This is a genomic window from Chryseobacterium sp. 27AL, from assembly GCF_057815395.1.
Map to the genome: position 1 here is coordinate 809,520 of NZ_JBYRIW010000001.1, position 55,229 is coordinate 864,748.

Below are 55,229 nucleotides of genomic sequence, written 5' to 3' on the forward strand. Positions count from 1 at the left end.
ATAATTCATTATCTTTCGACGAGGTTTATGCTAAAAACCTTAAAGTGATGGATATGACTGCATTTACCTTAAGTCACGAGAACAAACTTCCGATCATTGTTTTTGATATGAACAAAGACGGAAATCTTGAAAAAATAGTTGACGGGGAAAATGTTGGTACTTTAGTTGATTTGTAAAGTAAGAACCAAGTAAAAAGTAAAAAGAGCTAAGTAAAGTGATGGTATAAAGTTCTATAAATATGACTTTTAACTTGTTTTCTTTAACTTAAATCTTCAAAATGTGTAACTTATCAAATTTTTATTATATAATGGAAGAACTAGATCTTATAGTAGAGTCTGTACAACACGATATGGAAGCGGCTGTTAGGCACCTGGATCATGCATTTCAGAGAATCAGAGCGGGACGTGCGTCAACGAATATGGTTCAGGATGTAATGGTAGAATATTACGGGGCAATGACTCCTATCAACCAGGTGGCGAATGTTTCTGTTCCGGATGCCATGACGATTTCTATTCAACCTTGGGATGCTAAAGCAATTAATGATATTGAGAAAGCGATTATTAATTCAAATCTTGGCTTTGCTCCTTCCAACAATGGAGTGAATATTATTCTTAATGTCCCGCCATTAACGGAAGAAAGAAGAAGAGAACTGGCAAAACAGGCAAAATCTGAAACTGAAGATACGAAAGTGGTAATAAGAAACGCCAGACAAAATGGTCTGAAAGAACTTAAAAAACTTGAAGGCGTATCTGAAGACATCATTAAAGGCATCGAAGCTGATATACAGGTTCTTACGGATAAGTATGTGAAAATTTGTGATGAACACCTGAAAGTAAAAGAAGCTGAAATTATGAAAGTATAAGTTTTCAGTTTTTAAAATAATAAAGCGGCTCTTGAGGCCGCTTTTGCTTTATAAACAATCAATATTATCCTTTTTATCTTTATTTTTAATAATCAATTTATATTTCTTCATAAACTCTGATATATCACACTTTGTCTCCTTATTGGCAATGGTATTAGGATCCTGATTATTTCCTTGGGATCGTATGGAATAATTTTTCTCAAAACACTGGACCGCTTTATCATTTAAAATATAAATTCTTTTTTCTTTTATATCATCTTTCGTTGCAGGTTTTTCAGGGGTACCTCCATCCTCGAAGTTCCAGACCGTTTCTTCATTAAAAATAAAGAATACCTGATCATCTTTTACAAAATACTTTGTTGAAGAAGAAAAATGACTGTGCTCGGCATAGAAATCCTTAACCATTTTTAGTTTTTTGTTCTGGAAATAAAAGGTGACTTCACCTTCTCTCTCTTCACAATTGTAATTGAATGTGGTTGAATCTAGTTTTTTCGCATTAATTAAACTGCTGATTACCGTATATTCATTTTTAATATCAGCTATCGTTTTTATAGAATCGTTTTTAGCTGTTGTTACAGAGTCGCTTTTCAGAATATCCGCTGAATCGTTATTTTGTGACTTTTCCGGGCGTTCTTTGTTACAGGAAACAATAAAGAGCAAGCTTAAACTTATCAGTGTAATTTTCATATGTATTGATTTGGCGATTTCAGTATAACAAAAAATGTGCTATTGAATATTCGGCATACATATTATAACAAAAAACATCCGGAAATTCCGGATGTCCTAAGCAGTGTAAATTACTGGTATCTTTTATGTTCTTCTTTTTTCACAAATAATCTGGTTATTGGCTTAAAGAATGCTTTGTATTTTTCTGCGTCAAACAGCTGAGAGTCCGTAAGTGCTTTATAGGTCATCCATATTCCAAAAGGGAAGAGTACCAAATTAGGAATCCAGGCGGCAAGATAGGGATCTATTTTCCCGGACCAAGCCATGTTCTCAACTCCCACATTAATGACATAAAATATAATAAAGATCACAATTGCAATAATCACGGGAAGCCCCATTCCTCCTTTTCTAATAATAGATCCTAAACTTGAACCTATCAGGAAGAAAATGATGCAGGTAAATGAATAGGTAACAATTCTCTGCTGATAAATTACAACTTTACTATAATATTTTACCCCGGGATCAATTTCATTATTTTTTGCTTCTAAGGTACTTTTAAGATTGTCTAACCTGCTGTAAGCATTATTAATGATCTCAAGTCTTTTCTCACTTTTTACGGTATCGAGCTTTATATTCTGCTTGGGTTTTGCTTTCGATCTGTTCTGCTTTGCATCCATGTAAGACATTACAGAATTGGTCTGATTCAGTACATCATTATTAATGTTGGTGAAAAATTTATCATTATCCTTTTTTGTCTGATCAATGGTTTTATTTAGCTGATTAAAAGTCTGGAAACGGTAATCATCCGTGATTTTCTCTTCCTCAATAGCCTTATTAATAATCTCGCTCACGTCAAAGTGTGAAGTCAGAGAATCAAATTTAATAGCCTGATCGGGCTGTTTCAAACGGACATTCTCAGCTTTGCCGGCAAAATTGTCCTCATAAACATATCCGTTATAAAGAATGAGTTTAAGATAATTTTTGTTTGCAGCAGGAACAAACTTTCCCTTTTCTGCTACAATAGATTGCTGATTGTCAAAAGTTGTTGCTTTTTTATGAATAAAAACCCCATCAATGTTTTCTCCGTTCTCACCGGTAATCTTATCAAATTTCACCATATAACCGGGTATCTGATCAATAAACTGTCCGGGCGTAAAGTTAAGTGCAGGTTTTGTCTGCGCAATATTGAAAAGCATATTTTTCGCCTTTCGCTGAAAATCCGGGATAATATTGTTGGAAAAAAAATAAAGCATGATCGACAGGATCGTTGTCACACCCAACAAGGGAACCATTACTCTTGTCAGGGAAATTCCTGCTGCTTTCATGGCTGCAAGTTCATACCGTTCGCCAAATTCTCCGAAAGACATGATGCTCGCCAACAGAATCGTAAGCGGCAATACCATACTGATCACACTTACCCCAAGATAGAACAGCAGCTTCAGGATCTGAAAAGTGCTGAGTCCTTTTCCCATAAACTGCCCCAGCTGAACCCAGATGATATTCACAATAAATATGAAAAACAGTACGCTGAATATAAAGAAAAACGGTCCGAAGAAAGTTTTTATGATATATCGGTCTAGTATTTTTAACATTTGCCAAAATTAATGAAAAAGCCACAAAGTTTCCTTTGCAGCTTTTATATTTTATGAAATTTTTATAATACGTAATATTATAAGTCTGTTAAACCTTAAACTGTTTATAGAAAGCTTTCGGTTTGCATATTAGAGATTTAAAAATTAAAGTTCTGTAATCAGATAATTTTTGTATTTATTCTTATCAAAAACAAACATTCCAGGATCCAGATTTTGGTTTTCTTTGTATTCTTTAATGGCAATTACCGCAACATCTTTGTTATTACCGTGCTGCTCAAGCTTTACCATTTGTTTTTTTGCCGAATCAACGAAAAGATAAACATATTGTATTCCATTAGCTTTTACAGGAGTCAGCTTTATAAAATCAGTGCTTACACCATTTACATTTTTCTTACCGTTGTAGATCACGTTGTAGTCATTTCTATACGTGGAAAGATAGTTGATAGGGGAGAACATAGAGCTGCTTCCATTAGGCTTTGCAACCGTTACTTCCATATCTTCCGTATTGACGTTGTAAATTTTGCTTCCGTCGAAAATCTGCTCGGTTTCCATGATCTTTAATTTGTACTTATCACCGGCAGCATAGTAAATTCCAGGTTCCGTTTTTGAAACCTGTCCGTTGGTTCCTGTTCCGAATGAGAATTTAAAATAAGTATTCTTTTTTGAATTATAGTTCGCCGTAATATCATCTAATATTTTTTTAGCTTTAGCATCAATTTTCTGAGCGTTCGTAATTCCTACAGCTCCCACAACCATACTGCTTACTATAATTTTTGAAATAATATTTTTCATTTTTATTTAAATCTTTTAATCTTTAGACATTTTCAAATCCTAAAAGTTAAACCGTACTACGGTTTATTCTTTAGCTGCGCAGGTCTTCCAAAAACTGTTCCAAAGAATGAAGATCACTGATCAGCACTTCTCTTGCTTTTGCCCCATTGAATCCTCCTACAATTCCGCTTGCTTCCAGCTGGTCCATAATTCTTCCTGCTCTGTTATATCCAAGTTTTAATTGTCTTTGAAGCATTGAAGTAGAGCCCTGTTGAGTAGAAACAATGATTCTTGCCGCTTCTTCAAACAAAGCATCTTTTTCATTAGGGTCGAAAGCGCCAACACTGCTGGCAGAATCTTCAGAAACGTATTCAGGCAGAATAAATGCAGAGGCATATCCTTTCTGCTCACCAATATATTCAGCCAGCCTTTCTACCTCCGGAGTATCTACAAATGCACATTGAAGCCTTAAAATTTCATTTCCGTTAAAATAAAGCATATCTCCTTTACCAATCAGCTGATCTGCTCCGGGAGAATCAAGAATCGTTCTTGAATCTACACTTGAAATTACCCTGAAGGCTGCTCTGGCAGGGAAGTTTGCTTTAATCATACCTGTAATAACGTTTACAGATGGCCTTTGTGTCGCAACAATCAGGTGGATTCCCACTGCTCTGGCTAACTGTGCCAATCGTGCAATCGGCAGTTCCACTTCTTTTCCGGCCGTCATGATCAGATCTGCAAACTCATCAACTACCAAAACGATGTAAGGCAGGTATCGATGCCCGTTTTCAGGATTCAGTTTTCGTTCTGCAAATTTTTTATTGTATTCCTTTAAATTTTTACAGAATGCATTTTTAAGCAGATCATATCTCGTGTCCATTTCGATACAAAGAGAATTCAGCGTATTGATCACTTTATTGGTATCTGTGATGATCGCTTCTTCAGCATCCGGAAGTTTTGCCAGATAATGTCTTTCGATTTTTGAATATAATGATAGTTCCACTTTTTTAGGATCCACCATAACGAATTTCAGCTCGCTCGGATGTTTCTTATAAAGGAGTGAAGTTAAGATCGCATTAATACCCACCGATTTACCTTGCCCCGTAGCACCCGCCATCAGCAAGTGAGGCATTTTTGAAAGATCGGCCATGAAAATTTCATTGGATATCGTTTTCCCGAAAACCACCGGAAGATCCATATCTGTATTCTGAAACTTCTGAGAAGCAATCACAGAACGCATCGAAACCATCGTAGGATTTTTCCTCGGAACCTCAATACCGATCGTGCCTTTACCCGGCATCGGAGCAATTATACGGATTCCCAAAGCGGAAAGGTTCAGGGCAATATCGTCCTGAAGCTTTTTAATAGCTGCAACACGAATTCCAGCCTCTGGAACGATTTCATACAAGGTTACTGTCGGGCCAATTGTTGCTTTAATTTCGGCAATTCCTACATTAAAGTTTTTCAGTAATCCGACAATTTTATTTTTATTTTCTTCTAATTCTTCCTTGTTAATGGAGATTTCTTCATTGCCATAATCTTTAAGAAGATCAACCGTCGGCATCTGGAAATTGGCAAGATCCAGCTTATGATCATAAAGTCCATGTTTTTCAACCAGTTCCTGAGATTTTCTGTCAGAATCGTCCAGAATATCAATTACAGGAGCTACTTCCACTTTGAACTTAATATCATCTTCTGTTGCAACTGCTGTAGAAGTTATCGGTTTTATATCAAAAGCCTGTTCAGGGGTTGAAACAGGAACTGACGGCTTTGGATTTAAATTCAAATGCAACGACTGTGAAAAATCATTTTTATCATCGTCAAAAGAAGTTTTATTTGGTGTTATGATCGTTTCAACCTCTGATGTTGCTAGAATTTCAATGGGTTCAGTATCTTTTTTAGATTGTACAGTTTCCGTAACCGTAATTTTAGACGAATTGATCTCTGTACTTTGTGCTTCTTCAATAAGCTCATCATCTGCCTCAAAATTTTCGTCAGAATTCGGCATCATGGATTTTACTCTGCCAATCGTGTTTTCATTAATCTCATTTAACCTTGATTTAATGGAGCTCGGACGAAGATTAAATTCTAAGATAAAATATAAAGCGATACTGGACACCAAAACAAGCCAAAGTCCTACCGTACCGATAATCGCATTCAGGGAATCCATGATCTGATAACCGTATACTCCGCTCAAAACGCCCTGTCCTTTTGTAATGGCACCGAATAAAATTGGAAGCCAGCAGATAAAGAAAAGAGAATGACCAACTGTTTTCCATGGCTTGAACATCTTCTTTTTAAGAATGACCGTACCAAAGACTAAAAATAAAAACGCAATGATAAATGACGCCACGCCAATACTTTCGAAAATAAAAATATTACCAAGCCAGTCGCCCAGTTTACCAAACAGGTTGGAAGATTTTATGCTTTTGTCGAGCATGGTTCCTGCCTGGCTCTGATCTGCTTTCCAATTCATGAGATAAGAAACGAAAGAGAAGGTAAGAACGATGGAAAAAAGAATGAATGTGAGCCCGAAGAACACTCTCGGCTTCGATAAAAATTTGCCTTTTTCAGGCGATTCCTGTTGTTTTTTTTGCGTGTTTTTATCCATAATATATTGTGGCAAATTTAATGTTTTTAGGCATTAAAAAAGCGTGTTTGCTTAAAAAGAAATTTTAATTTTTAGACGGAAAATTATTAATCGATTTGTTGTTTTCGAATACTAAAATATTTAAAATAATTTAAAAACGGTTTATTTTTTTTATCTGATTATTTCAAAAAACATGTTCACAATAGCTTAAAAAAATCTTCGGTTTTTATTCTTTTGAGAACTTTAAATATTCTAATCAATGCTTTAAGATTATCTTTTGTGGTTATATAAAAAGTTTAAACAAACTTAAAGATAAAATCAGTTTTAAAGGCCTTTTTTTCTTAATAACTCCAATTAATTTATATACATATCCTGTTAAAGTGATAATCTTCAGTAAATTCAGAATAAATCAGCTGAAGCTATTAAACTATTCCCAAAGAAAATATTTTTATTAAGAATCTTTAAAAATAACAATTCTGCGGTTTAAAGTGATAAAAAACAGCTTTTTTTAACGTCTTTGTTGTTTATCATCCTTATTTTTGCCTATCAAGTATATATTTATCATGAAGAAGATCCAGGATATTCTTATCTCGACCAGAACAATGGCTGTGTTGTTACTGGTGTACGCATTTGCGATGGCTTATGCAACGTTCCTAGAAAACGATTACGGGACTCCAACAGCAAAAGCATTAATTTATGAAGCATGGTGGTTTGAATTAATCATGTTTCTGCTCATCCTCAATTTTATTGGAAATATCGGAAGATACAGGCTATGGAAAAGAGAGAAATGGCCGGTACTGGTTTTTCACCTTGCCTTTGTGCTGATTTTCATTGGTGGTGCCATCACAAGATACATCAGTTTTGAAGGGACCATGCACATCAGAGAGGGTGAAACCTCTAATGAAATTGTAACAGACAAAAACTTCCTGAAGATTCAGATTGAAGAAAAAGGTGATGTTTTAAATTATCAGGATATTCCTTATTTAATGTCTCCTTTGCACAAAGATCTGCAGGCAACGTATGATTTCCACGGAAAGGAAGTCAAAGTGATCGCAAAAGAATATGTTCAAAGAAAAAAAGACAGTCTTCTGGCTGATCCGAATGGTGCAGAATATCTTCATTTGGTATCCACAGGACAAACAGGAAGACAGAATATTTTCATTAAACCTGGCGAAACGAAATCAATCAACGGAACGCTGGTAACCTTCAACAGACCTATTGAAGGTGCAGTGGAGTTTAAAAATGAAGGCGGAAAACTATTCATCAAAACGCCTGTTGATGCAAGCTATATGACCATGGCAACGCAGGCTACCGGAAATACGAAAAAGGATGAATTTCAGCCATTGGCTTTAAGAAGTTTATATTCAATTAACGAATTGAAACTGGTTGTTCCTGAAGGTCTTAAAAAAGGAAAATTAATGGCTATTGAAGGAGACCGAAAGAAAGATCAGAATGTTCCGGACATGCTGACGGTTGAAATCCAGGGACCGAAAACAAAACAGCTGGTTGATCTTTCCGTTGAAAAAGGAAATCCAAATGCTTACAAACAGGTGACGATGGATGGGTTGAATATCATGATCGGTTTCGGTCCTAAAATTTACAATACGCCTTTTTCCCTTAAACTGGATGATTTCGTGATGGAAACGTATCCCGGAAGTTCGTCTCCGAGTGCATATGAAAGCCACATTAAAATTATTGATGAAGGAAAGCAGACTCCTTTTAAAATCTATATGAATCACGTTTTAAATCATAAAGGCTACCGTTTTTTCCAGTCGAGCTTTGATCCGGACAGAATGGGAACGGTACTTTCCGTAAACCACGATTTCTGGGGAACACTGATTTCTTATATAGGGTACACCTTTTTATTCGGAGGCATGTTCTTCATGTTCTTCTGGAAGGGAACACATTTCTGGAAATTAAATAAAATGCTAAAAGACGTCAATAAAAAAAGAGCAATAACCATACTTTTACTGCTGTTAAGCTTTGGGCTAAACGCTCAGAAAATTGAAACTCACGGTACAACCGACGGAAGCAAAGAGCACACGCATGTCGAAGGGGATGGTCATAATCATGCTCCAGCGTCCGAAATGGTTCAGCCTCAAGGTGCACAGCCATTTACAAAGATGAAAATAGTTTCGGCAGATGAGATTATTGCCAGAAACAAAATAGATAAGGAACATGCCGATAAATTCGGATATCTTCTGGTTCAGAATTTCGAAGGGAGAATTGTACCGATCAATACTCAGGCACTGGATGTTCTGAGAAAGCTTTATAAAAAAGACGAGTTTAAAGGAACAGACGGAAAATCACTGACTGCAAATCAATGGTTTTTATCCGTTAATATCGATACGCCAAGCTGGACAATGGTTCCTATAATTAAAGTAGGAACAAAAGGAGGTGACGAATTGCAGAAAAAAACAAAAGCAAATGATGAAGGATACACTTCTTTAATGAATCTTTTCCCGGCTGATGCCAACGGAAACCTAAGATATATTCTCGAAAGTGATTACAATACGGCATTTCGTAAAAAAGCTTCTGAGCAAACCAATTATGACAAAGAAGTGATCGCAGTCAATGAAAGAGTTCAGATTTTCAACGAATTTTTTAGCGGTCAGTTCATGAGAATCGTTCCTGTGAAAAATGATGCTAACCATACTTGGCATTCATGGCTTGACCAGAAAATGGAACCGGATGTAGAATCCCAGCAGGTAATGGGTCCGTATTTTGCAGAAGTTTTGCAGGCAGAGAAATCAGGGAATTGGTCAAAGGCCGATACACAGTTGGCTAAACTTTCAGACTACCAGCAGAAATGGGGGAAAGCCGTAGTTCCTGCTAAATCAAAAGTGGATCTTGAAGTTTTCATGAATAAAGTAAATATCAATTTCAAATTATTGATTTTCTACACGATAATTGGAGGGCTTCTTCTGATCTTAGGATTTGTAGAATTATTCAGGTCTAATAAAAAATTAAAGAAAATAATCAAAGCGGTTATTGTCGTCGGCGCTGTAGGATATATTTTCCATTTCCTTGGTTTGGTTGCCAGATGGTATATTTCAGGTCACGCACCATGGAGTAATGGCTATGAGGCAATCATTTTCATCTCATGGGTTGGTATTTCAGCAGGATTGTTCCTGTACCGTAATTCAAATGCATTAATTCCGGCTGCAGGATTTATGGTAGCGGTTATCATGATGGGATTTGCGCATGGAGGTTCTGCTCTTGATCCACAGATCACACCTTTGGTTCCTGTATTGAAATCATATTGGCTGATTGTACACGTTGCGATTATCACCTCCAGCTATGGATTCTTCGCACTGTCGATGATTATTGCAGTGATCAGTTTAATATTTTATATCATTTCCAATAAAACTACTCATAGCATTCATCACGATACAACATTGAAGGAGCTGGCTATTGTTTCCGAAATGTCTCTTACAATCGGATTATTTGCACTTACAGTCGGAAACTTTTTAGGAGGAATCTGGGCCAACGAATCATGGGGAAGATACTGGAGCTGGGATCCAAAGGAAACCTGGGCTTTCATTTCAATTATGGTATATGCATTTGTTTTGCACATGAGATTGGTTCCGGGATTAAGAAGCAGATGGGCATTCCACGTGGCAACGATGTTTGCTTTCTGTTCGATGGTGATGACGTATTTTGGGGTAAATTACTACCTGAGCGGACTTCACTCTTATGCAGCGGGAGATCCGGTGCCGGTGCCGGCTTGGGTGTACATCGGACTTGGAACTATGCTGGCATTGGCCATTGCATCTTATGTTAAATTTAAAACTCTGACTAAAAAATAGTTTTTTCAACATATAAAACAGAATCCCGGAAAGTAATTTTCGGGATTTTTATTTTAAGTACAGCAGTAGAACTTTGAATGTATAATCGACTAAAAAACTTTTAATAGAAAATATAAATTATCATTTATTAAATTGAAATTAATTCATATCTTTATGATATCAAAATAATATCAAATTAAAAATTTATATCATGGAAAAAGTTCTAAAGCCAATATCAGGATACCTTACTTTAGTTATATGCCTGGTACTATTCATTGCCTCAGTTTATTTCTTTATCTCAGGAGTCGACTACAGCATTACTTTTGTCGTCATCGCATTGTTATGTTTCATACTTTCCTGTTTCTTTTTAAAAGGACTGATGATCATTCAGCCAAACCATTCACGGGTTCTGAATTTCTTCGGGAAATATGTTGGAACAGTAAAAGAAAACGGATTATTTTTTATTAATCCTTTGTATTCATCACAGAAAATCAGCCTTCGTTCTGAAAACCTTCAGGGACAAACTTTGAAAGTAAATGACAAAATGGGAAATCCAATTGAAATCGCGGTAGTTATCGTCTGGAAAGTTGGCGATACATACAAGGCAGCTTTTGATGTCGAGCGGTATTCTGATTTTGTAAGAATGCAAAGTGAAGCTGCAGTGAGGCATCTGGCAATGAGTTTTCCTTATGACAACCTGGAAGATGATCATGCGCCGATTACCTTAAGAGAAGGCGGAGATAAAATCAATGCTATTCTCGAGCAGGAGCTTACAGAAAGACTTTCAAAAGCAGGTATTATTATCCAGGAAGCCAGAATATCTCATCTTGCTTATGCATCAGAAATTGCAGGAGCAATGCTTCAAAGACAGCAGGCAACAGCAATTGTAGCGGCAAGAACTAAAATCGTGGAAGGAGCAGTAGGAATGGTAGATTTAGCGCTGAAAAAACTCTCTGAAGAAAATATTGTTGAGCTTGATGATGAAAGAAAAGCTGCTATGGTGAGCAATCTGATGGTTGTTCTTTGTGGTGAAAAAGCCGCAACACCAATTTTAAACGCAGGAACCTTATATAATTAATAGATGTAGATATACCAAAATCTTCATTGCATTTAAATAAAGAAAAATGAAATCAGGAAAAGCCCAGAATCCTACAGAAAACAAAGGCAAAAAATCTTTCGTCATAAGGATAGATGAGTCTACGTACAAACTTCTGGAAAAGTGGGCCAATGATGAGTTTAGAAGTGTAAATGGGCAAATTGAATATTTACTCCATCAAAGCCTTACGGATTCGGGCAGGAAAAAGAAACAATAATTTAGTAATAAAATTATATTTTTTTCTTATTTTTGTATAAGATAATTCTCATAATATGATAAATACAGTACTTGAGTTTAAGAAATACCGGGACAGTATTCCGCAACTTATTCAGAATTCTAATTATAAGACAGGATATTTTATCAATCTATTGGGCCTTAAAACCCCAACTTATTATCGCAAGCTTAAAGAAAATTCTTTTTCTATAGAAGAGATTGAATTGCTCACCAAAGCATTATACCCTAAAGAAACACTTTTAATGGAACTTCAGGCTGCGGAAGATGATTATGCAAAGGGCAATGTAAAAGAACATATAGAATTTACGGAAGAACTAAGGCAGGAATTTCTTTAATTTTTCAGGGTTCTGATAATTATTCCAGAAAGAGGCCAGCAGGATTTCATCTTTCTCGGTTAATCGATAGTATAAATAAATTTGTTCTACAATTAAATATTTTCTGTAATGGATATTTTCTTCGTAGGCAGAGCCAATATACGGATTTTGAGAAATGTTCACAACAGCGGTGTCTACAAGCTTCATGAATCTTTTGATTTCTTTTTTAGTTCAGAACTCTTTTAAATAAAGTAAATTATCCTGTAGTTTTTCTGGGCTTTTACGGACCATACTACTTTTTTCATCTAATGTTTTTTCAAAAATATAAAAAAATCAGGAATAGAGAAATACATAATTTATAATAAAATACTTAAACAACAAAAGCAGAGAAATATCTCTGCTTTATTTATTTTATGCAACTTTGAAGCGTATCGGCACCAAAGTAAAATATCACCAGCCATATCAGTCCTTTTATCGTAAAAAAGGCAAATCCTGCCCAGCCAACGCGCTTAAACCACTTCTTCAGTTTCGAATTATTTTCCTGTGAGCTTTCCATTTCTGTGTGTCAAAAGATTACCATACAAATATAAGCATGTTTATAATTAGTCCAAATAAAAAACAAGTTAAAAAAATTTAAATTTTGCAGTTCGCGTAATATTTTTAACTTTAGGGAAAACGAAAAGTAAAATTTTTATGTCTAAAAAAGTAAAAGATTTTGGGATAGAAAAGACGCTCAAAAATCTAGGAATTAAGGATGAAAATAAGGGAACTTCAACAGGCGGAAAATACTTTGCAACGGGGAAAACAATAGAAAGTTATTCTCCGGTAGACGGAAACCTTATTGCTAAAGTTAAAACTTCCGGGGAGTCTGATTACAACAAAGTAATCGAATCCGCAGAAAAAGCTTTTAAACAATTCAGATTGATTCCGGCTCCTAAAAGAGGAGAAATGGTAAGACAGCTGGGCCAGAAACTAAGACTGTACAAAAATGATCTTGGAAAACTGGTCTCTTACGAAATGGGAAAATCTTTACAGGAAGGTTTGGGTGAAGTTCAGGAAATGATCGATATCTGCGACTTTGCCGTGGGAGTATCGAGACAGCTGCACGGGTACACGATGCATTCGGAAAGGCCCGGCCACAGAATGTACGAGCAGTATCACCCACTGGGAATTGTAGGAATTATCACCGCTTTCAATTTTCCGGTAGCCGTATGGTCATGGAACACAGCCTTAGCATGGATCTGCGGAAACGTTACCATCTGGAAACCATCAGAAAAAACTCCGCTATGTGCCATTGCCTGTCAAAATATTATGAATGAAGTTTTAAAGGAAAACAATCTTTCTGAAGGAATTTCCAGTGTTTTGGTAGCAGATCATGAGATCGGGCAAAGACTTGTAGATGACAAAAGAATAGCCTTAGTATCTTTTACAGGTTCTACCAGAGTAGGAAGAATGGTGTCTGCAAATGTCGCCCAAAGATTTGGAAAATCTATTCTGGAACTGGGAGGAAACAATGCCATTATCATCACTCAGGATGCCGACATCAACATGTCAATCATCGGTGCCGTTTTCGGAGCGGTGGGTACGGCAGGACAAAGATGTACTTCTACCAGAAGGCTTATTATCCACGAAAGCGTTTATGATGAAGTGAAAAACAGACTGGTTAAAGCTTACGGACAATTAAAAATCGGTAACCCACTTGATGAATCCAATCATGTCGGACCGTTGATTGACACGGATGCAGTAAACCAATACCAGGAAGCCATCAAAAAATGTAAGAAAGAAGGCGGAAAATTCATCGTTGAAGGGGAAGTATTGAAAGGAAAAGGCTACGAATCCGGATGCTATGTAAAACCATGTATCGCAGAAGTGAAGAATTCTTATGAAATTGTACAGCATGAAACATTTGCGCCAATTTTATATCTTATTAAATATAAAACTTTAGAAGAAGCCATTGCGATTCAGAATGATGTTCCTCAAGGTTTATCATCTGCTATCATGACCCAAAATTTAAGAGAAGCAGAATTATTTCTTTCTCATGCAGGTTCAGATTGCGGTATTGCCAATGTGAATATCGGGACTTCCGGTGCCGAAATCGGTGGTGCATTCGGTGGTGAAAAGGAAACCGGAGGCGGAAGAGAATCAGGTTCGGATGTTTGGAAATATTATATGAGAAGACAGACGAATACCATAAACTATACGACAAATCTTCCTTTAGCGCAAGGGATTAAGTTTGATCTTTAAGCATAAACATTACGAAATTCAGAGATTTTAAAAATTAAAAATTGTCAACTTTAATATGATAATCTCTTTGTTTCTACATTATTAAATTTTTATTATTAATCAACCCTAAGATTAATTAAAATGGAACAAACAATTGATATACAAGTAAATAAAGTAAAAGAAATAGTAGGAAAACACGTTTTAGCAGACGGTTTTGATTTCGTGATGGATATTGAAAAATCCCACGGGTCATGGTTGTATGACAAACTGACGAAAAAAGAATATCTCGACATGTTTTCTATGTTTGCATCAGCGTCAATCGGATACAATCACCCTTATCTGGTAGAAAAATCAGCATGGCTGGGGAAAATGGCGGTAAATAAACCTACCCTTGCAGATGTTTATTCTGAAGAATATGCTCATTTTCTGGAAGTCTTTGAAAGAGTGGCAATTCCCGAAGAGTTACAATATGCATTTTTTATTGAAGGCGGAGCATTAGCGGTTGAAAACGCTATGAAAGCATGCTTCGACTGGAAAACCCGAAAAAATTTTGAAAACGGGCTCGACATTGAAGCCGGAATGTGTATTCATTTCAGACAGGCTTTCCACGGAAGAAGCGGCTATACTTTAAGCCTTACCAATACTGCTGATCCCAGAAAATATCAGTACTTCCCGATGTTTGACTGGCCAAGAATCCTGAATCCTAAACTTACGTTCCCGATCACGGAAGAAAATCTGGAAGAAACCATCAAAAATGAAAGATTAGCTTTACTAAACATCGAAGAAGCTATTCTGATGAATTCCAATAAGATCGCATGCATTATCATTGAACCCATTCAGGCAGAAGGGGGAGACAACCATTTCAGAGATGAATTTCTGATGGGATTAAGAAAAATCTGTGACCAGAATGAGATCCTTCTTATTTTTGATGAAGTACAGACGGGTATTGGTATTACAGGAAAAATGTGGGCTTTCCAACATTTTACGGCAAAGCCGGATATCATTTCTTTCGGTAAAAAAACACAGGTTTGTGGGATTTTAGCCAATAAAGAAAAATTCGATGAAGTTCCCGACAATGTTTTTCGTGAAAGCTCAAGAATTAATTCCACTTTCGGTGGGAATTTTATCGACATGCTTCGTTTCCAGTTGGTAATGGAAGTTATTGAAAAAGAAAATCTTGTAGAGAATGCAAGACTTGTTGGTGATTATTTGCTAGAAGGCCTAAAAAGGCTTTCTGAAAAATATCCTGAAAAATTAACAAATGCAAGAGGAAGAGGATTAATGTGTGCCATTGATCTTCCTACCCACGAACAGAGAAACGCCATGAGAGACGAACTCTGGAAGGATGGAATGATCATTTTATCTTGTGGTGATCTGTCGTTACGCTTCAGACCTCACTTAAATGTTACAAAAGAAGAAATTCAACTTGCATTGGATAAAATAGAGAATAACATTCATAAAATTTAAATTATGGATTTGTAATTTTCAAAAAAATGTTATAAATTTAGATACTCAAAACGAAACAGAACATGGAAAGAAGTACAAGAGTATCAGTTTTTGAAAGTGACAAACCCGCAGAAATTCAGCTTATTAAGTCGAAATTGGACGATGCCAATATTAGGAACGCTGTCGAAAACAATTACCTTACTTTTACAACAACGCCTACGGCCACATCACTGAAAGTAATGGTAAAACTGGAGGATGAAAAAAAAGCATTTGAAGTAATCGATGCTTATCTCCAGCAAAATGAAAATCAATAAAACAATTTCATAATTTTAAATTTTACTACTTCGAACCGAAAATTAATTTTAATTAGTTTTCGGTTTTTTGATGTAATATTTGTTCACAACAATGGATTCAGAAATCAAACTAAGAAAGGCGGAAACGGAAGACAGAGATATCATCTGGAACATTTTACAACAGGCCATAGAAAGAAGAAGAAAAGACGGAAGCACCCAATGGCAGCAAGGCTATCCCAATATTAACACCGTAGAAAGCGATATTGAAAAAGGTTTTGGATATGTAATGACCATCGATGGAGAAATTGCTGTTTACGTCGCTCTGATAATAAATGACGAACCTGCTTACAGCAATATCGAAGGAGCATGGCTTAGCAACGGAGAATTTGTGGTTGTACACAGAGTAGCCGTCGATGAAAAATTTGCCGGACAGGGTATGGTAAAAAAGTTATTTGATCACATTGAGGATTTTACGCGATCCCATGAAATTCAGAGTGTTAAGGTAGATACCAATTATGATAATGTTCCTATGCTGAAAATTTTAGAAAGCAAAGGCTATACGTATTGCGGAGAAGTTTTTCTTGCAGGTGGAATGAGAAAAGCTTTTGAGAAGATTATTATTTAAGGGAAAAGTTAAATCTGTTTTCATTGATTGTTTATAAAGCAATAGATTTATAAACTCTATTATGTTTGTTCGTTTAGTTCAGAACTAATTTTTACTTTTGCTCAAATTTATATACCATGCATAAGAGTATAGAGATTGATGAGAAAATTTTCCAGGATGCTGTAAAGTTTTATGGTACCATTTTCAACCTGCCTCCTTTAGCATCAAAAATATATGCATATCTTTTATTTGACTATGAAAAGGTGGGCATAACTTTTGACGAATTCGTGGAAGTGCTTTCTGCAAGCAAAAGTTCCGTATCAACAAGTATTTCACTTTTATTGAATGCAGAACTTATTGTAGACCACAACAAAATGGATGAGCGGAAAAGATATTTTTTCATCAATGACGGGTACAAGAAAATCAGATTTGAAAAAATAGTACAGAAAATGAAGGACGAACTAAAACTACTGGATGATTTAGACCATTTTAAGAAAAATCATGACGATGGTTATAATGAAAAAATTGAAGCTTATAAAGCTCTTTTAAATAAAAACATAATTAATATTCAGGAATCTCTTAATAAACTATAAAATGAATAATAAGCTAGTTATACTTTCTGTTGCAGCACTTTCTTTGGTGGCCTGCAAAAAAGAAGCTCCTAAGCAGGACGGGCCAAAACCTTATCCTGTAGTAAATGTGGAAGCTAAAAATATAGTAGGTTATCAGACGTTTCCGGCAACTATTCAGGGCAGGGTAAACAATGATGTTCGTGCAAAAATCCAGGGATATATCACACAGGTTTTGGTAGATGAGGGACAGTATGTAACCAAAGGGCAGCCTTTGTTCCGTCTTGAAACCAATATCCTTAATGAAAATGCCGCTGCTTCCAAAGCAGGAATCGGCGCTGCTGAATCTAATATTGCTGCGGCACAGGCTGCTGTGAATGCTGCAAATGTTGAAGTGAATAAACTTAAACCGCTTGTTCAGAAAAACATCATCAGTAATGTTCAGCTGCAAACGGCTCAGGCCAATCTTGCCCAGGCTCAGGCACAGCTGAAGCAGGCCCAGGCGGCAAAAAGTCAGGCTGTTGCCAATTACAAAGGGGTAGAGGCTAATATTGAATATTCCATTATCCGCGCACCTATTTCAGGAGTTATCGGTAAACTTCCGTTAAAAGTGGGAAGCCTTGTTGGACCTTCAGATCAAACTCCTTTAACAACAATTTCCGACACTTCAGAAATTTACGCTTACTTTTCAATGAATGAGAAAGAATATTTTGACTTCCTTGAAAAATCCCCAGGAGCTACGATGCCGGAAAAAATTAGAAATTTGCCAATGGTGGAACTGCAGCTGGCTAACGGAAGCCTTTATCCTGAAAAAGGTCGAATAGAAGCGATCACAGGACAAATTGATCCTACAACGGGAACCATACAATTCAGAGTTGCCTTCAGCAATGCACAAAAACTTTTGAGCAATGGTAACAGTGGAACCATAAGATTCCCTCAACATTATGATAATGTACTGGTTGTTCCGGAAAGCGCAACATACGAACAACAGGGAATTGTTTACGTATATAAAGTCGACAAAAGCGATACAGCAAGAAATGTTGTGATAAACGTCATCGACAGAATCGACAATATGGCTTTAATTAAATCCGGAGTCAATAAAGGGGAAACGGTAATTGCAGCAGGGATCGGAGGATTGAAACCAGGAACTGCCGTTAAAAAGAAACCTGTAAAAATGGATAGTCTCGTTCAATCTATAAAACCGAAATTCTAAAAAATGATTAAAAATTTTATAAACAGACCGGTTTTATCCACGGTAATCTCGATTTTAATTGTGATTCTCGGGGTATTGGGACTGATCGCGCTTCCGGTGACACAATATCCTGACATTGCACCTCCCACGGTAAGTGTTACAGCAAACTATACCGGAGCCAATGCGGAAACGGTAATGAAAAGTGTGGTCGTGCCTCTAGAGGAGCAGATTAATGGGGTGGAAGGTATGGATTATATCACTTCCAGTGCAGGAAATGACGGTTCAGCCAATATTCAGGTGTTCTTCAAGCAGGGAATTGATCCTGATATTGCAGCGGTAAACGTTCAGAACCGTGTAACCAGAGCAACGCCACTTTTGCCAAGTGAAGTAACACGTTCCGGGGTGGTAACACAGAAACAGCAGACCAGTGCTTTGATGTATATGTCTTTCTATTCTGAAAATAAAGATCTTGATGATGTTTACCTTCAGAACTTTTTGAATATCAACGTTATTCCAAATTTAAAAAGGATTAATGGAGTAGGTGATGCCAACGTTTTCGGAGGAAAAAACTATTCCATGAGAGTATGGCTGGATCCTGCTAAAATGGCAGCTTACGGAGTAACCCCAACCGATGTGACCAATGCGATCAACGAGCAGAGTAGAGAAGCAGCAGCCGGTTCTATCGGGCAAAACAGCGGAAGCTCTTTCGAATATATTATTAAATATGTCGGTAAATTTAACAATAAGGAACAATACGATAATATTATCATTAAATCTTTGGGTGACGGGCAAAATTTAATGTTAAAAGATGTTGCCAAAGTAGAACTTGCAGGGCAGTCTTATACAGGAATCGGGGAAAACGGAAATAATCCTGCCATCAGTATGGGGATTTTCCAGACACCGGGTTCCAACGCTCAGGAGATTATTAAAAATATTAAAGCGTACCTAAAATCAGCAGAAGGAAGCTTTCCGGAAGGAATTAAATATACCTTTAACTTTGATACCAACGAATTCCTAGAAGCTTCAATTGATAAAGTAGTTCATACGTTAATTGAGGCATTTATTCTGGTGTTCATTGTTGTATATATTTTCCTTCAGGATTTCAGGTCGACCCTTATTCCGGCTATTGCTGTTCCGGTTTCAATTGTGGGAGCTTTTTTCTTCCTGAATTTATTTGGCTATTCATTAAACTTATTAACCTTATTCGCTTTGGTACTTGCCATCGGTATTGTGGTGGATGATGCTATTGTCGTCGTCGAGGCCGTTCATGCCAAGATGGAACACGGAATTTCCGATGCAAAAAAGGCCACAGTGGAAGCCATGGATGAAATCACAGGAGCAATTATCTCAATTACCCTGGTAATGGCATCTGTATTTATCCCGGTAACTTTTATTACCGGTCCGACGGGAGTTTTCTACCAGCAATTTGGTATCACCCTGATTGTGGCAATCATTATTTCGGCAATTAATGCATTGACGCTAAGCCCGGTTTTATGTTCATTATTCTTAAAACCTCATGATGCGCATCATGCAGAATATAAAAATTTAAATTTCATTCAGAAGTTTTTCTATAAGTTTAATATTGCTTTCAGAACAACGACAGAACGTTACGGAAGAGGATTTATTTTCCTTTTAAGACATAAATGGGTAACCCTGATCATCTTTGCCATTACGGGTGGAATCTTATATTGGGCAAGTACTACCATGAAGAAAGGTTTCGTACCTACAGAAGACAGAGGAATTATCTTTACTGATGTTCAGCTTCCTCCGGGAGCTTCTATGGAGAGAACGTACAATGCTTTGAAAACGCTTCAGGCTAAAGCTTTAAAAGTACCGGGTGTTCAGAACGTTACCATTTCCACCGGTAGAGGTTTCCTTTCCGGAAACGGAAGCAACAACGGTCTTGCCTTTGTTAAGTTAAAACCATTTGATGAAAGAAAAAAAGACGGGCAGACTTCAGAAGATATTACCAAAAAATTATTCGGTATTACGGGAGCCGTTCCTGACGCAAAAATAGTATTCTTCCAGCCGCCAAGTGTGCCCGGTTTCGGTAGCAGTGCAGGTTTCGAGATGGTTCTGTTGGATAAATCCGGTGGAGAATATGCAGACCTTGATAACAAAACAAATGAATTTATCGGTAAGCTGATGCAAAGACCGGAAATTGAGTTTGCACAAACTTCATTCAACACAAAATATCCACAATATGAAATGCAGATCAATGTTCCTTTGGCTAAACAGCTTGGTGTTTCTGTAAGCGACATTCTTGCAACCATGCAGGGATATATCGGGGGTATTTACACAGCTGACTTTACCAAATACGGAAAACAGTTCAGGGTAATGGTTCAGGCACTTCCTGAAAACAGACAAAATATTGACAACCTGAATGAACTGTATGTAAAAACAGGCTCAGGTGAAATGTCGCCGATCTCACAGTTTGTGACTTTGAAAAAGGCGTATGGGCCACAGTCGGTTAGCCGTTATAATTTATTTACTTCTGTAAAAATTACAGGTGCCAACTCTGCAGGATTCAGTTCCGGGGATGCCATTACGGCAGTGCAGGACGTAGCGAAAGAAACATTAAATCAAAACTACGATGTCGAATTTACAGGATTAACCAGAGAGGAATTAAATTCCGGATCCCAGACAGTTCTGATTTTTGCTTTAAGTTTAATTTTTGTTTACTTCATTCTTTCTGCACAATATGAAAGTTATATCCTTCCTCTGATCGTAGTAATTTCACTTCCTCTCGGGGTAATGGGAGCTTATTTCGGACAGAAAATCATGGGGCTCGAAAACAATATTTATTTCCAGATTGCCCTGATCATGTTGGTGGGACTTTTAGCGAAAAATGCGATTTTGATTGTTGAATTTGCCGTTCAGAGAAGACATCACGGAGAAACAATCGTCATGTCTGCCATCAACGCGGCAAAAGCAAGATTAAGACCGATCCTGATGACTTCATTTGCATTTATCTTTGGACTGTTACCATTGGTTTTAGCAAGCGGAATCGGTGCGGTCGGTAACAGATCCATCGCTACGGGAGCGGCAATCGGATTGCTGATAGGTACTATTTTAGGACTTTTTGTAATTCCGGTACTGTATGTTATTTTCGAATACCTGCAGGAAAAAGTAAAACCTCTTAAAAAAGAAGAAATCAATTTAGCAGAATAAATTAAGACAGTTCAGGGTTTTCGATTTAAAAGTTAATTACTGGAAATGCGGAACCCTGGACTTTAACCTTAAACTTCAAATAATGAAGAATATTTTAAACATAATAAAAGGAATCACTTTTTCAGTTGTACTTCTCGCCTTTGTTTCATCTTGTATGGCAAGAAAAGAGTACAACAGGCCCAACAATGTGGTAGATGAAAAGCTGTACCGAACTGATATGCTGCCTTCCGACAGTACAAATATCGCCAATGTTTCCTGGAAAGAAATCTTTACAGACCCTATACTTCAAAAGCACATTTCAAAAGCTTTGGAAAACAATCTTGATATCAGAATTGCCCTGCAAAGTATTGCTTCCGCAGAAGCATATCTAAAACAAAGCAAAGCAGCTTATCAGCCTACCTTAGCCGTCGGACCGAATTATACATTTCAGACTCAGTCTATCAACACCCAATTCGGACAAATAATCGGGGAGAGAAGATATGTGAATCAGTTTGACATTACGGCAAGTATCGGATGGGAAGCAGATATCTGGGGAAAATTAAAATCTCAGGAAAAAGCACAATATGCAGCTTACCTGGGGACTATAGCAGCACATAAGGCAGTGAAAAGCGATCTTGTTGCTTCCGTTGCTTCAGCTTATTACCAACTTCTGACTTTTGATGCGCAAAAGAGAATCATCACCGAAACGATAAATATCCGAGAAAGAAATCTGGAAACCACAAGAGCCTTAAAAACGGCAGGTACTTTAACAGAGGTTGCCGTTCAGCAGAGTGAAGCGTTGGTTTTCAATGCCAAATCTTTATTAATTGATATTGATACTCAGATCCAGCTGCTGGAAAATACCATGAGCCTTTTGATGGGAGAGCCTTCCCATACGATAGAACGTTCTACACTGGAAAGCCAGCAGCTTCCTATAGACGTAAAACTGGGATATCCGGCACAGCTGCTTGCTAACCGTCCTGATGTAATGAGAGCAGAATTCAACCTGATGAATGCTTTTGAATTGACGAATTCGGCTAAAGCTCAGTTTTATCCTACTTTAAGGCTTACAGGAAGTGGAGGCGTGCAGTCGGTGGATATTGATCATTTATTTAGCGTAAATTCATTATTTGCCAATGTTGTGGCCGGTCTGGCACAGCCAATTTTAAACAGGAGAGCGATCAGAACCAATTATGATGTAAGTCTTGCCAATCAGGAAACCGCCTACCTGAACTTCAGGAAAGCCGTACTTACAGCAGGAAAAGAAGTTTCTGACGCCATAAGAGTTTTCTCTGTTCAGGATTCTTTTATAGAATTAAAACAAAAAGAGCTGAATGCTTATAAAAACTCTGTTGAATATTCTCAGGAACTGGTAAATTACGGTATGGCCAATTATCTTGAAGTACTGAACGCCAGTGTAAATTCACTAAACGCAGAGCTGAATATAGCCAATGCGGAATACAGTAAGATGAGAGCTGCTGTTGAGCTTTACCAGGCTCTCGGAGGAGGTTGGAAATAATTTCCCACTATAAAAATTAGAAAAACGCACGTTAAAATTCATTAGCGTGCGTTTTTATTTTAAATTTAAAATACCTGAAAAATTGATAATTAGCTATAAATTTCACATTCCGCTTGAAGAAAATTTAATAAAATGTTTGTATATGTGGTTTAAATACTTACTTTTGTACCGCTTCAGAAAACTGATTCAAAAAAGAATGGGGAATTAGCTCATCTGGCTAGAGCGTTAGACTGGCAGTCTAAAGGTGACGGGTTCGATCCCCGTATTCTCCACAATTTGTTTATAAAAACAAAAACTATGAAGAAAATATTTTTACTTGTATTCACCGCTATTTTATTTATGGGCTGCAAAGATGAAGACACAATTTATGACTTCATAGGAACATGGGCCGGGACATATACAGGTACGCAAAAAGGAACTTGGAACATTGTTGTGGCATCCGACGGAAAAGTAACGGGAACATTATCTTCCCAACAGACTACAGAAAATTATCAGATTTCAGGACAACTGAGTGAATCCGGGGATCTTAATGCAACTATCGGATCACCTTCAGACGGACAATTCATAGGGAAGTTGAATAGATCAAATAAGAAAGCAAGCGGAACATGGGTAAATGAAGTTCCGACCCCATCAAAATCCGGAACCTGGAAAGGTAGTAAAACATCAAAATAATATACACACCATATAAAGCTATTCGTTCGAATAGCTTTTTTTTGTTTTAAATAGTAAGCAACTTATTTCATACCACAAATTAAGCGAACTAAAAGCATAATTTATTTATATTTGTATGGTCTTTACCGTAAAATGAAAGAAATATGAAGAACTGTCTGAATTTAAAAAATACACATTTAAAAACAATTCATGCTTTATTCATTGCATCTTTAATTACAATTTCTTGTGGAAGTTCAAAAAAAGTAGCTTCCGGCCATAAGACAATTACAAAATCTGTTGCCAAAACTGAAAATCTCAGAAGCCTCGAATCTAAATTTAACGGTAAAATTTCCACATCCATTAATGAAATTCTGAAAGATGCTGAAAAATACCTTGGAGCACCCTATAAATTCGGAGGAAGCACTTCATCAGGATTTGACTGCTCGGGATTTACAGTAAAGGTTTTTGAGGAAAATGATTATAAACTTCCCAGAAGATCATCGGATCAGGCAGAAGCAGGAAATAAAATAGACATCAAAGAGGTAAAGCCGGGAGATCTTTTATTTTTCGCAACCGCTGGCGGAACCAGGGTTTCCCATGTCGGAATTGTTCACGATATCGGCAGTGACGGAGAGGTAAAATTTATTCATGCTTCCACAACAAAAGGCGTTATTATTTCATCACTAAACGAAAAATACTGGAATAAAGCTTATCTGCATGCACAGAGAGTACTTTGATTTTCCTAAAAAACAAGCAAAACAATATTCCTCTGATAGTTATGGTCAGAGTATTTTCCTTAACTTTTTGTATCTTTGACGCGAATAATTTAAACTAGAAACATGTCGTTACAACAAACAATTGAAAATATCTGGGACAACAGAGAATTATTGCAGAATGAAGATAGTCAGAAGGCTATAAGAGAGGTTATTGCTTTGGTTGATAAAGGAGAACTTCGTACAGCAGAACCTACTGAAAACGGATGGCAGGTAAATGAATGGGTGAAAAAGGCAGTAGTGATGTATTTCCCGATCCAGAAAATGGAAACTATTGAGGTAGGTCCATTTGAATTTCATGATAAAATGCCTTTAAAGAAAAACTATGCTGAAAAAGGCGTGAGAGTTGTACCGCATGCGGTGGCACGAGAAGGGGCTTATATTGCTCCGGGAGTAATCATGATGCCTTCTTATGTGAATATCGGTGCTTATGTAGATTCAGGAACGATGGTCGATACCTGGGCAACCGTTGGAAGCTGTGCGCAAATCGGTAAGAATGTTCACCTTAGTGGCGGCGTAGGAATCGGTGGCGTTCTGGAACCGCTTCAGGCTGCTCCGGTAATCATTGAAGACGACTGCTTTATCGGTTCAAGATGTATTGTGGTAGAAGGTGTACATGTAGAAAAAGAGGCTGTTTTGGGAGCGAATGTGGTTCTTACGGCATCTACAAAAATCATCGATGTTACAGGTCCTGAACCGATTGAGATTAAAGGAAGAGTTCCTGCACGTTCTGTTGTGATCCCTGGAAGTTATACAAAACAGTATCCAGCAGGAGAATATCAGGTTCCATGTGCTTTGATCATCGGTCAGAGAAAGGAATCCACAGACAAAAAAACATCTTTAAATGATGCATTGAGAGAGAATAATGTTGCTGTTTAAGAGTAAATTTTAAACTAATACGAATATTTTGAAAGAAAAATTTCTTAAAATAATCCTAAACCCTAAATATATATTTGGGGTTTATCTTATTATATCCATAGTCACAGCAATTTCCAAATATTTACGGGGAGATTATGCGATCAACAATTATCTGATTTTTAAAAATGTATTTTTTAATACGATCCATAAGAAAAACCTGTTTGTCCATTATCCCGATCTTTATTTTGATTTAAATCATTACGGTGTTTTCTTTAGCGCACTCATTGCACCTTTCGCCATGATGCCCGACTGGCTGGGAATATCTTTATGGAATGCCGCCAATACATTCATTTTTATTTACGGTATTTATAAGTTACCGTTTTCAGATTCTAAAAAGGCACTTTTCGGTTTATTAGCTTTGCAGGAATATATCACAGCAGCATTAAGCCTGCAGTTTAATGTAGCGCTTACAGGGCTTTTATTATTATCAGCGGTTTATATTTATGAAAAAAAAGAGGTAAAATCGGTGACGGCAATTTTAATCGGAGTGTTTGTAAAAATCTATGGAATTGTAGGGCTGTCACAATTTTTCTTCATTAAAAATAAAGTAAAATTTATTCTTTCAGGCATAATCATAGCTGTACTCTTTTTTGCATTGCCTATGGCTTATTCCAGTCCGGGATTTGTTATTCAGTGTTATTCAGACTGGTTTCAGTCCATTGTAGAAAAGAATAATGAAAATCAGGTTTTGGGAAATATGCAGGATATTTCGCTGATGGGCTTTTTCAGACGGATTCTTGGTGACGCATCGATTTCAAATCTTGTCTTTCTTGCATTCGGTTTACCACTTTTTGCTGCGCCTTATTTCAGGATAAAACAATACAAGCATTATGCTTTCCAACTGATGATTTTAGCTTCCACATTGTTATTTTTGGTATTATTCAGTTCAAGCTCAGAATCCCCCACTTATATCATCGCAGTTGTGGGTGTGCTGATCTGGTTTTTCCTTCAAAAAGAAAGAACTCCTTTTATCATCGGATTATTGGTATTCGTAATCATCTTTACGTGTTTTTCGACCTCCGATCTTTTCCCGAAATACATAAAAGAGAATTATATCATTAAATATTCTTTAAAAGCCGTACCTTGCATTGTAATCTGGCTAAGGGTAATTTACGAGCTTCTTACCAAAGATTTTGAGAAAAATTACAGCCTTGAATAATGATATGAAGAAAATTTCAATAGTCATTCCTGCCCATAACGAAGAAGGAAATGTAGCTTTGGTGTATCAGAAAATTAAAGAGGTTTTCGATACACTGGAGCATTACAGTTTTGAAATCATATTCGTAAATGACGGCAGCAGGGACAATACCCAAGAACAACTGGAAGAGCTTTCAAGACAGTATGAAGAGGTGAAATTTATTGAGTTTTCAAGGAATTTCGGCCATCAGCCCGCAGTAAAGGCAGGCATGGACAATGCTTACGGAAATGCAGTGATCTCAATGGACGGCGATCTTCAGCACCCTCCGGAACTTATTCCGCAGTTGATTCAAAAATGGGAAGAAGGTTTTGATATTGTGTTTACCGTAAGAAAATATCCGAAGGAAATTTCTTTATTTAAAAGGAAAACTTCAGACTTTTTCTATAAAATTCTTTCAGGCTTATCGGATGTTGATTTAACGAAAGGCGGCGGATCAGATTTCAGACTGATGGATGCCAGAGCAGTAGAAGTCATGCGCAATTTCCATGAAGATGATCTTTTTTTGAGAGGCCTTACCAGCTGGATGGGCTTTAAACAGACCGGAATCAACTTTACCGCCAATGAAAGGCTTTCCGGAAAAAGCAGCTATAATCTTAAAAAAATGATTACGTTTGCTTTTACAGGAATTACGGCATTCAGCGTTAAACCACTTTACATTGCCGCTTATCTTGGATTTTTATTTTCCGCTATTTCGGTGATAGGATATGCGATCTATGTGATCTATTCATTCATCGCCAAAACGGAGATTTCAGGATGGGCATCGCTCATTATGACAATTGTTTTTTTCGGAGGTTTACAGTTGATTATCCTGGGAATCATAGGAATCTATTTAGGTAAAATCTTCAAACAGGTAAAAGACAGACCAAATTACATCATCAAAAACAAAAATTTTTAACATGGTTTTATTAAGTTTTGACATTGAGGAATTTGATATGCCATTGGAATACAAAGGTGAAATTTCTTTTCAGAAGCAGATTTCCATTTCCCAGCAGGGTTTGGAAAGAATTCTGGATATCCTTAAAAAACATCATGCAAAAGCGACATTCTTTTCTACTGTTGTTTTTGCGGAACACAGCAAACATTTAATCGAAAGATTACTGAATGAAGGCCATGAATTGGCTTCACACACCTGGTACCATTCGGAATTTAAAGAAGAACATCTGAAACAGTCAAAGGAAAGGCTGGAAGAATTATTTAATACGAAAGTTACCGGATTGAGAATGCCGAGAATGATGCCTGTAAGTAAAAATGCAGTGGAAAATGCAGGATATCAGTATAATTCATCGATCAATCCTACATTTCTTCCCGGAAGATACAATAATCTCAAAGTTTCCCGAACCTATTTCAAAGAAGGAAATGTGACACAGATTCCGGCTTCGGTTTCTCCGAATTTCAGAATTCCTTTATTCTGGCTAAGCTTTCATAATTTTCCGCTGTCTTTTTACAAAAAACTGGCTTCAGATACATTGAAAAAAGACAACTATCTGAACGTTTATTTCCATCCTTGGGAATTTGCATCAATTAAAGATGAGGAATTTAAATTACCGGGCTTTACCGTAAAAAATTCAGGAGAAGACATGGTAAAACGTTTTGATGAATTTTTATCTTGGCTAAAAAGTAAAAATCATTCATTCGGAACATTTCAGGAATTTCAAAAACAGATTAGCTCATGAAAATAGCTTTTGACGCAAAACGTTTTTTTCACAATACTTCAGGATTAGGAAATTATTCACGGGATCTTGTAAGAATATTGGCAACCTGTTTTCCTGAAAACGAATATATTTTATTAAACAAAAACAAATCTGAAAGAGCAAAAGATATTCTTGATCTGCCGAATGTTCATTTTGTAGAAACATCAAAAGGAAATTTTTCGCGCCAACTGAAAATGGGTAAAGATGCTCAGCATCAGAATGCAGATATTTTTCATGGCTTGTCAGGCGAACTTCCTTTAAAATGGGACAGTAAACCGATTAAGAAAATCGTAACAATTCATGATCTTATTTTTATTCGGTATCCGCGATATTATTCATTTTTTGACCGTAAAATTCACTTCTGGAAATTTAAAAAAGCAGCATATTCCGCAGATAAAATCATAGCCATATCTGAACAGACAAAACAGGATATTATTACGTTCCTAAAAGTTCCGGAATCTAAAATTCAAGTGATTTATCAAGGTTGTCACAAAGCATTTAAAGAACAGCAATCGGAAGATTTTGTTCAACAGACAAAAGAAAAATTTAATCTCCCTGAACGTTTTGTTTTAAACGTCGGTACAATTGAGGAGCGTAAAAATCTCCTGAACATTGTTAAGGCATTAAAAGACACCAATATTCCGTTAGTCGTCGTCGGCAAAAAAACAAAATATTTCAAAAAAGTTGAAGCTTTTATTCGTCAAAATAAAATCAATGTTCATTTCCTTGAAGGTGTTTCCATGGATGAATTGGCAGTGATCTATAAACTTGCAGATATATTTATTTACCCAAGTTTTTTTGAAGGTTTTGGAATTCCTGTCATTGAAGCATTATTCTCCAAAACAGTAGTGATCACCAGCAATACAAGCTGTCTCCCTGAAGCCGGCGGCCCGGATTCTGTCTACATTGATCCAAAAAATCATCTTGACATCCAGGCAAAAATTAAATTTTTATGGGAAAATGAAACGGAGAGAAAACGACGTGCTGAAAAGGGTTTCGAATATGTTCAGAAGTTTAATGACGAACCCATTGCAACCGAATTAATGAATCTTTATAAAAATATTTTACGATAAAATTTGCATGTTTAAAATTTATTACTTTAAATTTGCACCATACAATTCAAACAAATGAAACCGAATTTTTTAACAGTTCATCATTATCATCATCATCTCTGCTAAGACGGAATTGATTGATATGTGACTACGTTAAAAATCAAAATAATTAAAAACCGTCTGAGTAAACAGGCGGTTTTTTTGTTTCTAAATTCTTCCCGGGCAATTTATATCCATTAAAGCATTTTGTTTACTCAGACACAACAAAAGTGAAATGAGTATATTAAAAATTGCTATACAAAAAAGCGGCAGACTTTACGACGAATCCTTACAGCTGCTCAAAGATTGCGGTATTTTAGTCAACAACGGTAAAGATCAGCTGAAGGTTTCCGTAGACAATTTCCCAATGGAAATCATGTATTTACGGAACTCAGATATTCCTCAATACCTGGAAGACGGAATCGTTGATGTTGCGATTATCGGAGAAAATCTTATCGTTGAAAAACAAAAAAACATTCAAATAATTCAAAATCTGGGTTTTTCAAAATGTCGTGTATCATTAGCCATTCCGAAGGAAATTGAGACTGATGATATCAGCTATTTTCAGGGTAAAAAAATTGCTACCTCTTATCCCAATACCCTTAAAAATTTTCTTGATAAGCATAATATCTCTGCAGATATCCACGTGATCTCCGGATCTGTAGAAATTGCGCCCAATATAGGACTTGCCGACGGAATCTGTGATATCGTGAGTTCAGGAAGTACTTTGTTTAAGAATGGACTGAGAGAAACGGTAACACTTTTAACATCTGAAGCGGTATTGGCTGCAACACAGGAAATAAAACCGAAAAAAGCAGACACCCTTCAAAAATTAATTTTCCGGATTAAAGCTGTTTTAAAAGCAAAAAATTCCAAATATATCCTGATGAATGTTCCTGATGAAAAAATAGAGATCATTTCGAAAACACTTCCGGTTCTTAAAAGTCCGACCGTTATTCCGCTGGCTGAAAAGGGCTGGAGCAGCATCCATTCGGTGATTGACGAAGAAAGATTCTGGGAGGTAATTGATGAACTAAAAGAGAAAGGAGCACAGGATATTCTTATTATTCCAATTGATAAAATGGTGATTTAAAATGAACATTATACAATATCCACAAAAGAATGAATGGTCGAAATTCATTAAGAGGCCGGCTATAAAAAAAGAAAAACTTACTGAAATAATTGCCGATATTTTCTCACAGGTAGAAAAAAATGGAGATCAGGCTTTGATTAATTTCAATAAAAAATTTGATCAGGCGGAAATTGATAACCTCAAAGTTTCAGAAGAAGAAATAGCGTATGCGGAGGAACAAATTAGTAATGGCTTAAAATCGGCAATTCAGGAAGCGAAGGAAAATATTACCAAATTTCACGCTTCACAAATCCCTGGAATTGAAAAGATTGAAACGACTGAAGGTGTATTTTGCTGGCGGGAAAACAGAGCTATTGAAAAAGTCGGAATTTACATCCCTGGCGGTACTGCACCGCTGTTTTCTACAGTTCTGATGCTTACTATTCCCGCACAATTAGCTGGCTGTAAGGAAATTATCTTGTGTACCCCACCAGATGCACAAGGAAATATACATCCTGCCATTTTGTTCACAGCAAAACTTTGCGGAGTAACTGAAATTTTTAAAATAGGTGGCGCCCAGGCTATTGCGGCAATGGCTTTAGGAACGGAAAGTATTCCAAATGTTTACAAGATTTTCGGGCCGGGAAATCAATATGTTGTCGCTGCAAAAGATTTCGCTCAAAATTATAATGTCGCCATCGATATGCCTGCGGGGCCAAGTGAAGTTCTTGTCATCGCCGACGAACAGGCAATACCAGAGTTCTGTGCAGCCGATTTACTGTCACAGGCCGAACATGGAAGTGACAGTCAGGTAATTTTTCTTTCCACTGCTGAGAAAATTTTTAATGAAACCATTAAAGAAACAGAAAAACAGCTTGCAGTACTTCCAAGAAATGAAATGGCAAGAGAAGCTTTAGAAAACAGCTACTTTATTTTACTTAATACAATTGGTGATGCTTTGGAATTCAGCAATTTGTATGCTCCTGAACATTTAATTCTGGCAATAAATGATTCTGAAAATTTTATTGCTAAAATTCAAAATGCGGGTTCTGTCTTTTTGGGAAATTTTTCCTGCGAAAGTGCGGGAGATTATGCAAGCGGCACAAATCATACACTTCCCACCAATGGATTTGCAAAGAACTACAGCGGAGTTTCACTTGACAGTTTTGTGAAGAAAATTACTTTTCAGAATCTGTCAGAAGACGGATTGAGAAATTTAGGAAAAACTATAGAAATTATGGCAGAAGCAGAAGGACTATTCGCCCACAAAAATGCCGTTAGCATAAGATTAAAAAGAGAAAATGAAAAATTTTAATGTATATAATTTAGTCAGAAAAAACATATTAGACCTTAAGCCGTATGTAAGTTTCAGAGATCAAAATGAATTTATTTCACCTATTCTGCTTGACGCCAATGAAAGTCCTTTCGGTGAACTGAATCGTTATCCGGACTCTACACAGAAAGAATTAAAGCAAAAACTAGCTGAACTAAAAAATATTTCAGTTGACCAAATCGCAATAGGGAATGGCAGCGATGAATTGATTGATCTTATTCTTAAAGTCTTTTGTGAGCCTAAAAAAGATTCGATTTTAGTGATGAATCCTTCATTTGCAATGTATGGTTTTTATGCTAATATCAATGAAAATAATGTGATACAGCTAGATTTGGATGAAAATTTTGAAATTGATAAAAAAGAATTTTTAAAGATATCTAAAGATAATAATCCTAAAGTTTTTTTCCTCTGTTCACCAAATAATCCAACAGGAAATGCAATAGAAGATATTGAGTTCTACATCAAAAATTTTAACGGAATTGTCGTCGTTGATGAAGCGTATATTGAATTTTCAGGGAAGGAATCGAGCATTCAGCTTTTACAGAAATATTCAAATCTTATTGTACTTCAGACATTTTCAAAAGCGTGGGGGATGGCTGGCGCACGGGTAGGATGTGCTTATAGTTCCAGAGAAATTACTCAACTGATTAATACCGTAAAAGCACCGTATAACGTTAATTCATTAAGTTTAAATAAAATCATGCAATTAGTTAATTATAAAAACATTATAGAAGAAAATATAAAAAGTACTTTAAGTGAAATTTTAAGGTTAAAAAATGAATTGCTGAATATAGAATGTGTTAAAAAGGTATTTCCGACGGACGCCAATTTCCTTTTAATTGAATTTTATAATGCAGAAAAAGTGTATCAGGAATTACTGAAAAATGAAATCCTGACCAGCAAAAGAAGTCCCCAGATTCCGGAATGCATCAGAATAAATGTTGGAAAAAAAGAAGAGAATAATAAGTTAATTAATGTTTTAAAAGGAATTTAATTAAATGAAAAAAATACTATTTATAGACCGCGACGGAACATTAATCATTGAACCGCCAACAGATTTCCAGGTTGATTCTCTTGAAAAGTTAGAATTTTATCCGGGAGTTTTTCAGAATCTCGCAAAAATTGCCAAAGAACTTGATTATGAATTGGTCATGATTACCAATCAGGATGGATTAGGAACAACAAGTTTTCCATATGAAAGTTTTATAAACCCTCACAAAAAAATGTTGAAGTCATTTGAAAACGAAGGGATTATTTTTAACGATATTCTCATTGACAGGAGCTTTGAACATGAAAATCTTTCAACAAGAAAACCCGGAACCGGATTGTTGGGAAAATACATCTACGGAGATTATGATCTTAAAAATTCATTTGTGATCGGGGACAGAATAACGGATATTCAGTTAGCAAAGAATTTGGGCTCAAAAGCTATTTATATTAATAAAATTCAAAATAAAGATGCCGAACTGACAACAGAAAGCTGGAGTGAAATTTACCAATATCTTAAAAAAACTCCCAGAAAGATAAAAGTATCAAGGAAAACCAATGAAACTGATATCGAAATTAAAATCAATCTGGACGGAAACGGACAGGCCGACATCGAAACCGGGCTTCAATTCTTCAACCACATGCTTGAGCAGATTTCCAGACATGGCAATATCGACTTAAAAATTAATGCAGAAGGAGATTTACAGGTCGATGAGCATCATACGATTGAAGATACGGGAATTGTTTTAGGAGAAGCTTTTGCAAAAGCATTAGGAAGGAAAAAAGGTATTGAAAGATATGGTTTTCTTCTTCCGATGGACGACTGTCTGGCCCAGGTGGCCATTGATTTTGGCGGACGTTCCTGGCTGGTGTGGGACGTTAATTTTAAAAGAGAAAAAATAGGGGATGTCCCTACGGAAATGTTTTTTCATTTCTTTAAATCTTTTGCCGATTCGGCCCGGTGTAATATCAACATCAAAGCTGAAGGTGAAAATGAACACCACAAGATTGAATCTATTTTTAAAGCATTTGCAAAAGCCATAAAAATGGCAGTAAATCAAACAGATCAAAATTTTAATATCCCATCAACCAAAGGAACTTTATAAAATGATAGCCATAATAAAATATAACGGCGGAAATGTAAATTCTGTACAAAATGCATTATCAAGATTAAATGCGGAATCTATTATTACCGATGATACTGAAATCATAAAGCAGGCAGACAAGGTAATTTTTCCCGGTGTCGGTGAAGCCTCTTCAACAATGAAAATACTCAAAGAAAAAGGATTAGATCTGCTAATTCCCACCTTAACGCAGCCAGTTTTAGGCATCTGCCTCGGAATGCAGCTGATGTGTAGAGACAACGAAGAAGGAAACACACAAGGAATGGGCATTTTCGATATTGAAGTAAAGAAATTTCCCACAAATGATGTTGTACCCCATATGGGATGGAATACGCTCTCGGATTTTACATCAGGTCTTTTTTCAGGAATAACCGTGGATGATGATATGTATTTTGTACACAGTTATTATTGTGAATTATCAGAAAATACGACTTCAGTCTGCAATTATATTTTGCCATTTAGTGCATCACTTCAAAAAGACAATTTTTATGCGGTACAGTTTCACCCTGAAAAATCAGGAGATGTTGGAAGTCGTTTATTGGAAAACTTTTTAAAGCTTTAAGTATGAAAATTATCCCCGCCATTGATATTATTGATGGAAAATGTGTCCGGCTGTCGAAAGGCGACTACGGAACAAAGAAAATATATAATGAAAATCCTCTTGAAGTTGCCAAAGAATTTGAAAACTTCGGGATAAAATATCTTCACCTGGTAGATCTTGACGGTGCAAAATCAAAACATATCGTTAACCAAAAAGTTTTAGAAACCATTGCGAAAGAGACATCCTTGGAAATAGATTTCGGAGGAGGCTTAAAAACTTTGGAAGACATTGAAATTGCTTTTAATTCGGGAGCGAGACAAATTACCATTGGAAGCATTGCGGTTCAGGATCCTGATTTTTGTTTTGAGCTGATTAAAAAATATGGTCCGGAAAAAATTATTTTAGGTGCGGATTGTCAGAACAGAAAGATAAAAACTTCAGGCTGGCTCGAAGAAAGTCAACTGAATATTATAGAATTTATTCCTGAATATCAGAAAAAAGGAATAAAAAATGTGATCTGTACTGATATTTCAAAAGACGGAACGCTGGAAGGGCCTTCCACAGAACTTTATCAGGATATTTTAGATCAAACTGCTGTACAGCTTACTGCAAGCGGAGGCATATCTTGTCTGGAAGACGTTTATAAAATGAAAGAAATAGGATGTTCCGGAACCATTATCGGAAAGGCAATTTATGAAGGCAGAATCAGTTTGAATCAACTCCAAAATTTTATTGAAAATGCTTAAAAAAAGAATAATTCCATGTCTGGATATCAAAGACGGAGAAACTGTGAAAGGTATCAATTTCGAAGGCCTCCGGAATGCCGGTGACCCAATAGAACTTGCTAAAAAGTATGAAAAAGAAGGAGCTGACGAATTGATCTTCCTGGATATTACAGCAACCATCGAAGAACGAAAAACCTTTTTGAAACTCGTAAAAAAAATTGCCGCAGAACTCAGCATCCCCTTTACCGTCGGCGGTGGGATTACAAGCATTGAAGATGTGAGAATCTTACTCGAAGCCGGAGCCGATAAAATAAGTATAAATTCTTCGGCAGTTAAAAATCCACAGCTTATTGATGATCTTTCTAAAGAGTTTGGAAGTCAGTGTGTTGTAGTGGCCATCGATACAAAATTTGCAGACACGGGCGACTTTGTTCATATTAAAGGCGGAAGAGAAAATACGGGAATAAAAACTTTAGACTGGGCAAAAACAGCTGAAGATTTAGGTGCGGGAGAAATTTTACTGACTTCAATGGACGGTGACGGAACTAAAAGCGGTTTCGATCTTAGAATGACAAAGTTGATTTCAGAAAATGTCAATATCCCCCTAATCGCTTCCGGAGGAGCAGGAAAAAGTGCAGATTTTGAAATGGTCTTTAAACAGACCAAAGCTACCGGAGCTCTGGCAGCAAGCGTTTTCCATTTCAATGAAATAAATATCCAGGATTTGAAAAATAAATTAAAAAATAAAAATTTACCCATACGATGAAAATTAATTTTAATAAAAATGAGAACGGTTTAATCCCTGTCATTATACAGGATATCAGGACATTGCAGGTTTTAATGTTAGGTTACATGAATGAAGAAGCTTTTGAAAAAACCGAAAAAGAAGGAATAGTCACATTTTTCAGCCGTTCAAAAAACAGGTTATGGACAAAAGGTGAGGAGTCGGGAAATTTCCTTACCGTAGAAAGTATAACTGCAGATTGCGATCAGGACACGATATTAATTAAAGCATTGCCTAAAGATATAGTCTGTCATACAGGAAGTTTCAGTTGTTTTGGAGATAAAGATTCCAAAGGATTTATATATGAACTGGAAGACAATATCGAACGGCGAATCAATGAAAAAGCAGAAAATTCATATACTTATTCACTGTTCCGGAAAGGGATAAATAAAATCACCCAAAAAGTAGGAGAGGAAGCCGTAGAGCTGGTTATTGAAGCCAAAGATAATGATGAGAATCTTTTCAAAAATGAAGCAGCCGATCTCCTCTATCATTTTTTGATTTTGCTAAAATATAAAAATTTGAGTTTTAATGATATCGAGCAAATTCTTATCGGACGTAGTAAATAAAGTAATAATGGCTTAAAAAGGTTTCGGCGGGCAAAGCCCGCCGAAACCCCATATTTATAAAAACTAATTATTTCCCAATAACAATTTTTCTGACCGCAGTCTGATTATTTGTTTTTATATTACACAAATAAGCACCGTTAGCCAGTCCTGAAACATTGATCTTTGTTTCATTTTGCGTATTGCTAATTAAACGGCCGTTCATATCTGTGATTTCTACATGAAAATCTTTAATATCTTTAGGCAGTTCAATATTGATAAAATCTTGGGAAGGATTAGGATAGATTCTAACTGATTCTAAAGCATTTAAGCTGACATCTTTAGTACCAAGCTGAGCCGTGGTTGCCGTGGCAAAATGTTGCAATGCTCCGACAGCAGCCTTTCCTACATTGAATACATACACCGGATCTACATTAGCAAAAGTATCGTTTATAGTATGTTCGTTGTAACTTCTTACATTTTCATAAAAACCTGTAATGATATCACCATTCGCTTCAAAAGGCATATAATCAGAAGAATACGCATTAGACATAACCGTCTGCAACGGAGAATATAATTCCGTACAGTTAGCCAATTGCTGAGTAAAAGCAAGCGATGGAGCATTATTTGCCGTTTGTCCGGACTGATCGCTCTCACATTTTATAGCATCATTATTATTTCCAATTTTTCCACCTACCTGATCGATATTAAAGACCAACCTTACATTAAGTTGTCGGACACCATTCTGGAAAACGACATTGTCGGCGTAATGTCCACTACCTTGCAATCCCTGCTCCTCACCGGAAAAATGAATAAATTTGATTGAATATTCAGTCGGAATATCTTTCAGAATTCTTGCTGCTTCGAGAATGATTGAAGTTCCGCTGCCGTTGTCACTCACACCGGGACCTGTAATCGTATCGTAATGACCGCAAATAATAACATAAATATTAGGATAAACCGTTCCTGTTTTTGTTATAATTAAATTTTTTGAATTTACATTTCCTCCAAATGTAAAAGCATCTTCCGTAATCTGATTAGCAGAATACCCGTAAGACTGATATTTAGCTTTCAGCCAGTTCAAGGCATTTGTATTGGCCGCTGATCCGGTGGTTTTCACGCCTAGATTTTCAAATTCCTGAAGAAGGGTGGTAATATTGGTCTGGGAAACCTGATCGGCCCTGTTTTTATAAGCCTGAATAAAACTTTGAGCCTGCAAGCCATAGGATGCTAAAGAAATAAGCAGAAGAGTACTTAGTTTTTTCACTTTTAAATAAAATTTTACGTCTTTAATAATTTAGCAAATGTATATAATAAAAAAATCCCAGGCAAAAAACCCGGGATTTATATTGATAACAAAAATTTTACATTATTTTACTTGATCTACAACTGCTTTGAAAGCTTCAGGGTGATTCATTGCTAAATCTGCTAAAACTTTTCTGTTAAGCTCAATGTTGTTCTTTTTAAGAGCCCCCATAAATTGAGAGTAAGACATTCCGTGCTCTCTGGTTCCCGCGTTGATACGAGTGATCCAAAGCGCTCTGAAGTTTCTCTTTTTCTCTTTTCTACCACGGTAAGCATATTGCATTGCTTTTTCTACCGCGTTTTTAGCTACAGTCCAAACGTTCTTTCTTCTTCCGAAATAACCTTTAGCTTGCTTAAAAATTTTCTTTCTGCGAGCTCTGGAAGCTACGGCATTTACTGATCTTGGCATAATTTAAATTGTTTTTTTGAAATGTGCGGTAACTGTTTCATTACTCTTAGTTGCTCCATTTCAGGGTTAAAATGTTGAATTTGTTTGAATTCTTATAAACCGAATATAGATTTATAAAAACTACTTAATGGCTAATTGACGTTGAACACTCTTCTCGTCCACTTTAGCAACATAAGAAGTTTGCGTAAGATTTCTCTTCTGCTTCGTTTCTTTCTTTGTCAAGATGTGGCTTTTGAAAGCATTTTTTCTTTTGATCTTACCAGAACCGGTAAGAGCAAAACGTTTCTTAGCACCTGATTTCGTTTTTAATTTTGGCATTGTTTTGCTTTTTATTGTTTTGTTATCAATTCTTTTTCAATAAGTAATGCATCCGTTTACGATATAGCAATGACAAATAATTATTACATTGTTACTTTTAAATTGTTACATTACCCTGGGCGTGTCCCTCGCTCGCTCGTTCCGCTTTGCTCCACTCACTCACTCGGGTCGGGCTATTCATTACAAGTCCTCGCACAGCGCTATTTCCTTCGTTTGCTGTGGGCTTTTCATTACTATCCCTCACGCAAATAATCGCGACTGCAAAATTACTAAAAATAATAATACAAAAAGAGACTTTCATAGAAAATCTCCTTTTGTTATCTTAAATCATCAGTAAAGCCTAAAACTTTAAAAACCGATGATCATACATTATAGATTATTTAGCCGGTTTTTTAGGACTCATCATCATAATCATTCTCTTTCCTTCAAGCTTGGGAAGCTGATCTACTTTTCCAACATGCTCCAGCTCCTGGGCAAGTTTTAAAAGAAGGATTTCTCCCTGGTCCTTAAAGATAATCGAACGTCCTTTAAAAAATACGTAGGTCTTTAATTTTGAACCTTCCTCAAGGAATTTTTCAGCATGCTTCTTCTTAAATTCGTAATCGTGTTCGTCAGTCTGAGGTCCGAAACGGATTTCTTTTACGACCACTTTTACCTGCTTGGCTTTAAGTTCCTTCTGTTTTTTCTTTTGCTCGTATAAGAACTTTTTATAGTCCAAAACTCTAGCAATAAACGGTTCAGCCTTATCGGAAATTACTACCAGATCAAGCTCCTGCTCCTGAGCAATCTGTCTTGCTTTTTCTGTAGGATATACTCCCGGCTCTACGTTATCGCCCACTAAACGAAGCTCTCTCACACGAATTTTATCGTTGATCAAGTGAGCGTCCTCCTGTACCGGACGTCTCTGTGGGCCCCTGTTGTTAAATCTTTGTGCTATTGTATTATAATTTTATTGGTTAACTCTAATTTAATTATATCCAGTATTAATTTATAAACTATTTCAATACTGAATTTTGAATCGTTGATTTTTTATATCGCAGATTCTTTTTTGAAATAAGAAACGAAATCCTCAAGATTCATAACTCCTAAATCACCTTCACCCCGTCTACGTACAGAAATTGTGCCATCCTTCTCTTCATTTTCACCTACAACCAGCATGAATGGAATTTTGTTTAATTCTGCATCACGGATCTTCTTACCTGTCTTTTCGTTTCTGTTATCAATCTGACCGCTAATATCGTGATTTTCTAAAAATTCTGAAACTTTTTTAGCATAATCTGCATATTTTTCACTGATCGGAAGAATAATAAACTGATCCGGGCTCAACCACAATGGGAAGTCTCCGGCAGTATTTTCCAGAAGGATCGCAATAAAGCGCTCCATAGAACCAAACGGCGCTCTGTGAATCATTACCGGTCTGTGCTTCTCATTATCGTTTCCGATATAGTGAAGATCAAATCTTTCCGGCAGGTTATAATCAACCTGGATCGTTCCAAGCTGCCATTTTCTGCCTAAAGCATCCTTTACCATGAAATCAAGCTTAGGACCGTAGAATGCTGCTTCACCATATTCAACGACAGTTTTTAAACCTTTGTTTTTCGCCGCTGTAATGATTGCATTTTCCGCTTTTTCCCAGTTCTCGTCGGAGCCGATATATTTTTCTCTGTTTTCAGGATCTCTTAATGAAACCTGAGTCACAAAATCTTCGAAACCTAATGATCTGAAAACATACAGTACAAGATCAATTACCGCTTCAAATTCCCCCAAAAGCTGATCCGGAGTACAGAATAAGTGTGCATCATCTTGAGTAAATCCACGAACTCTTGTCAAGCCGTGAAGCTCTCCTGATTGCTCATATCGGTAAACGGTTCCGAATTCTGCATATCTTTTCGGTAAGTCTCTGTAGCTCCATTGCGAAGTTTTATAAATTTCACAGTGGTGAGGACAGTTCATCGGCTTCAGCATGAATTCTTCTCCTTCATTCGGAGTTTTGATCGGCTGGAAGCTGTCTGCTCCATATTTATCCCAGTGTCCTGAAGTTACATACAATTCTTTTGCTCCGATATGTGGCGACATTACGAATTCATAACCTCCTTTTTTCTGAGCGGCAGAAAGGAAATTCTCCAGTTTTCTTCTTAAGGCAGTTCCTTTTGGCAACCAAAGCGGCAACCCGGCACCTACTTTTTCAGAGAAAGCGAAGATTCCTAATTCTTTACCTAATTTTCTGTGATCCCTTCTTTTGGCTTCTTCAAGTCTTTCAAGATATTCTGTTAATTCTTTCTGTTTAGGGAAAGAAATACCGTATACTCTTGTCAGCTGAGGATTTTTTTCATTTCCTCTCCAGTAAGCTCCGGCTGCATTTAATATCTTAACAGCTTTTACAATACCTGTATTCGGAATATGTCCTCCACGACAAAGATCTGTAAAATCATCGTGGGTTACAAAAGTGATTTCCCCATCATTCAGATTAGAGATCAGTTCTACTTTATAAGGATTATCTGCATAGACCTTTAATGCTTCTTCTTTAGAAACAGGGTACAATGAAAAAGTTGAACCTTTTTTAGCATTTTCCAATACTTTCTTTTCAATTTTCTCGAAATCTTTTTCAGACAAACTTTCGTCACCGAAATCTACATCATAATAGAAACCGCTTTCGATCGCAGGACCGATTGTCAACTTAGCATTAGGATAAAATTCAAGGATTGCCTGCGCCAGAAGGTGGGCAGAAGAATGCCAAAACGCCTTCTTTCCAAGATCATCATTCCATGTCAATAGTTGTACCGTAGAATCCGTGGTGATAGGTGTGGTTGTTTCTACTTGTTTGTCATTAACAATTGCGGAAATGGTGTTTCTAGCCAATCCCTCGCTTATAGATTTTGCCACATCTAGCGGAGTAACTCCTGCCTCGAATTCTTTGACACTATTGTCTGGAAGTGTAATTTTTATCATTGTTTACTAAGAAATTTTAAGATGCAAAAATACGGAATTTTTATTTAAAATGCTACAGATGTATCTATTTGGCGGAAGATTTAATACTAAAAAGCAAATAAAACCGTTTTTAAAGATTGAAATAATATCAACTTTTTAATTATGAATATGTTATAATTATTTTAATGATCTCTTTTATATCTCACTTTCTCTTTAATAATTTCGATAACGTCAACATTTCTCACTTTAGATTTTACCCAGCCATGAATATCGATGTACAATAAAGACCTCCTGTAATACTCATTTCCTTCAAAAACATCCAACTTTTTATCAAATTCTTTGAAAGATTCCAACTGATTGTGAGGCGTTAAATTATTCAGATTTTTAAAAAAATTCACGCTTTCAAAATGAAATTCATCCGGCTTTTTCATTTTTTTCGCGAATTTGAGAGTTGCTTTGATAAACTCATCATAATCTTCATCATTTCCTGACTCATACTTAGCCATTAAAATCAAAATCCGTGTATGAAACAACAGATCTTCCTGAACATTTCCTTTGGATTCCGTTATTTTTAGAGCATACTTTATTGATTCTTTAAATTTCTTACTTCCGAAAAACATAGCTGCCATTTTAAGATACAAAATCATAAAATGATGCTCATCGATTTTGTCGCGAAGCCTTTCCATTTTCAGTTCAATTTCCGGAATCAGTTTTGAGCCTGAAAAGAATTCACCTTTAACAAAGTGAATATTCATCAACGTATTATAATGTGTCAGAAAAATAAGAGATTGTAAGTTTTCATTTTGAGTAAAACTTGAAGAATGTACGACCTCATTAAATGTGTTAAAACTATTTTCTAAAATATCAATATTCCCATAAAGAAAAAGGATTTTCAGGAGGTACGTATTTCCTTTGATATACCATACGGGATGACTCGTGATCATCTCTGGATTTTTGTGAAATAAATCTACCCACTGAAAGGCATATTTCAATGTATATTTATATTCCTGGAGCAATTGGTTTTTCCAGACGTGAGCTTTAAAATACCACAGTTTCTCTGTAAAATTCAGTTTTTCAAAAGTTATTTTTTGAATTTGTGAAGTAAAGATCTCCATGACTTCAGCACGCTCTTCATCAGTTTTTACATAGCCGTGCGTCAGCATTTCACTGTAGAGTTTCAGCGAAAGATTGGATAATTCCGTGGCATAATGATTCTGCTTGCTGATTTCAGTTGATTGCCTGATGAGTTCATCTGCACGCCCTTCAATACTTCTTGTAATGAACTGTGATTCAATTACTTTCTCTAAATCAATCACTTCCGAAGCAATTGTTTTTTCATCAAGTTCCAATGCCGACTGTTTCGTTTTGTCTAAAATTTTCAAAGCCTGCTTATAAAGACCTTTCTGATACAGAATATTTGCAAAGTCAAGCTGTTCACGCAATTGGATCCGGTAATTCTGATGACTCGGATTCATACGTAAGCTCACTAAAATTTGCTTATAAAGGTGCGCTTTTAAATTGGACAGCTGTTGTTTTGTGGAAATTTTTTTGCTGATGATTGTATTTTCATCATATTCTTTCATCTTATCGATTTCCGAAAAAAGAAGAAGAAATTTTGCATCAACATTAATTCCAAGACGGTTTACATACAGCTTGAATTGCCTTTTTTCCGAAGTCGTCAATGACTTAATAAGGACAAATAAAAAATCTTTCTGCAATTCTGCCATTGTAAATTTTTATAAATTAAAATTCTGATAAACAAATAATTAAATTCAAATTTCAATATTTTGAGTATTGTAATTTTTATTAAAACCAATAAAGACTAAACGTTTCATCTTTCTAGTTTTGATTCAAAATTAAGTAAAAAACTTCATTATGAATTCCGAAAAAGTTGAAATTTTTGACACCACGCTACGGGACGGAGAGCAGGTTCCGGGCTGCAAACTCAATACGGAACAGAAATTAGCTATTGCGGAAAAACTCGATGAGCTTGGTGTTGACATCATTGAAGCGGGATTTCCTATTTCAAGTCCGGGAGATTTTCATTCCGTTTCAGAAATTTCAAAATTGGTGAAAAATGCAAAAGTATGCGGGCTGACAAGAGCTAACCAAAAAGATATCGAGGCTGCTGCCGAAGCACTAAAATACGCCAAAAGACCAAGAATTCATACAGGAATCGGAACTTCAGATTCTCATATCAAATATAAATTTAACTCCAACAGGGAAGATATTATTGAAAGAGCCGTTCAGGCTGTAAAATATGCCAAAACTTTCGTGGAAGATGTGGAATTTTATGCCGAAGACGCCGGAAGAACTGACAATGATTATCTTGCGAAAGTTTGCGAAGAAGCCATCAAAGCCGGAGCAACAGTTCTTAATATTCCCGATACAACAGGGTATTGTCTTCCTGAAGAATACGGAGAAAAAATAAAATATTTAAAAGAAAACGTAAAAGGAATTGAAAAGGCGGTTTTATCCTGCCATTGTCATAATGATCTTGGACTGGCCACAGCCAATTCAATTTCGGGAGTAATTAATGGGGCAAGACAGATAGAGTGCACCATCAACGGACTTGGAGAAAGAGCAGGAAATACCGCACTGGAAGAAGTTGTCATGATTCTTAAACAACATAAAAATTTAAAATTATACACAGAGGTCAACTCCAAAATGCTCAACGCTATGAGTGTTTTGGTGTCTGATCTTATGGGGATGCCCGTGCAGCCGAATAAAGCTATCGTGGGAGCCAATGCTTTCGCTCACAGTTCGGGAATTCACCAGGATGGCGTTATCAAAAACAGAGAAACTTACGAGATTATCGATCCTTCGGAGGTGGGTGTCAATGCTTCATCGATTATTCTTACAGCAAGAAGCGGACGTTCAGCACTCGCGTACCGATTCAAAAATATCGGTTTTGATGTTACTAAAAATGAGCTGGATTTTTTATATCAGGAATTTCTTAAGATAGCTGACCATAAAAAGGAAGTCAATAATGATGACTTAAGTTTAATTATTGATAAAGTAACAAAAAAAATAGGGTAGAGTATTGATTTTCTTTTAGATATAAATAAAAATGAACAACAATAAAAAAACACTTTTTGATAAAGTCTGGGACGCTCATGTTGTGGAAACTGTGCCCGACGGACCTCAAATTATATATATTGACAAACATCTGATCCATGAAGTAACAAGCCCACAGGCTTTTGCAGAATTGGAATCACGAAACCTGGAAGTTTTCAGGCCAAAACAGATTGTTGCTACAGCCGACCATAATGTTCCCACATGGGATCAGGATAAGCCGATACGCGACGAATCTTCCAGAAACCAGGTTCAGCAACTTACAGAGAATTGCAAAAAAAATAATATTGAACTGTATGGTTTGGGCCATCCTTATCAGGGGATCGTTCACATCATTGCCCCGGAACTGGGAATTACACAGCCGGGAATGAGTATTGTCTGCGGAGACAGCCATACTTCAACACACGGAGCTTTCGGATCTATTGCCTTCGGAATTGGTACAAGCCAGGTAGCACAGGTTTTTGCAAGCCAGTGTTTACTGCTGAATAAACCGAAATCCATGAGAATTACCGTAAATGGGAAATTAAATAAAAACGTTCAGCCAAAAGATGTAATTCTCTATATCATTTCTAAAGTCGGAACCGATGGCGGAACAGGATATTTCTGCGAATATGCCGGAAATGTTTTTGAAGAAATGTCGATGGAAGGAAGAATGACCGTCTGCAATATGAGCATTGAAATGGGTGCCCGCGGCGGAATGATCGCACCGGATGAAACCACTTTCAGTTATGTCAAAGGAAGAACATTTGCCCCACAAGGCGAAGAATGGCAGGAAAAATTGGAGTACTGGAAAACGCTGAAAACAGATGAAGGAGCGATTTTCGATGCAGAATTTACATTTGACGCTTCTGAAATTTATCCGATGGTTACGTACGGAACAAATCCGGGAATGGGAATTTCGATCAGTCAGAATATTCCGGTTCCACAGAATGATTCTGAGGAAAAGGCACTGAAATATATGGGTTTAAAGGCAGGCCAGGCGCTTTCTGATATCAAAGTGAATTATGTTTTTATCGGAAGCTGCACCAATGCAAGAATCGAAGATTTCCGTTCGGCGGCAAATTATATTAAAGGTAAACATAAATCAGAACATGTACAGGCTTTAATTGTTCCGGGGTCACAACAGGTTGTAAAACAGATTTTTGAAGAAGGCCTGGATAAAATTTTTAACGAGGCAGGTTTCCAAATAAGACAACCGGGATGCTCCGCATGTTTAGCGATGAATGATGATAAAATTCCGGAAGGTGAATATTGTGTTTCCACTTCTAACAGAAATTTTGAAGGAAGACAGGGACAGGGAGCCAGAACAATATTAGCAAGTCCCTTAACCGCCGCAAAAGTCGCTATCGAAGGGAAAATTTCGGTTTTTGAAAACTGATGGTACAGGTGATTTTACTTCGTAAGTGAATTATCAATGGTGAGTTTTATTACATAAGTCAATAGTTAACGGTGATAGTCAAATGTTTATTTTAATGTTTTAAACAATTTACTATTGACTCACAAAGTGAAATTAACCGTTCACTTTTCTAGCCCCGATAGAAACGGTTACCCCGCAGCAAGTGAAGGCAAAAGCTATGGAGCGAGGAGTATGAGTGGATAGCGGGATAAAGCTCCTGAAAAATAATAAATAATTAAAGCTAATTATTCAGAAAAAATGCAAAAATTAATCACAATAAAATCCACGGCGATTCCTTTGCCGGTAGAAAATATAGATACGGATCAGATCATTCCGGCCAGGTTTTTAAAAAGTATTGATAAAAAAGGCTTTGGAGATAATCTTTTTAGAGACTGGAGATACAATGTTCATACAAATGAGCCCAATCCTGATTTTGTGCTAAACAATCCTAAATACAGCGGTGAAATTCTCGTTGCAGGAAACAATTTCGGTTGCGGAAGCAGTCGGGAGCATGCAGCGTGGTCTTTAACAGATTATGGATTTAAAGTAGTTGTTTCCAGCTTTTTCGCAGATATTTTTAAGGGTAACGCATTGAATAACGGCTTGTTACCTGTGAAAGTTTCTGAAGATTTTTTAAAAGAAATTCTAAGCGGAATCACGGAAGATCCTGAAAAAGAAATTCTGGTGGACGTTGAAAAACAAACAATTACTTTTAATGATAAAACAGAAAGTTTTGAAATTGATTCTTATAAAAAAATATGCCTGATGAATGGCTACGATGATATTGATTTTTTGATCAGTAAAAAGCAGGCAATTCAGGAATTTGAATTAAAAACACAAAAAGTATATGAAAACTAACTTTAAAATAGCAGTTCTTCCGGGAGACGGAATCGGACCGGAAGTCGTAGGAGAAAGTATTAAAATCTTGGAAGCAATAGCAGAAGCTTTCCATTATAAATTCGAGTTTAAATACGGATTAATGGGCGCTGAAGCGATTTATAAAATAGGAAATCCTTTACCGGATGAAACACTGCAAATCTGCAAAGAATCCGATGCAGTTCTTTTTGGGGCTATCGGAGATCCGTCTTTTGATAATAATCCTGACGCAAAAGTTCGCCCTGAACAAGGTTTGCTGAAACTTCGTAAAGAGCTTGGACTTTTTGCAAATATAAGACCTCTTAAAACATATAGCTCTCTGATTGAAAAGAGTCCTTTAAAAAAAGAAATTATTGAAGGAACTGATATTCAGATTTTCAGGGAACTGGTGAGCGGAATTTATTTTGGTGAAAAATTCACCGATGAAGAAGCCGGTTACGCTTACGACATTTGTAAGTACAACCGTGATGAGATTTCCCCGATCGTTCATATGGCTTTTCAGGAAGCGCAAAAGCGCAGAAAAAAGTTGACATTAATTGATAAAGCCAATGTTTTAGATACTTCAAGGCTGTGGAGAAAAGTCTGTAAAGAAGTCGCAGCAGAATATCCTGACGTAGAACTGGATTTTATGTTTGTTGATAATGCCGCCATGCAATTGATTTTAAATCCAAAACAGTTTGACGTAATCGTAACAGAAAATATGTTTGGTGATATAATATCCGACGAAGCGAGCGTGATTGGTGGCTCTATCGGTTTGTTGCCTTCCGCTTCGATAGGGAATGGTAATGCTTTATTTGAGCCTATTCACGGTTCTTATCCCCAGACAAAAGGCAAAGGAATTGCCAACCCGATTGCTTCTATTTTGAGTACAGCAATGATGCTTGATTATTTGAAACTCGACCAGGCTGCGGAAAAATTAAGACAGTCTGTAGAACATGCTATTGAAAATAAATATGTAACGGTAGATCTGAATGCAGAACAACCTTATTCGACTAGTGAAGTGGGAAGCTTTATTGCAGATTTTATTACTTATTCCGAGAAATCTTATTACAATTTTGAAAATGTAAAGCTCGGAAAATCTACCATTGTTTGACATCATAAATTTCGCTTCGCTGCAATTAGATAAGTAGTAAAGAGTCCATAAAATTCATATAGCGGAGCGAATTTCTTACGGTTTGATTTTTATTTGTATATTTTTTTTCTGAAAAAGGTTCCGCTTCAATAAAGCAGAACCTTTTTATTATTCTTCCGTATTATCAGTTTTTCCGGATTTATTATTTTGTGAAGATTTCTGAACGTCTTCCTTATCTACATCAGACGGATTTGTCTTTTTTGATGATGCAGGAATATTCGGAAAATCCTGATTTTGTTTTTTTGTTTCGGCAGCGTTTGCCGGCTCTTCTTTTTTGTTTTTTTCTTGCGGATCCATAGCCTTTAAATTTACAATTTTAAAACACCCAGCTTTCCTGTCTGGTCTTCTATCTTGTAATTCAAAGCCTTTGCCAAAACGAATATTGAATTGAGATTTTCCATTAATTGCTGGCGACCTTCATTTCTCAGTCGGTTCTGGTCGATGGAATTGGTTGCTGTAATTTTAGCTTTCTGCGTTACATTTTTAATATCCTTTTCAGAAATCCTGTTAAAGAAAGAATCATCAAGAGACTGAATTTCAACGCTTGGGGTGATTCTTATTTCTGCTTCAGGTAATTCCGTAATAATCAGTTTTTTGTTAACGGAATCCACTTCCATTTTCATTTTATTAAGATCATAAGAAACCTGCGCATTGGTTTTAGTATACGTGATAATGCTGTTGCTGGAAACTTCTTTTCCGAAAAATTCATAACCCATTTTTGTCTTTTGCATCGATGAAGTGTTCTGCTCAAGAACAACCATTTTATTCATCTTTGAAATCTGATTGGTCAGGATATAATAATCTGATTTTTCAGTTTTCTCGGCAGGATTAAAACAGGATCTGAAACTGAAAAACAGGATAATCATCAAAATGACTCCTGCAAGAAAGGGTAGTATTATTTTTAAGTTTCTCAATACTTATTTATTAAAAATTTCTTTGATTACGGATTGGTCGTCTTTTTTTAATATTTCAACCAGATCTCTTTCAATATAGCCAGTAGTCGGCATTTCTATGATTCTTCCGACTTCTTTACCATATCTTTCCAGAATAATCGTCGGAACTTTCTGAATGTTGTAACGAACCTCATCGCCTGTAGGTGATTCCTTTTTGCGGTTTACAGCAATAATTGTCAGCTTGCTTTCAGGATATTTTACTTCCTCCAGGATTTTCATCAGTCTTGGAAAATCCCTGTGGCTGTCTTCGCACCATGTTCCCATAAAAACGGTAATGCTGTAAGAATTTATTTTATCTTTTTTAAGTTCGCTGATTGCTTTCTGATCGAGTGCATATTCATCATGTTCTTTAACATACCAGTCAGAATAGGGAGCTTCGAGGAATTTCGCTTTTAACTGATTCCCCAGAAGCATTTTACCGTCATCGGTTGTTTCCACTTCACGTCCTACTACAACTTTCTGTGCACTAAGCTGCTGAGCTGTAAAAAATAGAACGGAAATAGTGAGAATACTCTTAATAATTTTTTTCATGCTATTTTTCAATAATTGTCTTCAAATCGGCAGGAGAATAATATTTGTTTTTCAGAACTTTATGATCTGCTTTTCGGTAAACATTATATTTTTCACCTGATTTTTCATAAAATGATTCTACATCTTTTGCTTTGTAAAATTCAACGGTTTCCTGCGCCTGCTCTTCATTGTCACATGCCTTTGACATGTTTGAGCGCTGAACCTCATCGAACAGTTCTACAAATTTATTGCCAAGTCCAAATTCCAGAACGGCACCACTTAAAACGTACTGCAGATCACACAACGCATCGGCAATTTCCACGATATTATTGTCCGCAATCGCCTGTTTAAGCTCATTAAGTTCTTCCTGTAAAAGCTCAACGCGAAGATTGCATCTTTCCGGTGAAGGAATCTGCGGAGTTTCTAAAATTGGGGCTTTAAAAGTGGTGTGGAATTCTGCTACCTGGTTCAGACTGTCAATTTTATCCATGAATATTTTTTATTTACGCAAATATAAAAATAAGGTTTCAGAAATATCGATTCATGACTTAGGTTTTTACGATTTAATAAAAATGATTAGTTGTCAATCATGAATCGTGAATTTTATTTTTAATCATTAAAGAAATATCATTTATTACCTATCACTCATTACCCCAAAAAAAAGACTGCCCGTTTCCGGACAGCCTTTCGGTTTAATTGAATCAGCTATTAGTTTTTAATGAATCTCTTGGAAGTTTCTCCGATCTGAATCAAATAAGCACCTTTGATAAGACTGCTTACATTCACAGAGCCTCTTTCAAGTTTTCCTGAATTGATTAGTTTTCCACCCATATCGAAGATTTTGTAATCTTCTGCCGTCGTATTTGAGATATATAAAATGTCTTTTACAGGATTAGGATACAGCTTAATATCTGTCAGAAGATCTTTTGTACCTGTTTCATTTCTTCCGGATGATACGATATTTAAAGTATAATCTTCTACCTGTCCGTACGTATAAGTGCCACATGATGATGAAGGAACAGAGCTATACTGCATCATTACCCTCATTCTTGTGCTTCCCAACGTTGCTGTAGAAGGTATCGTAATTGAACCTGTTACAGGACTTGTTGTTGAACCTGATTTTGACCATGCCAGTTCTCCGCTGTCTGTAAAATCTCCGTCGCCGTTATAATCAATATAGACAGCATAAGCTTCACTGTAAACCGTCGATGTCCACACCGGAGTTACGGAAATAGTATAAGCTGTTCCCCTGGTAACATTGGTAGAAACGGAAGTAAAGTTTTCATAACCTGAAGTCCCTGTCGAAGTATTATTAATAGAGCCGAATTTCACATTTCCGATTCTTTCATCAGCCGTATTATTGGCAGAAGCTGAGCAGTAAGAAACTGTGCTTCCGGCAAGAGTGGTTACACTAACCGTATTGCTGGATGAAGAAACATTTCCTGCTGCATCCTTCGCTCTTACAGAGAAGCTGTATGTGGTAGAAGGAGTAAGACTTGTTACGGTGTAAGATGTTGATGCCGTGGAACCGATCAGTGAAGATCCCTGATAAACATCGTAGCCTGTCACCGCTACATTATCCGTTGCACCAGACCATGAAAGATTAGTACTTGTAGAAGTGGTGCCTGAAGCGGCTAATGATGGGGCCGTTGGTGCTGTGGTGTCTGATGTTCCGGAGCCTGCATTTACGATGATATTGGCATTATTCACATCAAAGAAAATATGATTGGAGCCTTTTACCATAATCCTTCCTGTTGTAGTCGATGAATTAGGAATCGTCACTGCCTGGGAACCGTCATTTGGTGTTCCGGCAAGTAGAGTAGTCCAGGTATTCCCGGAATCTGTAGACCAAAGAATATCAACATTCGCCGCATTTACACCATTTGCTGTTGTTCCTGCAACATTCCAGGTTACGGTTTGAGAAGTTCCTCCCGTATAGGTTGTTGCTGAATTCTGTGAGCTTACACTGAAAGGACCTGCTGTTCCGTTCACAGTGATCACGGCATCATCGGAATTGTTTCCTGATCCGCCGGATCTATTGTCACGAACTGTAAATCTAAAATTATAAGTTCTGGCTACATTAGATAAGGCTTCCACAGTAATCTCTGAACCGGCTGTTGTTGTCGCTCCGGCTAGTACGGAAGCCATTCTTGGGAAATATCTTACCGGTGAAGCGGTTGGCGTCCATGATCTGAAAGTTGGCCCTGAAGATTTGGTAGCACTGGCTGCAGAACTGGCTCCTGTCTGGGAAGAAGAAGCGTTATCCATTTGCTCCCAGATATAAGTTAAAGAATCTCCGTTTGCATCCGTTCCTGTTCCGGTTAGCATAAAAGGTGTTCCTTTCGGGATGGTATAATCTGATCCTGCATTAGCTGTAGGGATTGAATTCCCGGTATTTGTGCTTACAGGACACGTTTTTGCTTTAATATTATTGGTAATCTGCTGGATACTGATCGCATGGAAGAAAGCATCAGAATGCGGCTGGATATCCTGACTTGTAATGCCTGCATATCCCATGATTGTTGATCCTGATCCCGGCTCCATATTGGCTCCGGTTCCTTCGTTGCTCATTGAAAACGTATGGTTTCCTCCAAACTGATGTCCCATTTCGTGGGCAACATAGTCGATATCAAAATTATCTCCCGAAGGAATTCCGTCTGCCGGAGAGGTATAACCGCTTCCTTTAGAACCATTTGTACATACACATCCGATGCAACCTGCATTTCCTCCGCCTCCCGAAGCTCCGAAAAGATGTCCTATGTCATAATTGGCTTCACCAATAACCGAAGTTAAAGTAGACTGTAATTGAGAATTCCAGTTATTCATCTGGGATGCAGAAGAGTAGGGATCAGATGAAGCACTTGTATAAATCACCGCATCATTGTTGGAAATCAAGACCATTCTTGCAGAGAAGTCTTTCTCAAAAACACCGTTAACGCGGGTCATCGTGTTATTCATTGCAGCTAATGCATTGGCTTTCGTTCCACCGAAGTACGCGGTATATTCTCCGGTGCAGGACAGGGCAAGTCTGAAAGTTCTTAGTTTAGCATCATCAGCATTAGGCCTTGCAGTCATATCACTGGCAGTTGCTACACCTTTTTGGGCAACATCCAGCACGGTACATTCAAATTTATTAAGATCATCTTTTTTATCCGATTTTTTATAAACGATATACGTCGAAAGATCTTTAGTATATGGTTCAATAAAAACCGCCGATTTATTACCATAGATTTCCATGGACGACAGACCTAACGGAGAAACACTGAAGTATACAGTAGAATCCGGATTTTCCAGGCCTTCTCCTACGTAAGATTTAATATCAGGATATTTTGCGGCGAGCTGCGGATCGAAATTGGAATTTTCCCTGATCTTGAAGTTTTCCATTTTTCCGTCAGCATTTGGAAAGGAGATAATAATCTCTGATTTTTCTCCTGCAGCCAATCTTTTTGGCGCCTGGGCTAGAACATTCTTTAATCCGTTAATGTCAAGGCTGTAAATTTTAGGATTAATAATGTTGCTTTTGTTTTCAAAGATCCCGGAAGTTCCTTTTCCTGATCCCGGCGACCAGAGACGATCGGTCTGCGCGAAAGAAATGCCTGAAAGAAAAAGCATTCCCAACAACGTTAATTGTTTTTTCATAAAAAATTATTTTTGATTGTGGAACTCCAAATCTAATAAAAATTCAATTACGAAAAACAAAATTTTTTAAGAATTTTTTAGATATTTAGTATAAATAATTATGTATTACATTAAATAATACACATCAATATACTTGTATTTAAATAAAAATAATACCCGCAACATGCGGGTACTATTCACTTTTTGAAGATATAATTCTCTTTTATATCACCTTATTTTGTAATATCTCTGCCGATAACCAATCGTTGAATTTCAGAAGTTCCTTCACCGATCGTACAAAGTTTTGAATCTCTGTAGTATTTTTCAGCAGGGAAATCTTTAGTATATCCATAACCTCCGAAGATCTGAACCGCATTATTTGCAATTCTTACACAAGCTTCAGAAGCATAAAGTTTGGCCATTGCGCCTTCTTTGGTCATTTTCTGCTTGGCATTTTTCAAAGTGGCAGCTCTCTGGATCAGCAATTCTGCAGCATCAATTTCCGTAGCCATATCAGCCAGCATAAAGTTGATGGCCTGGAACTCTGAAATAGACTTACCAAACTGCTGTCTTTCTTTCGCATATTTCAATGCAGCTTTATAAGCTCCTCTTGCTGTTCCTAAACTCAATGCAGCAATAGATATTCTTCCTCCGTCAAGGATTTTCATAGCCTGTTTAAATCCTTCACCCACTTCTCCTAATCGGTGAGAATCTGGAACACGAACATTGTCGAAAATCAATTCTGCGGTTTCGGAAGCTCTCATTCCCAGCTTATTTTCCTTTTTACCGGAAGAAAAGCCCGGCATTCCTTTTTCTAATACGAAAGCAGTAGAATTATTTTTAGCTCCCTTTTCACCGGTTCTTGTCATCACCACGGCAATATCACCTGAAATAGCGTGGGTAATAAAGTTTTTAGCTCCACTGATGATCCATTCATCACCATCTTTTACAGCGGTTGTAGACATTCCTCCGGAATCAGAACCTGTATTATGCTCTGTTAATCCCCATGCACCGATTACCTTTCCTGATGCCAGCTGAGGAAGCCATTTATTTCGCTGTTCTTCATTTCCGAATTCGTAAATATGATTGGTACAAAGTGAATTGTGCGCCGCTACAGAAAGTCCGATAGAAGGGTCAACCTGGGAGATCTCATCCAGAATGGTAACATACTCGTGATATCCAAGACCAGAGCCTCCATATTGCTCAGGAATAACAATTCCCATAAACCCCATTTCTCCTAACTCATGAAACAAATCTTTAGGGAAAGTCTGACTTTCATCCCACTCCATAATATTAGGTCTAATATTTTTTTCAGCAAATTCTCTTGCCGTTTCCGCTATCATTTTAATGTTGTCAATAGTCTCTGTATTCATATAGATATATAGTTAGTTCCCAAAGATAACCAAATTGACGGAAGGTCCAAAAAAATTATTTAAAGCATGGTAAGTTATCCGCAAATTTTTAGTTTTCAGTTTTTTATAAGCTTAAATCAAAAATGACTTAATTAAAACAAGACATATCAATTGATGATTGCCCATCCGATTTTTAGTCTCATTAGAAAACTTCCGGAGCCCGCAACGATTATTTCTTTCTGTTTTACATCGCAGGCATCGGAAGGGTATTCCGACAGAGCCCCGGACTCATCTGAACAGATTTTGTAATCAAAAGATTTATTTGAAAATAAAAGAAGCTGTCCTAAAAGTCTGGATAATCCTTTTTTGTAATCGCCACGAATTTATCTGATTAAATAATGATTTTATAGCACAGCGTAGGATTTGCTCCTTGGGAGCAATATCTGTGTAGGATTAATATTAGCATCTTGTACCAGAACTCCGTAGGAGTTCTATCTTATCATAGCACACCTACGGCGTGCTTGCGATATATCATTGTTTTTTCTACTACACAGATATTGCTCCTCCGGAGCATAAAAATTACTTGTTCAATTTTCAGACATAAAAAAAGAGGCTGTCCAAACTTATAGGACAGCCTCTTTGGTTAGTCTTTTTTCCTGACTTCAGGGAGCTTCATAGCTTGCTTAATCAGCTTACCCGGGCGAAATTTTGTAATCGCCACGAATTTATCTGATTAAATAATGATTTTATAGCACAGCGTAGGATTTGCTCCTTGGGAGCAATATCTGTGTAGGATTAATATTAGTATCTTGTACCAAAACGCCGTAGGAGTTCTATCTTATCATAGCACACCTACGGCGTGCTTGCGATATTTCATTGTTTTTTCAACTACACAGATATTGCTCCTCCGGAGCATAAAAATTACTTGTTCAATTTTCAGACATAAAAAAAGAGGCTGTCCAAACTTATAGGACAGCCTCTTTGGTTAGTCTTTTTTCCTGACTTCAGGGAGCTT

The 55,229-nt window shown here is 36.8% G+C and carries 51 protein-coding genes and 1 tRNA gene (1 of these 52 only partly in view); 34 read left to right on the forward strand and 18 right to left on the reverse strand.

The genetic code is table 11. The features are described 5' to 3' along the window. A protein-coding gene (gene pyrH, locus AC3WV0_RS03475; protein WP_089855827.1) for a UMP kinase crosses the window boundary here: on the forward strand, positions 1-176 show its final stretch. Its footprint begins 532 nt before the window's first position; 176 of the gene's 708 nt are visible here — the last part of the coding sequence; the start codon falls outside the window, past its left edge; its stop codon occupies positions 174-176. Between the two features lie 131 nt (positions 177-307). Next, positions 308-862, forward strand: a complete 555-nt coding sequence (gene frr, locus AC3WV0_RS03480; protein ID WP_488844031.1) for a ribosome recycling factor — start codon at positions 308-310, stop codon at positions 860-862. A 48-nt stretch (positions 863-910) separates the two neighbouring features. Here frr and AC3WV0_RS03485 read toward each other — a convergent pair whose 3' ends face one another. The 4 genes from AC3WV0_RS03485 to AC3WV0_RS03500 form a co-directional block, all read right to left on the reverse strand. Further along, positions 911-1,549, reverse strand: a complete 639-nt coding sequence (locus AC3WV0_RS03485) for a hypothetical protein (protein WP_488844032.1) — start codon at positions 1,547-1,549, stop codon at positions 911-913. Between the two features lie 110 nt (positions 1,550-1,659). Beyond that, positions 1,660-3,120, reverse strand: a complete 1,461-nt coding sequence (locus AC3WV0_RS03490) for an LptF/LptG family permease (RefSeq protein ID WP_488844034.1) — start codon at positions 3,118-3,120, stop codon at positions 1,660-1,662. A gap of 144 nt (positions 3,121-3,264) precedes the next feature. Then, positions 3,265-3,912: an outer membrane lipoprotein periplasmic chaperone LolA1 gene (lolA1, locus tag AC3WV0_RS03495; protein WP_488844035.1), complete on the reverse strand. Its 648-nt coding sequence runs from the start codon at positions 3,910-3,912 to the stop codon at positions 3,265-3,267. A gap of 70 nt (positions 3,913-3,982) precedes the next feature. Beyond that, positions 3,983-6,502 carry an FtsK/SpoIIIE family DNA translocase gene (locus tag AC3WV0_RS03500; RefSeq protein ID WP_488844700.1) on the reverse strand — a complete coding sequence of 840 codons (2,520 nt, stop codon included), beginning with the start codon at positions 6,500-6,502 and terminating at the stop codon, positions 3,983-3,985. Between the two features lie 542 nt (positions 6,503-7,044). On the opposite strand from AC3WV0_RS03500, the gene AC3WV0_RS03505 reads away from it, so the two are divergent. The 4 genes from AC3WV0_RS03505 (at position 7,045) to AC3WV0_RS03520 (ending at position 11,934) form a co-directional block, all read left to right on the forward strand. After that, positions 7,045-10,290 (forward strand): cytochrome c biogenesis protein, encoded by a 3,246-nt coding sequence (locus AC3WV0_RS03505; RefSeq protein ID WP_488844036.1) that lies wholly within the window; start codon positions 7,045-7,047, stop codon positions 10,288-10,290. 190 nt (positions 10,291-10,480) lie between these two features. Next, entirely contained in the window at positions 10,481-11,347 is an 867-nt protein-coding gene (locus AC3WV0_RS03510) for an SPFH domain-containing protein (protein WP_488844038.1), read from the forward strand. A 46-nt stretch (positions 11,348-11,393) separates the two neighbouring features. Next, positions 11,394-11,582, forward strand: a complete 189-nt coding sequence (locus AC3WV0_RS03515; RefSeq protein WP_488844040.1) for a type II toxin-antitoxin system antitoxin — start codon at positions 11,394-11,396, stop codon at positions 11,580-11,582. 55 nt (positions 11,583-11,637) lie between these two features. Beyond that, entirely contained in the window at positions 11,638-11,934 is a 297-nt protein-coding gene (locus AC3WV0_RS03520) for a hypothetical protein (RefSeq protein WP_488844042.1), read from the forward strand. Here the strand turns inward: AC3WV0_RS03520 and AC3WV0_RS03525 are convergent. Further along, positions 11,914-12,120, reverse strand: coding sequence for a hypothetical protein (locus AC3WV0_RS03525; RefSeq protein WP_488844044.1), 207 nt, complete (start codon positions 12,118-12,120; stop codon positions 11,914-11,916). The two genes, AC3WV0_RS03520 and AC3WV0_RS03525, sit on opposite strands and share 21 nt — an antisense overlap. Positions 12,121-12,319: 199 nt before the next feature. Beyond that, complete coding sequence (locus AC3WV0_RS03530) at positions 12,320-12,469, reverse strand: histidine kinase (protein WP_090000945.1); 150 nt, start codon at positions 12,467-12,469, stop codon at positions 12,320-12,322. Between the two features lie 137 nt (positions 12,470-12,606). On the opposite strand from AC3WV0_RS03530, the gene amaB reads away from it, so the two are divergent. From amaB to hisIE, 24 genes are all read left to right on the forward strand, one after another. After that, entirely contained in the window at positions 12,607-14,157 is a 1,551-nt protein-coding gene (gene amaB, locus AC3WV0_RS03535) for an L-piperidine-6-carboxylate dehydrogenase (protein ID WP_488844047.1), read from the forward strand. A 120-nt stretch (positions 14,158-14,277) separates the two neighbouring features. Beyond that, positions 14,278-15,603: an L-lysine 6-transaminase gene (gene lat, locus AC3WV0_RS03540; protein ID WP_488844049.1), complete on the forward strand. Its 1,326-nt coding sequence runs from the start codon at positions 14,278-14,280 to the stop codon at positions 15,601-15,603. Between the two features lie 62 nt (positions 15,604-15,665). Continuing rightward, complete coding sequence (locus AC3WV0_RS03545) at positions 15,666-15,896, forward strand: DUF2007 domain-containing protein (protein WP_090000942.1); 231 nt, start codon at positions 15,666-15,668, stop codon at positions 15,894-15,896. 91 nt (positions 15,897-15,987) lie between these two features. After that, the gene (locus AC3WV0_RS03550; protein WP_488844051.1) at positions 15,988-16,500 is read left to right on the forward strand and encodes a GNAT family N-acetyltransferase; all 513 of its coding nucleotides are present in this window, start codon (positions 15,988-15,990) and stop codon (positions 16,498-16,500) included. A 116-nt stretch (positions 16,501-16,616) separates the two neighbouring features. Then, positions 16,617-17,072 (forward strand): transcriptional regulator, encoded by a 456-nt coding sequence (locus tag AC3WV0_RS03555; protein ID WP_488844053.1) that lies wholly within the window; start codon positions 16,617-16,619, stop codon positions 17,070-17,072. Between the two features lies 1 nt (position 17,073). Then, a complete protein-coding gene (locus tag AC3WV0_RS03560) occupies positions 17,074-18,261 on the forward strand; it encodes an efflux RND transporter periplasmic adaptor subunit (RefSeq protein WP_488844055.1) in 1,188 nt (395 codons plus the stop codon). 3 nt (positions 18,262-18,264) lie between these two features. After that, entirely contained in the window at positions 18,265-21,411 is a 3,147-nt protein-coding gene (locus tag AC3WV0_RS03565) for an efflux RND transporter permease subunit (RefSeq protein WP_488844057.1), read from the forward strand. 82 nt (positions 21,412-21,493) lie between these two features. Further along, positions 21,494-22,909, forward strand: a complete 1,416-nt coding sequence (locus tag AC3WV0_RS03570) for a TolC family protein (RefSeq protein ID WP_488844059.1) — start codon at positions 21,494-21,496, stop codon at positions 22,907-22,909. Between the two features lie 198 nt (positions 22,910-23,107). Beyond that, positions 23,108-23,181, forward strand: a tRNA-Ala gene (locus AC3WV0_RS03575). 25 nt (positions 23,182-23,206) lie between these two features. Continuing rightward, entirely contained in the window at positions 23,207-23,581 is a 375-nt protein-coding gene (locus AC3WV0_RS03580; protein WP_488844061.1) for a hypothetical protein, read from the forward strand. A 143-nt stretch (positions 23,582-23,724) separates the two neighbouring features. Then, complete coding sequence (locus AC3WV0_RS03585) at positions 23,725-24,297, forward strand: C40 family peptidase (protein WP_488844063.1); 573 nt, start codon at positions 23,725-23,727, stop codon at positions 24,295-24,297. Positions 24,298-24,399: 102 nt separating this feature from the next. Continuing rightward, positions 24,400-25,212 (forward strand): 2,3,4,5-tetrahydropyridine-2,6-dicarboxylate N-succinyltransferase, encoded by an 813-nt coding sequence (locus AC3WV0_RS03590; protein WP_090000934.1) that lies wholly within the window; start codon positions 24,400-24,402, stop codon positions 25,210-25,212. A gap of 28 nt (positions 25,213-25,240) precedes the next feature. Further along, positions 25,241-26,410, forward strand: coding sequence for a glycosyltransferase family 87 protein (locus AC3WV0_RS03595; protein ID WP_488844066.1), 1,170 nt, complete (start codon positions 25,241-25,243; stop codon positions 26,408-26,410). Between the two features lie 4 nt (positions 26,411-26,414). Next, positions 26,415-27,344, forward strand: a complete 930-nt coding sequence (locus AC3WV0_RS03600; RefSeq protein WP_488844068.1) for a glycosyltransferase family 2 protein — start codon at positions 26,415-26,417, stop codon at positions 27,342-27,344. Between the two features lies 1 nt (position 27,345). After that, positions 27,346-28,122, forward strand: a complete 777-nt coding sequence (locus tag AC3WV0_RS03605) for a polysaccharide deacetylase family protein (RefSeq protein WP_488844070.1) — start codon at positions 27,346-27,348, stop codon at positions 28,120-28,122. After that, positions 28,119-29,213: a glycosyltransferase family 4 protein gene (locus AC3WV0_RS03610; protein WP_488844072.1), complete on the forward strand. Its 1,095-nt coding sequence runs from the start codon at positions 28,119-28,121 to the stop codon at positions 29,211-29,213. Before AC3WV0_RS03605 ends, AC3WV0_RS03610 begins: the two co-directional genes overlap by 4 nt. Before the next feature lie 253 nt (positions 29,214-29,466). Beyond that, the gene (gene hisG / locus AC3WV0_RS03615) at positions 29,467-30,324 is read left to right on the forward strand and encodes an ATP phosphoribosyltransferase (protein WP_488844074.1); all 858 of its coding nucleotides are present in this window, start codon (positions 29,467-29,469) and stop codon (positions 30,322-30,324) included. Between the two features lies 1 nt (position 30,325). Next, on the forward strand, positions 30,326-31,618 hold the full coding sequence (gene hisD, locus AC3WV0_RS03620) for a histidinol dehydrogenase (protein ID WP_488844076.1): 1,293 nt from the start codon (positions 30,326-30,328) through the stop codon (positions 31,616-31,618). Continuing rightward, positions 31,605-32,630, forward strand: a complete 1,026-nt coding sequence (gene hisC, locus AC3WV0_RS03625; protein WP_488844078.1) for a histidinol-phosphate transaminase — start codon at positions 31,605-31,607, stop codon at positions 32,628-32,630. Before hisD ends, hisC begins: the two co-directional genes overlap by 14 nt. Before the next feature lie 4 nt (positions 32,631-32,634). Next, a complete protein-coding gene (gene hisB, locus AC3WV0_RS03630) occupies positions 32,635-33,729 on the forward strand; it encodes a bifunctional histidinol-phosphatase/imidazoleglycerol-phosphate dehydratase HisB (protein ID WP_488844080.1) in 1,095 nt (364 codons plus the stop codon). A 1-nt stretch (position 33,730) separates the two neighbouring features. Further along, positions 33,731-34,309 (forward strand): imidazole glycerol phosphate synthase subunit HisH, encoded by a 579-nt coding sequence (hisH, locus tag AC3WV0_RS03635; RefSeq protein ID WP_488844082.1) that lies wholly within the window; start codon positions 33,731-33,733, stop codon positions 34,307-34,309. Between the two features lie 2 nt (positions 34,310-34,311). Further along, complete coding sequence (hisA, locus tag AC3WV0_RS03640) at positions 34,312-35,034, forward strand: 1-(5-phosphoribosyl)-5-[(5-phosphoribosylamino)methylideneamino]imidazole-4-carboxamide isomerase (RefSeq protein WP_488844084.1); 723 nt, start codon at positions 34,312-34,314, stop codon at positions 35,032-35,034. Further along, positions 35,027-35,779, forward strand: a complete 753-nt coding sequence (gene hisF / locus AC3WV0_RS03645) for an imidazole glycerol phosphate synthase subunit HisF (protein WP_488844086.1) — start codon at positions 35,027-35,029, stop codon at positions 35,777-35,779. Before hisA ends, hisF begins: the two co-directional genes overlap by 8 nt. Beyond that, on the forward strand, positions 35,776-36,366 hold the full coding sequence (gene hisIE / locus AC3WV0_RS03650) for a bifunctional phosphoribosyl-AMP cyclohydrolase/phosphoribosyl-ATP diphosphatase HisIE (protein ID WP_488844088.1): 591 nt from the start codon (positions 35,776-35,778) through the stop codon (positions 36,364-36,366). Before hisF ends, hisIE begins: the two co-directional genes overlap by 4 nt. 67 nt (positions 36,367-36,433) lie before the next feature. On the opposite strand, the gene AC3WV0_RS03655 is transcribed toward hisIE, so the two are convergent. From AC3WV0_RS03655 to AC3WV0_RS03680, 6 genes are all read right to left on the reverse strand, one after another. Continuing rightward, the gene (locus tag AC3WV0_RS03655; RefSeq protein WP_488844090.1) at positions 36,434-37,609 is read right to left on the reverse strand and encodes a M28 family peptidase; all 1,176 of its coding nucleotides are present in this window, start codon (positions 37,607-37,609) and stop codon (positions 36,434-36,436) included. A 102-nt stretch (positions 37,610-37,711) separates the two neighbouring features. Further along, entirely contained in the window at positions 37,712-38,056 is a 345-nt protein-coding gene (gene rplT / locus AC3WV0_RS03660; protein ID WP_050020978.1) for a 50S ribosomal protein L20, read from the reverse strand. A 120-nt stretch (positions 38,057-38,176) separates the two neighbouring features. Then, a complete protein-coding gene (gene rpmI, locus AC3WV0_RS03665; RefSeq protein ID WP_488844093.1) occupies positions 38,177-38,374 on the reverse strand; it encodes a 50S ribosomal protein L35 in 198 nt (65 codons plus the stop codon). Between the two features lie 376 nt (positions 38,375-38,750). Further along, positions 38,751-39,251 carry a translation initiation factor IF-3 gene (infC, locus tag AC3WV0_RS03670; RefSeq protein ID WP_177175308.1) on the reverse strand — a complete coding sequence of 167 codons (501 nt, stop codon included), beginning with the start codon at positions 39,249-39,251 and terminating at the stop codon, positions 38,751-38,753. Between the two features lie 152 nt (positions 39,252-39,403). Further along, positions 39,404-41,323, reverse strand: a complete 1,920-nt coding sequence (gene thrS / locus AC3WV0_RS03675; protein ID WP_488844094.1) for a threonine--tRNA ligase — start codon at positions 41,321-41,323, stop codon at positions 39,404-39,406. A 161-nt stretch (positions 41,324-41,484) separates the two neighbouring features. Further along, on the reverse strand, positions 41,485-43,029 hold the full coding sequence (locus AC3WV0_RS03680) for a hypothetical protein (RefSeq protein ID WP_488844095.1): 1,545 nt from the start codon (positions 43,027-43,029) through the stop codon (positions 41,485-41,487). Between the two features lie 148 nt (positions 43,030-43,177). On the opposite strand from AC3WV0_RS03680, the gene AC3WV0_RS03685 reads away from it, so the two are divergent. From AC3WV0_RS03685 to leuB, 4 genes are all read left to right on the forward strand, one after another. Then, entirely contained in the window at positions 43,178-44,341 is a 1,164-nt protein-coding gene (locus tag AC3WV0_RS03685; RefSeq protein ID WP_090000917.1) for a 2-isopropylmalate synthase, read from the forward strand. Positions 44,342-44,372: 31 nt separating this feature from the next. Further along, positions 44,373-45,755, forward strand: coding sequence for a 3-isopropylmalate dehydratase large subunit (leuC, locus tag AC3WV0_RS03690; protein WP_488844097.1), 1,383 nt, complete (start codon positions 44,373-44,375; stop codon positions 45,753-45,755). A gap of 276 nt (positions 45,756-46,031) precedes the next feature. Further along, complete coding sequence (gene leuD / locus AC3WV0_RS03695) at positions 46,032-46,631, forward strand: 3-isopropylmalate dehydratase small subunit (protein WP_488844099.1); 600 nt, start codon at positions 46,032-46,034, stop codon at positions 46,629-46,631. Then, positions 46,621-47,742, forward strand: coding sequence for a 3-isopropylmalate dehydrogenase (gene leuB / locus AC3WV0_RS03700; RefSeq protein WP_488844101.1), 1,122 nt, complete (start codon positions 46,621-46,623; stop codon positions 47,740-47,742). Before leuD ends, leuB begins: the two co-directional genes overlap by 11 nt. 147 nt (positions 47,743-47,889) lie before the next feature. Here leuB and AC3WV0_RS03705 read toward each other — a convergent pair whose 3' ends face one another. The 6 genes from AC3WV0_RS03705 to AC3WV0_RS03730 form a co-directional block, all read right to left on the reverse strand. Next, entirely contained in the window at positions 47,890-48,078 is a 189-nt protein-coding gene (locus AC3WV0_RS03705; RefSeq protein WP_488844103.1) for a hypothetical protein, read from the reverse strand. Between the two features lie 11 nt (positions 48,079-48,089). Then, positions 48,090-48,695, reverse strand: a complete 606-nt coding sequence (locus AC3WV0_RS03710; protein ID WP_488844105.1) for a DUF4230 domain-containing protein — start codon at positions 48,693-48,695, stop codon at positions 48,090-48,092. Between the two features lie 3 nt (positions 48,696-48,698). Continuing rightward, entirely contained in the window at positions 48,699-49,265 is a 567-nt protein-coding gene (locus AC3WV0_RS03715; protein WP_090000911.1) for a TlpA family protein disulfide reductase, read from the reverse strand. A gap of 1 nt (position 49,266) precedes the next feature. Then, positions 49,267-49,734, reverse strand: a complete 468-nt coding sequence (locus tag AC3WV0_RS03720; RefSeq protein ID WP_090000910.1) for a pyrophosphohydrolase domain-containing protein — start codon at positions 49,732-49,734, stop codon at positions 49,267-49,269. A 218-nt stretch (positions 49,735-49,952) separates the two neighbouring features. Next, positions 49,953-52,883, reverse strand: a complete 2,931-nt coding sequence (locus AC3WV0_RS03725; RefSeq protein WP_488844108.1) for a reprolysin-like metallopeptidase — start codon at positions 52,881-52,883, stop codon at positions 49,953-49,955. A gap of 212 nt (positions 52,884-53,095) precedes the next feature. Further along, the gene (locus AC3WV0_RS03730) at positions 53,096-54,235 is read right to left on the reverse strand and encodes an acyl-CoA dehydrogenase family protein (RefSeq protein ID WP_090000908.1); all 1,140 of its coding nucleotides are present in this window, start codon (positions 54,233-54,235) and stop codon (positions 53,096-53,098) included. Positions 54,236-55,229: the final 994 nt, after the last annotated feature.

What these genes read in the sequence shown, in the direction of transcription:
- frr (WP_488844031.1), top strand. Translation starts at nt 308, where the DNA reads ATGGAAGAACTAGATCTTATAGTAGAGTCTGTACAACACGATATGGAA.
- AC3WV0_RS03485 (WP_488844032.1), bottom strand. Translation starts at nt 1,549, where the DNA reads ATGAAAATTACACTGATAAGTTTAAGCTTGCTCTTTATTGTTTCCTGT.
- AC3WV0_RS03490 (WP_488844034.1), bottom strand. Translation starts at nt 3,120, where the DNA reads ATGTTAAAAATACTAGACCGATATATCATAAAAACTTTCTTCGGACCG.
- lolA1 (WP_488844035.1), bottom strand. Translation starts at nt 3,912, where the DNA reads ATGAAAAATATTATTTCAAAAATTATAGTAAGCAGTATGGTTGTGGGA.
- AC3WV0_RS03500 (WP_488844700.1), bottom strand. Translation starts at nt 6,502, where the DNA reads ATGGATAAAAACACGCAAAAAAAACAACAGGAATCGCCTGAAAAAGGC.
- AC3WV0_RS03505 (WP_488844036.1), top strand. Translation starts at nt 7,045, where the DNA reads ATGAAGAAGATCCAGGATATTCTTATCTCGACCAGAACAATGGCTGTG.
- AC3WV0_RS03510 (WP_488844038.1), top strand. Translation starts at nt 10,481, where the DNA reads ATGGAAAAAGTTCTAAAGCCAATATCAGGATACCTTACTTTAGTTATA.
- AC3WV0_RS03515 (WP_488844040.1), top strand. Translation starts at nt 11,394, where the DNA reads ATGAAATCAGGAAAAGCCCAGAATCCTACAGAAAACAAAGGCAAAAAA.
- AC3WV0_RS03520 (WP_488844042.1), top strand. Translation starts at nt 11,638, where the DNA reads ATGATAAATACAGTACTTGAGTTTAAGAAATACCGGGACAGTATTCCG.
- AC3WV0_RS03525 (WP_488844044.1), bottom strand. Translation starts at nt 12,120, where the DNA reads ATGAAGCTTGTAGACACCGCTGTTGTGAACATTTCTCAAAATCCGTAT.
- AC3WV0_RS03530 (WP_090000945.1), bottom strand. Translation starts at nt 12,469, where the DNA reads ATGGAAAGCTCACAGGAAAATAATTCGAAACTGAAGAAGTGGTTTAAG.
- amaB (WP_488844047.1), top strand. Translation starts at nt 12,607, where the DNA reads ATGTCTAAAAAAGTAAAAGATTTTGGGATAGAAAAGACGCTCAAAAAT.
- lat (WP_488844049.1), top strand. Translation starts at nt 14,278, where the DNA reads ATGGAACAAACAATTGATATACAAGTAAATAAAGTAAAAGAAATAGTA.
- AC3WV0_RS03545 (WP_090000942.1), top strand. Translation starts at nt 15,666, where the DNA reads ATGGAAAGAAGTACAAGAGTATCAGTTTTTGAAAGTGACAAACCCGCA.
- AC3WV0_RS03550 (WP_488844051.1), top strand. Translation starts at nt 15,988, where the DNA reads ATGGATTCAGAAATCAAACTAAGAAAGGCGGAAACGGAAGACAGAGAT.
- AC3WV0_RS03555 (WP_488844053.1), top strand. Translation starts at nt 16,617, where the DNA reads ATGCATAAGAGTATAGAGATTGATGAGAAAATTTTCCAGGATGCTGTA.
- AC3WV0_RS03560 (WP_488844055.1), top strand. Translation starts at nt 17,074, where the DNA reads ATGAATAATAAGCTAGTTATACTTTCTGTTGCAGCACTTTCTTTGGTG.
- AC3WV0_RS03565 (WP_488844057.1), top strand. Translation starts at nt 18,265, where the DNA reads ATGATTAAAAATTTTATAAACAGACCGGTTTTATCCACGGTAATCTCG.
- AC3WV0_RS03570 (WP_488844059.1), top strand. Translation starts at nt 21,494, where the DNA reads ATGAAGAATATTTTAAACATAATAAAAGGAATCACTTTTTCAGTTGTA.
- AC3WV0_RS03580 (WP_488844061.1), top strand. Translation starts at nt 23,207, where the DNA reads ATGAAGAAAATATTTTTACTTGTATTCACCGCTATTTTATTTATGGGC.
- AC3WV0_RS03585 (WP_488844063.1), top strand. Translation starts at nt 23,725, where the DNA reads ATGAAGAACTGTCTGAATTTAAAAAATACACATTTAAAAACAATTCAT.
- AC3WV0_RS03590 (WP_090000934.1), top strand. Translation starts at nt 24,400, where the DNA reads ATGTCGTTACAACAAACAATTGAAAATATCTGGGACAACAGAGAATTA.
- AC3WV0_RS03600 (WP_488844068.1), top strand. Translation starts at nt 26,415, where the DNA reads ATGAAGAAAATTTCAATAGTCATTCCTGCCCATAACGAAGAAGGAAAT.
- AC3WV0_RS03605 (WP_488844070.1), top strand. Translation starts at nt 27,346, where the DNA reads ATGGTTTTATTAAGTTTTGACATTGAGGAATTTGATATGCCATTGGAA.
- AC3WV0_RS03610 (WP_488844072.1), top strand. Translation starts at nt 28,119, where the DNA reads ATGAAAATAGCTTTTGACGCAAAACGTTTTTTTCACAATACTTCAGGA.
- hisG (WP_488844074.1), top strand. Translation starts at nt 29,467, where the DNA reads ATGAGTATATTAAAAATTGCTATACAAAAAAGCGGCAGACTTTACGAC.
- hisD (WP_488844076.1), top strand. Translation starts at nt 30,326, where the DNA reads ATGAACATTATACAATATCCACAAAAGAATGAATGGTCGAAATTCATT.
- hisC (WP_488844078.1), top strand. Translation starts at nt 31,605, where the DNA reads ATGAAAAATTTTAATGTATATAATTTAGTCAGAAAAAACATATTAGAC.
- hisB (WP_488844080.1), top strand. Translation starts at nt 32,635, where the DNA reads ATGAAAAAAATACTATTTATAGACCGCGACGGAACATTAATCATTGAA.
- hisH (WP_488844082.1), top strand. Translation starts at nt 33,731, where the DNA reads ATGATAGCCATAATAAAATATAACGGCGGAAATGTAAATTCTGTACAA.
- hisA (WP_488844084.1), top strand. Translation starts at nt 34,312, where the DNA reads ATGAAAATTATCCCCGCCATTGATATTATTGATGGAAAATGTGTCCGG.
- hisF (WP_488844086.1), top strand. Translation starts at nt 35,027, where the DNA reads ATGCTTAAAAAAAGAATAATTCCATGTCTGGATATCAAAGACGGAGAA.
- hisIE (WP_488844088.1), top strand. Translation starts at nt 35,776, where the DNA reads ATGAAAATTAATTTTAATAAAAATGAGAACGGTTTAATCCCTGTCATT.
- rplT (WP_050020978.1), bottom strand. Translation starts at nt 38,056, where the DNA reads ATGCCAAGATCAGTAAATGCCGTAGCTTCCAGAGCTCGCAGAAAGAAA.
- rpmI (WP_488844093.1), bottom strand. Translation starts at nt 38,374, where the DNA reads ATGCCAAAATTAAAAACGAAATCAGGTGCTAAGAAACGTTTTGCTCTT.
- thrS (WP_488844094.1), bottom strand. Translation starts at nt 41,323, where the DNA reads ATGATAAAAATTACACTTCCAGACAATAGTGTCAAAGAATTCGAGGCA.
- AC3WV0_RS03680 (WP_488844095.1), bottom strand. Translation starts at nt 43,029, where the DNA reads ATGGCAGAATTGCAGAAAGATTTTTTATTTGTCCTTATTAAGTCATTG.
- AC3WV0_RS03685 (WP_090000917.1), top strand. Translation starts at nt 43,178, where the DNA reads ATGAATTCCGAAAAAGTTGAAATTTTTGACACCACGCTACGGGACGGA.
- leuC (WP_488844097.1), top strand. Translation starts at nt 44,373, where the DNA reads ATGAACAACAATAAAAAAACACTTTTTGATAAAGTCTGGGACGCTCAT.
- leuD (WP_488844099.1), top strand. Translation starts at nt 46,032, where the DNA reads ATGCAAAAATTAATCACAATAAAATCCACGGCGATTCCTTTGCCGGTA.
- leuB (WP_488844101.1), top strand. Translation starts at nt 46,621, where the DNA reads ATGAAAACTAACTTTAAAATAGCAGTTCTTCCGGGAGACGGAATCGGA.
- AC3WV0_RS03705 (WP_488844103.1), bottom strand. Translation starts at nt 48,078, where the DNA reads ATGGATCCGCAAGAAAAAAACAAAAAAGAAGAGCCGGCAAACGCTGCC.
- AC3WV0_RS03715 (WP_090000911.1), bottom strand. Translation starts at nt 49,265, where the DNA reads ATGAAAAAAATTATTAAGAGTATTCTCACTATTTCCGTTCTATTTTTT.
- AC3WV0_RS03720 (WP_090000910.1), bottom strand. Translation starts at nt 49,734, where the DNA reads ATGGATAAAATTGACAGTCTGAACCAGGTAGCAGAATTCCACACCACT.
- AC3WV0_RS03725 (WP_488844108.1), bottom strand. Translation starts at nt 52,883, where the DNA reads ATGAAAAAACAATTAACGTTGTTGGGAATGCTTTTTCTTTCAGGCATT.
- AC3WV0_RS03730 (WP_090000908.1), bottom strand. Translation starts at nt 54,235, where the DNA reads ATGAATACAGAGACTATTGACAACATTAAAATGATAGCGGAAACGGCA.